This window comes from Anaerobutyricum soehngenii (assembly GCF_009697165.1).
In the GTDB taxonomy this organism is placed as follows: Bacteria; Bacillota; Clostridia; order Lachnospirales; family Lachnospiraceae; genus Anaerobutyricum; species Anaerobutyricum soehngenii.
This window is the reverse complement of record NZ_VULP01000018.1, coordinates 1-57,671: the sequence shown is the minus strand read 5'-3', so window position 1 is coordinate 57,671 and position 57,671 is coordinate 1. Positions and strand designations below refer to the sequence as shown.

General features: G+C 38.1%; 55 protein-coding genes. 7 read left to right on the top strand and 48 right to left on the bottom strand.

Annotated elements, in window-relative coordinates; translation table 11 throughout:
- Positions 1 to 442: 442 nt before the first annotated feature.
- Together FYJ25_RS09420 and FYJ25_RS09415 are read left to right on the top strand one after the other, a co-directional pair.
- Entirely contained in the window at positions 443 to 1,528 is a 1,086-nt protein-coding gene (locus FYJ25_RS09420) for a hypothetical protein (protein WP_243145724.1), read from the top strand.
- Positions 1,529 to 1,663: 135 nt separating this feature from the next.
- A complete protein-coding gene (locus tag FYJ25_RS09415) occupies positions 1,664 to 2,461 on the top strand; it encodes a PD-(D/E)XK nuclease family transposase (protein ID WP_154581168.1) in 798 nt (265 codons plus the stop codon).
- Positions 2,462 to 2,577: 116 nt separating this feature from the next.
- On the opposite strand, the gene FYJ25_RS09410 is transcribed toward FYJ25_RS09415, so the two are convergent.
- Positions 2,578 to 3,621, bottom strand: coding sequence for an AAA family ATPase (locus FYJ25_RS09410; protein ID WP_154581167.1), 1,044 nt, complete (start codon positions 3,619 to 3,621; stop codon positions 2,578 to 2,580).
- Positions 3,622 to 4,116: 495 nt separating this feature from the next.
- Here FYJ25_RS09410 and FYJ25_RS09405 point away from each other — a divergent pair, with 495 nt between their 5' ends.
- Both FYJ25_RS09405 and FYJ25_RS09400 read left to right on the top strand, forming a co-directional pair.
- On the top strand, positions 4,117 to 4,752 hold the full coding sequence (locus FYJ25_RS09405; protein ID WP_096241349.1) for a DUF6088 family protein: 636 nt from the start codon (positions 4,117 to 4,119) through the stop codon (positions 4,750 to 4,752).
- Complete coding sequence (locus FYJ25_RS09400; protein WP_154581166.1) at positions 4,736 to 5,644, top strand: nucleotidyl transferase AbiEii/AbiGii toxin family protein; 909 nt, start codon at positions 4,736 to 4,738, stop codon at positions 5,642 to 5,644. Before FYJ25_RS09405 ends, FYJ25_RS09400 begins: the two co-directional genes overlap by 17 nt.
- A 125-nt stretch (positions 5,645 to 5,769) precedes the next feature.
- On the opposite strand, the gene FYJ25_RS09395 is transcribed toward FYJ25_RS09400, so the two are convergent.
- The 12 genes from FYJ25_RS09395 to FYJ25_RS09340 all read right to left on the bottom strand — a co-directional run bounded on the left by FYJ25_RS09395 (position 5,770) and on the right by FYJ25_RS09340 (position 15,980).
- On the bottom strand, positions 5,770 to 6,600 hold the full coding sequence (locus FYJ25_RS09395) for a hypothetical protein (RefSeq protein WP_096241351.1): 831 nt from the start codon (positions 6,598 to 6,600) through the stop codon (positions 5,770 to 5,772).
- 74 nt (positions 6,601 to 6,674) lie between these two features.
- Entirely contained in the window at positions 6,675 to 6,995 is a 321-nt protein-coding gene (locus tag FYJ25_RS09390; RefSeq protein WP_096241352.1) for a hypothetical protein, read from the bottom strand.
- A gap of 28 nt (positions 6,996 to 7,023) precedes the next feature.
- A complete protein-coding gene (locus FYJ25_RS09385; RefSeq protein ID WP_243145723.1) occupies positions 7,024 to 7,872 on the bottom strand; it encodes a YodL domain-containing protein in 849 nt (282 codons plus the stop codon).
- Positions 7,869 to 8,120, bottom strand: coding sequence for a transposon-transfer assisting family protein (locus tag FYJ25_RS09380; RefSeq protein WP_096241354.1), 252 nt, complete (start codon positions 8,118 to 8,120; stop codon positions 7,869 to 7,871). Before FYJ25_RS09380 ends, FYJ25_RS09385 begins: the two co-directional genes overlap by 4 nt.
- Complete coding sequence (locus FYJ25_RS09375; RefSeq protein WP_330578325.1) at positions 8,117 to 9,946, bottom strand: LPD16 domain-containing protein; 1,830 nt, start codon at positions 9,944 to 9,946, stop codon at positions 8,117 to 8,119. Before FYJ25_RS09375 ends, FYJ25_RS09380 begins: the two co-directional genes overlap by 4 nt.
- A 278-nt stretch (positions 9,947 to 10,224) precedes the next feature.
- Positions 10,225 to 10,947 (bottom strand): hypothetical protein, encoded by a 723-nt coding sequence (locus tag FYJ25_RS09370; RefSeq protein ID WP_154581165.1) that lies wholly within the window; start codon positions 10,945 to 10,947, stop codon positions 10,225 to 10,227.
- 68 nt (positions 10,948 to 11,015) lie between these two features.
- Positions 11,016 to 11,669, bottom strand: a complete 654-nt coding sequence (locus FYJ25_RS09365; protein WP_154581164.1) for a VanZ family protein — start codon at positions 11,667 to 11,669, stop codon at positions 11,016 to 11,018.
- A 16-nt stretch (positions 11,670 to 11,685) separates the two neighbouring features.
- Entirely contained in the window at positions 11,686 to 12,624 is a 939-nt protein-coding gene (locus FYJ25_RS09360) for a nucleotidyltransferase family protein (protein WP_154581163.1), read from the bottom strand.
- The gene (locus tag FYJ25_RS09355; RefSeq protein WP_154581162.1) at positions 12,621 to 13,037 is read right to left on the bottom strand and encodes a DUF4760 domain-containing protein; all 417 of its coding nucleotides are present in this window, start codon (positions 13,035 to 13,037) and stop codon (positions 12,621 to 12,623) included. Before FYJ25_RS09355 ends, FYJ25_RS09360 begins: the two co-directional genes overlap by 4 nt.
- Positions 13,034 to 13,294 (bottom strand): VanZ family protein, encoded by a 261-nt coding sequence (locus FYJ25_RS15050; RefSeq protein WP_279237053.1) that lies wholly within the window; start codon positions 13,292 to 13,294, stop codon positions 13,034 to 13,036. The genes FYJ25_RS09355 and FYJ25_RS15050 overlap by 4 nt, the downstream gene beginning before the upstream one ends.
- 325 nt (positions 13,295 to 13,619) lie before the next feature.
- Positions 13,620 to 14,594 (bottom strand): RloB family protein, encoded by a 975-nt coding sequence (locus FYJ25_RS09345; protein WP_154581160.1) that lies wholly within the window; start codon positions 14,592 to 14,594, stop codon positions 13,620 to 13,622.
- 3 nt (positions 14,595 to 14,597) lie between these two features.
- Positions 14,598 to 15,980: an AAA family ATPase gene (locus tag FYJ25_RS09340; RefSeq protein WP_154581159.1), complete on the bottom strand. Its 1,383-nt coding sequence runs from the start codon at positions 15,978 to 15,980 to the stop codon at positions 14,598 to 14,600.
- 202 nt (positions 15,981 to 16,182) lie between these two features.
- Between FYJ25_RS09340 and FYJ25_RS09335 the strand changes: the two genes are divergently transcribed.
- Positions 16,183 to 16,359: a hypothetical protein gene (locus FYJ25_RS09335; protein WP_154581158.1), complete on the top strand. Its 177-nt coding sequence runs from the start codon at positions 16,183 to 16,185 to the stop codon at positions 16,357 to 16,359.
- A 45-nt stretch (positions 16,360 to 16,404) separates the two neighbouring features.
- Here FYJ25_RS09335 and FYJ25_RS09330 read toward each other — a convergent pair whose 3' ends face one another.
- From FYJ25_RS09330 to FYJ25_RS09180, 31 genes are all read right to left on the bottom strand, one after another.
- Positions 16,405 to 16,698, bottom strand: a complete 294-nt coding sequence (locus FYJ25_RS09330) for a hypothetical protein (RefSeq protein WP_243145722.1) — start codon at positions 16,696 to 16,698, stop codon at positions 16,405 to 16,407.
- Entirely contained in the window at positions 16,685 to 16,939 is a 255-nt protein-coding gene (locus FYJ25_RS09325; RefSeq protein ID WP_154581157.1) for a hypothetical protein, read from the bottom strand. The genes FYJ25_RS09330 and FYJ25_RS09325 overlap by 14 nt, the downstream gene beginning before the upstream one ends.
- Before the next feature lie 406 nt (positions 16,940 to 17,345).
- The gene (locus FYJ25_RS09320; protein ID WP_167513804.1) at positions 17,346 to 18,017 is read right to left on the bottom strand and encodes a DUF4145 domain-containing protein; all 672 of its coding nucleotides are present in this window, start codon (positions 18,015 to 18,017) and stop codon (positions 17,346 to 17,348) included.
- A 189-nt stretch (positions 18,018 to 18,206) separates the two neighbouring features.
- Positions 18,207 to 18,470 carry a YodL domain-containing protein gene (locus FYJ25_RS09315; protein ID WP_408608967.1) on the bottom strand — a complete coding sequence of 88 codons (264 nt, stop codon included), beginning with the start codon at positions 18,468 to 18,470 and terminating at the stop codon, positions 18,207 to 18,209.
- A gap of 159 nt (positions 18,471 to 18,629) precedes the next feature.
- Positions 18,630 to 18,980, bottom strand: a complete 351-nt coding sequence (locus FYJ25_RS09310; protein WP_154581155.1) for a helix-turn-helix domain-containing protein — start codon at positions 18,978 to 18,980, stop codon at positions 18,630 to 18,632.
- 29 nt (positions 18,981 to 19,009) lie between these two features.
- Positions 19,010 to 19,759 (bottom strand): DNA-processing protein DprA, encoded by a 750-nt coding sequence (dprA, locus tag FYJ25_RS09305; RefSeq protein ID WP_154581154.1) that lies wholly within the window; start codon positions 19,757 to 19,759, stop codon positions 19,010 to 19,012.
- On the bottom strand, positions 19,759 to 21,297 hold the full coding sequence (locus FYJ25_RS09300; protein ID WP_154581153.1) for a YifB family Mg chelatase-like AAA ATPase: 1,539 nt from the start codon (positions 21,295 to 21,297) through the stop codon (positions 19,759 to 19,761). Before FYJ25_RS09300 ends, dprA begins: the two co-directional genes overlap by 1 nt.
- Entirely contained in the window at positions 21,282 to 21,839 is a 558-nt protein-coding gene (locus FYJ25_RS09295; RefSeq protein WP_154581152.1) for a transposase, read from the bottom strand. Before FYJ25_RS09295 ends, FYJ25_RS09300 begins: the two co-directional genes overlap by 16 nt.
- 250 nt (positions 21,840 to 22,089) lie before the next feature.
- Entirely contained in the window at positions 22,090 to 22,623 is a 534-nt protein-coding gene (locus FYJ25_RS09290; RefSeq protein WP_154581151.1) for a VanZ family protein, read from the bottom strand.
- Positions 22,624 to 22,760: 137 nt separating this feature from the next.
- Positions 22,761 to 23,663 carry a sugar phosphate nucleotidyltransferase gene (locus FYJ25_RS09285; RefSeq protein WP_154581150.1) on the bottom strand — a complete coding sequence of 301 codons (903 nt, stop codon included), beginning with the start codon at positions 23,661 to 23,663 and terminating at the stop codon, positions 22,761 to 22,763.
- Between the two features lie 40 nt (positions 23,664 to 23,703).
- On the bottom strand, positions 23,704 to 25,236 hold the full coding sequence (locus tag FYJ25_RS09280) for a BCCT family transporter (protein ID WP_154581149.1): 1,533 nt from the start codon (positions 25,234 to 25,236) through the stop codon (positions 23,704 to 23,706).
- Positions 25,237 to 25,956, bottom strand: coding sequence for an NTP transferase domain-containing protein (locus FYJ25_RS09275; RefSeq protein WP_154581148.1), 720 nt, complete (start codon positions 25,954 to 25,956; stop codon positions 25,237 to 25,239).
- Positions 25,957 to 27,726 (bottom strand): NTP transferase domain-containing protein, encoded by a 1,770-nt coding sequence (locus tag FYJ25_RS09270; protein ID WP_154581147.1) that lies wholly within the window; start codon positions 27,724 to 27,726, stop codon positions 25,957 to 25,959.
- 335 nt (positions 27,727 to 28,061) lie between these two features.
- Positions 28,062 to 28,445 carry a serine O-acetyltransferase gene (locus tag FYJ25_RS09265; RefSeq protein ID WP_330578324.1) on the bottom strand — a complete coding sequence of 128 codons (384 nt, stop codon included), beginning with the start codon at positions 28,443 to 28,445 and terminating at the stop codon, positions 28,062 to 28,064.
- 308 nt (positions 28,446 to 28,753) lie between these two features.
- The gene (locus FYJ25_RS09260; RefSeq protein ID WP_154581146.1) at positions 28,754 to 29,557 is read right to left on the bottom strand and encodes a LicD family protein; all 804 of its coding nucleotides are present in this window, start codon (positions 29,555 to 29,557) and stop codon (positions 28,754 to 28,756) included.
- Positions 29,547 to 30,677, bottom strand: coding sequence for a UDP-galactopyranose mutase (glf, locus tag FYJ25_RS09255; RefSeq protein WP_154581145.1), 1,131 nt, complete (start codon positions 30,675 to 30,677; stop codon positions 29,547 to 29,549). The genes FYJ25_RS09260 and glf overlap by 11 nt, the downstream gene beginning before the upstream one ends.
- Positions 30,670 to 32,151, bottom strand: a complete 1,482-nt coding sequence (locus FYJ25_RS09250) for a flippase (protein ID WP_154581144.1) — start codon at positions 32,149 to 32,151, stop codon at positions 30,670 to 30,672. The genes glf and FYJ25_RS09250 overlap by 8 nt, the downstream gene beginning before the upstream one ends.
- Positions 32,152 to 32,165: 14 nt before the next feature.
- Positions 32,166 to 32,729: a serine O-acetyltransferase gene (locus FYJ25_RS09245; RefSeq protein ID WP_154581143.1), complete on the bottom strand. Its 564-nt coding sequence runs from the start codon at positions 32,727 to 32,729 to the stop codon at positions 32,166 to 32,168.
- A gap of 2 nt (positions 32,730 to 32,731) precedes the next feature.
- A complete protein-coding gene (locus FYJ25_RS09240) occupies positions 32,732 to 33,715 on the bottom strand; it encodes a glycosyltransferase family 2 protein (RefSeq protein WP_154581142.1) in 984 nt (327 codons plus the stop codon).
- Complete coding sequence (locus tag FYJ25_RS09235) at positions 33,712 to 34,875, bottom strand: O-antigen ligase family protein (RefSeq protein ID WP_154581141.1); 1,164 nt, start codon at positions 34,873 to 34,875, stop codon at positions 33,712 to 33,714. The genes FYJ25_RS09240 and FYJ25_RS09235 overlap by 4 nt, the downstream gene beginning before the upstream one ends.
- Entirely contained in the window at positions 34,865 to 36,016 is a 1,152-nt protein-coding gene (locus FYJ25_RS09230) for a glycosyltransferase (protein WP_154581140.1), read from the bottom strand. Before FYJ25_RS09230 ends, FYJ25_RS09235 begins: the two co-directional genes overlap by 11 nt.
- Positions 36,017 to 36,252: 236 nt before the next feature.
- The gene (locus FYJ25_RS09225; RefSeq protein ID WP_154581139.1) at positions 36,253 to 37,356 is read right to left on the bottom strand and encodes a glycosyltransferase family 1 protein; all 1,104 of its coding nucleotides are present in this window, start codon (positions 37,354 to 37,356) and stop codon (positions 36,253 to 36,255) included.
- A gap of 13 nt (positions 37,357 to 37,369) precedes the next feature.
- Positions 37,370 to 38,491 (bottom strand): glycosyltransferase, encoded by a 1,122-nt coding sequence (locus FYJ25_RS09220; RefSeq protein WP_154581138.1) that lies wholly within the window; start codon positions 38,489 to 38,491, stop codon positions 37,370 to 37,372.
- The gene (locus tag FYJ25_RS09215) at positions 38,488 to 38,997 is read right to left on the bottom strand and encodes a glycosyltransferase (protein ID WP_154581137.1); all 510 of its coding nucleotides are present in this window, start codon (positions 38,995 to 38,997) and stop codon (positions 38,488 to 38,490) included. The genes FYJ25_RS09220 and FYJ25_RS09215 overlap by 4 nt, the downstream gene beginning before the upstream one ends.
- 15 nt (positions 38,998 to 39,012) lie before the next feature.
- Positions 39,013 to 39,462 carry a PssD/Cps14F family polysaccharide biosynthesis glycosyltransferase gene (pssD, locus tag FYJ25_RS09210; protein WP_154581136.1) on the bottom strand — a complete coding sequence of 150 codons (450 nt, stop codon included), beginning with the start codon at positions 39,460 to 39,462 and terminating at the stop codon, positions 39,013 to 39,015.
- Between the two features lie 1,275 nt (positions 39,463 to 40,737).
- A complete protein-coding gene (locus tag FYJ25_RS09205; protein WP_154581135.1) occupies positions 40,738 to 42,189 on the bottom strand; it encodes a sugar transferase in 1,452 nt (483 codons plus the stop codon).
- Between the two features lie 526 nt (positions 42,190 to 42,715).
- Positions 42,716 to 43,348 carry a hypothetical protein gene (locus FYJ25_RS09200; protein ID WP_154581134.1) on the bottom strand — a complete coding sequence of 211 codons (633 nt, stop codon included), beginning with the start codon at positions 43,346 to 43,348 and terminating at the stop codon, positions 42,716 to 42,718.
- A gap of 322 nt (positions 43,349 to 43,670) precedes the next feature.
- On the bottom strand, positions 43,671 to 43,937 hold the full coding sequence (locus tag FYJ25_RS09195; protein ID WP_021906781.1) for an AbrB/MazE/SpoVT family DNA-binding domain-containing protein: 267 nt from the start codon (positions 43,935 to 43,937) through the stop codon (positions 43,671 to 43,673).
- Between the two features lie 379 nt (positions 43,938 to 44,316).
- A complete protein-coding gene (gene rfbA / locus FYJ25_RS09190; RefSeq protein ID WP_096241360.1) occupies positions 44,317 to 45,174 on the bottom strand; it encodes a glucose-1-phosphate thymidylyltransferase RfbA in 858 nt (285 codons plus the stop codon).
- Between the two features lie 355 nt (positions 45,175 to 45,529).
- A complete protein-coding gene (locus FYJ25_RS09185) occupies positions 45,530 to 47,182 on the bottom strand; it encodes a CDP-glycerol glycerophosphotransferase family protein (RefSeq protein WP_154581133.1) in 1,653 nt (550 codons plus the stop codon).
- A 50-nt stretch (positions 47,183 to 47,232) separates the two neighbouring features.
- Positions 47,233 to 49,020, bottom strand: coding sequence for a C39 family peptidase (locus FYJ25_RS09180; RefSeq protein ID WP_154581132.1), 1,788 nt, complete (start codon positions 49,018 to 49,020; stop codon positions 47,233 to 47,235).
- A 150-nt stretch (positions 49,021 to 49,170) separates the two neighbouring features.
- Between FYJ25_RS09180 and FYJ25_RS09175 the strand changes: the two genes are divergently transcribed.
- Entirely contained in the window at positions 49,171 to 49,881 is a 711-nt protein-coding gene (locus FYJ25_RS09175) for a MazG family protein (RefSeq protein ID WP_096241363.1), read from the top strand.
- Between the two features lie 568 nt (positions 49,882 to 50,449).
- Here FYJ25_RS09175 and FYJ25_RS09170 read toward each other — a convergent pair.
- Both FYJ25_RS09170 and FYJ25_RS09165 read right to left on the bottom strand, forming a co-directional pair.
- Positions 50,450 to 50,941 (bottom strand): MarR family winged helix-turn-helix transcriptional regulator, encoded by a 492-nt coding sequence (locus tag FYJ25_RS09170; protein WP_154581131.1) that lies wholly within the window; start codon positions 50,939 to 50,941, stop codon positions 50,450 to 50,452.
- A gap of 51 nt (positions 50,942 to 50,992) precedes the next feature.
- Positions 50,993 to 52,366, bottom strand: a complete 1,374-nt coding sequence (locus FYJ25_RS09165; protein WP_154581130.1) for a citrate/2-methylcitrate synthase — start codon at positions 52,364 to 52,366, stop codon at positions 50,993 to 50,995.
- A 432-nt stretch (positions 52,367 to 52,798) separates the two neighbouring features.
- Here FYJ25_RS09165 and FYJ25_RS09160 point away from each other — a divergent pair, with 432 nt between their 5' ends.
- Positions 52,799 to 54,274, top strand: a complete 1,476-nt coding sequence (locus FYJ25_RS09160; RefSeq protein WP_154581129.1) for a leucyl aminopeptidase — start codon at positions 52,799 to 52,801, stop codon at positions 54,272 to 54,274.
- A gap of 215 nt (positions 54,275 to 54,489) precedes the next feature.
- Here FYJ25_RS09160 and FYJ25_RS09155 read toward each other — a convergent pair whose 3' ends face one another.
- Complete coding sequence (locus FYJ25_RS09155) at positions 54,490 to 55,500, bottom strand: M14 family zinc carboxypeptidase (RefSeq protein WP_154581128.1); 1,011 nt, start codon at positions 55,498 to 55,500, stop codon at positions 54,490 to 54,492.
- 891 nt (positions 55,501 to 56,391) lie between these two features.
- The gene (locus FYJ25_RS09150; RefSeq protein WP_154581127.1) at positions 56,392 to 57,318 is read right to left on the bottom strand and encodes a fibronectin type III domain-containing protein; all 927 of its coding nucleotides are present in this window, start codon (positions 57,316 to 57,318) and stop codon (positions 56,392 to 56,394) included.
- Positions 57,319 to 57,671: the final 353 nt, after the last annotated feature.

The following is a 57,671-nucleotide window of genomic DNA, read 5'->3' as shown; positions in this document are numbered from 1 at the left end:
CGCTTTCAAATATGAAAAAGATGTAATACCGTTACAGTATAGCAATATTTCTATGGCGGTATTTCTTTATATGGAAGGGCAGAACTTGTCTAATCTTATATGTCCGGCATCGTTCCGCATTTAGACTTAACTCCGCAGCATTATAAATTCCTTTCGTGTAGGGCAGATAGGAATGAATAGATGCTCTAGAAAGCCCTGTGTGTTTCATAATCTCCGGAATCGTTTTCCCTAACTAATGCAGAGCATTGATTTCTGTGCATGTATCTGATGTGAATACATCTGCAGTAATGAGTAGCTTGCGGAGCTTAAGTAAACTGATATTTAATTCTACGGCCAGTGATCTTAAGGAATCTGTTTCTTGTTTTATTTGTTCTCTTTCGTTTTTTATCATTTATTCATCTCAAATTTTTGATTTTACAAAAGCAATAACATCATCATTCTTTTGCATCAAGTTGATCTGCTCTCTCCTGCTGAAAGAAAAATCACGGAAAAAGAATACTGGGCACAGCGTCGTGGACAGGAAAAACTTGATAAGCTCAACCAGAAAATGCTTGAAGATGGTATCACACCAAAAGAGACTCGCTATCAAACAGAGAAACAGTTTCTCCGGGATGCTATTGATGATGCTGCAAGCACCGCCAAGTCACCAGAAGAGTTTGCACAAATCCTCGATAAAAAATATCATATCATCTTCAAGATCAGCAGAAACCGGTATAGCTATCTTCATCCAGGCAGAAAAAAATATATCACTGGACGAAATCTCGAAACACGATATGAAGAGGATTTTCTATTACAGACATTTAAGGAAAATGCAAAATCACTCTCTGATAGGAAAATGAAATTTAAAGAACCACAAGTTCCAAACACTGTGAAAGATTTGCCGACAGCACTTTCTCCTGATGCTTCCGATATTCCTGTACCGTTCATTTTCATAAAATCAGATCTCCGGCTTGTGATAGATTTACAGACCTGTATCAAAGCACAGCAGAGTGAAGCCTATGCTCAAAAAGTCAAACTCTCCAATCTGAAACAGATGGCTCAGACGGTTGCCTATATCCAGGAACATGGATACGACTCTCTTGAAGATTTCCATGCAGCACTTGACCAGGCATCCGATCAGACCAGTGTTTCCAGAAAATCTTTAAAAGATACAGAACAACAACTTAAAGATGTGAATGAACAAATACATTTTACCGGACAGTACCTTGCATACAAAAACGTATATGCCGACTATCGTAAGAGCCGCAATAAGGATAAATTTTACGAAGAACACCGGGCAGAGCTTTCCCTTTATGATACAGCTCTCCGGACACTGAAAGAAAAATCTGCCGGAAATAAACTGCCTTCCATGAAAGCCCTCTATGCTAAAAAAGACCGGCTTATTGAATTGCAAGATACACAACGGGAAGATTTTTCTAACCGTCGGGATTATGAACGGGAGCTTCGTACCGTTTCCGCTAATATTGATATAATCCTTGGGAAGAGTCACGAGGAGGAACAACAGATTGAAAATGAAAAAGATTTATAGGCTGTTATTTTTCATCGACATTTGTCGTTTCAAAATTCGGGTATTGAGGATTACTATTTGCCATGTTAAAATAATAATATAGAAATTCATGTTTACTATATTCCATTCTAAAGGAAAGCAGGTGGTGTTTTTACAATGAATAATACAGAAGAAACACTGAATTTTGAACAAAAGCATAAAGAAGATCTACAACGCCTTAGAGGGTTCCGTCTTTTAGATGATGATTTTATGAGTAAAGTTTTTGAAGATAAGGCATGTGCGGAATTTCTGCTTCAAATTATTTTGCAAAGGCATGACCTTAAAGTACAATCTGCACAGGGACAATACGATATAAAAAATTTACAAGGACGTTCTATTCGCTTGGATATATTAGCTGTCGATACCAATAACCGCTCTTATAATATAGAAATTCAAAGAAGTGATCGTGGTGCCAGTGCAAAACGTGCAAGATATAATAGTAGTCTTATAGATGCCAATATAACTGAAGCTGGCGATAAATATGATGCCCTCACTGAAACCTATATAATTTTTATTACTGAAAATGATGTATTAAAAGCCGGGCTTCCAATTTATCATATTGACCGCATCATCCAAGAAACCGGTGAACCATTTGGCGATGAAGCTCATATTATTTATGTAAATTCCCAAATCAAAGATGAAACAGAACTTGGAAAACTAATGTACGATTTTTCCTGTACCGATCCAAAAGATATGTATTATAAAATACTTGCTGACCGGGTACGTTATTTTAAAGAAGATGAGGAAGGAGTTTTGACTATGTGCAGAGAAATGGAAAATATGCGAAAAGCTGAACGCATTGAAATTGCTAAGCGTATGCTGGCTTCCGGTAAACTCACTTACGAAGATATTGCCGCTTTTACAGACCTGACCTTAGAAGAAATCAAGGCTCTGGCTGTACAGAAAACTGCATAACAAAAAATGACTCCCTACAACACATGACCTATTTGGTATATGGGGATATGTTGTAGGGAGTTTCTTAGTAAGCGGCACACAACAAACCGCATAAAAATCCCATGGAAAGCATTCCTTTAAACAAAAATCCTTCCTCTGTAATTGCCTTCTTCTGCATACTGCATTGTTTTAATATCAAATAATTCGTCGGCATCTAATGACTGAACGATAAATGGAGAATGTGTGGAAACAATAAACTGGCTATTAGGAAATGTTCTTTTTAAATCTGCAACGATTTCTTTCTGCCACTTTGGATGCAGATGCAGATCTAGCTCATCAATCAAAATCACAGCTTCCTCTTCCAATGGATTCAACGAATCCGGATTTGCCATTGATAATCTCTTTGCAATATCTGCAATAACCGATAAAACTGCTTTATATCCTCCGCTTAACTGATCAATCTGGAGATCTACCCCTTCTGAATTTGTCATCACCATTCTTGACGGTGCTAACTCAATCCTTAAATTGGAATATCCCTTTATCATTCCTTCCAAAGCAGTTCTTACACAATTTAATTTGGGATTCTTATAATTTGAATTTTCACGAATCCCTCGAAGTTCAATATCCTCTTCTGTCTTGAACCAATCATAAAAATCTCTAAAATAATTGACATTATCAAAACAGTTTCTTAAAGCATCTGTTACTTGAAAGTTTTTTATATGTCCCCTCTGTGATACTTCTCGTATAATTCTGTCTGTTCCATAGTAAAGAATCAATGGCAGTTTTCTCTCTTCCACACATTGCGAATACTTAGATTTCAATTCTTTTAAAGATTTTGCTTTTTCCGCCTTTACGTCCCCTGCATTTTCAAATGGTTGTTGTGACGAAAGTCTGCGTCTGTTTGTCCAGATATATTTTTCGCCATCCAATGTTATCCCTAAAGTAACTGCTGCTCCATTAGCTCCATTCCTTATATCCTTATTTGCCAGATCACACTCTTTCATTGCTTCTGCATTAACTGTTCTTAATACCGGTACAAATCCTTTTGTGATTGCCTCTAGTATAGTGGTTTTTCCGCTACCATTGTCTCCTATCAACGCAACAAAATTTTTATTTTCAAATGTGATTCTTTGTTTTTGAATCCCCCTGAAATTTGTTAATTCTATAAAATTGACTTTCACTGAGTCTCCTTCTTCATCTAAATATACATTGATTATATCTTACCCTTTACCTGCAAGGGTGACTATTCTTTATCTGAGGTTTTCATTTAAAAAGACCCTGTGTTCAAACAGAGCCTTTTGACATTTTCTTTCAAGAGCTTTCTCTCTAGCCAGCTTGCGGTAAATGTAAAACCCTTATTAAGCTACTAAGATACTGCTTTCTGGCACAACATCTTACTTTAACGCTTAACAGACACTCTTGTTGCCTGTCGTTACCTCAACACTACTATATCTAATGTAAATATGTCAACTTAATTTTTGCAAATTTTTTCTATTATTGCTGCACTTCTTCATCTATATATGCTTTGGGATGCCTGCTACTCACTACCTAACAGCTTATCATACCTTTATAAAAATTATTTTTTCATCTGCCCAGAATCTTGATATTTCCTTTGAAAACGGATATAATAACAGAAAAGAAATATATAAACACTATTTTGTTAATGGAGGTGCAATATGGCTAACTTATATCAGTACCTTACAGAAAACTATAAAGAAAATGAGCCTTTTTTTCTTTCTGATATACAGATTGAAGGAATGACGGGCAATAATATCCGTCAGCAGCTAAAAAAATTGACAGATGCTGAAAAGGTAAAACGTTTTGACAAAGGTATCTATTATCTTCCCAAGAGAAGTATTTTCAAATCTGGTTCAAAACCTACATTGGAAAAAGTTCTGGAATATAAATATCTGCGTGACAACGACAGACGGTGCGGTTACATCAGCGGATTATTATTTTTCAACCAAATGGGACTTACTACACAGGTTCCTATGCAATATGAAATCGTATCAAACAAGGCAACCAATGAATACCGGGAAACTTCTCTGGCAAAGTCCCGTATCATTATCAGAAAACCTAAAGTCCCTGTAACAGAAAAAAATTACATGGCTTTACAGTTTCTCGATATGTTAAAAGACGTGGATGTTTATTCAGAAATGTCTGGAACCGATTTGCAAAAACGTCTTTATCAGTATATGCGTGATGCTGGTTTGGAAATTTCTGATCTGGAATCTTATTTTTCATATTATCCTGATAAACTTTACAAAAATCTAATAGAAACGAGGGTGATCTATAATGGCATACTTGCATAACAATAAAGACCAGTTCCAGGATGCAATCGAACTGGCTTATGAACAGACCGGCATAATGGCACAGGCGATAGAAAAGGATTATTACGTCACCATGCTTCTTCGCCTTCTATCTGAAAAAATGCCTTACATCGTTTTCAAGGGTGGTACCTCTTTAAGCAAATGCCATAAAGTTATAAAGCGTTTCTCGGAAGATATAGATATTACAATAGATACCCAGATTTCACAGGGAAAGAAGAAAAAAATAAAACAGGCAATCGTTTCTTCCGCAGATGAACTAGGTATGAATATTGAAAATCTTGATGAAACAAGAAGCCGTCGGGATTACAACCGCTACATTATCAGTTATGACTCCGTACTTCCTTTAGCCAGTGATGCTTTAAGTCCTGCTGTATTATTAGAAACATCCTATACTGCGATTTCTTTTCCAACAGTAATATTACCTGTTCACAGCTATATTGGTGATATGATGGATAAAGAAGCTCCTGATTCTATCGAAGAATTTATGTTGCTGCCATTCTCCATGAAAGTACAGGGTATCGACAGAACACTGGCTGATAAAGTTTTTGACATTTGCGATTATTATTTACAAGGCAAAGTTCAGAAACATTCCAGACACATATATGATATTTACAAACTTCTTCCGCTTGTTCCTCAAGATGAAACTTTCAAAAATCTTGTACATGAAGTAAGAAATATCAGGGCACAATCTCCAATCTGTCCATCTGCTCTTCCAGATGTAAATGTTCCGCAACTACTTGAACAGATTATTGAAGAAAAAGCCTACAAGAACGATTATGATAATTTGACTACCCAGCTTTTAGAGGAAAAGCTCTCTTATGATATTGTAATCAATTCCTTAAAAGATATTTCCAAGAGCGGAATCTTTAAATAGTGCATTGTCAGAAAACATAAAATAAACCTCTTTATTTGAAGGGGTTATATTTTATGTTTTTGCATTGTCACGAAAAGTTCTATAAAGTTGGTAATCTTTTGGTACTGTTGGTATTTCTTGCTTTTTTAATAACTTAACATTTCAGAAGTAATTTTTTCTTTTCCAACATAGTATTCAGAAGGAACCGTATAGTCATCTGCAAGTCTTAGAGCAGGATTGTCATGATCATACATATAACTGATATTTGAAGTTTGATATTGATACAATCTCTGAAGTACACATCGTAATAAATAACGCTGTTTCAATGTATCTGAATAATTATCGTGATCATCAAACATAACTACTTCTATTGGCAATTTATATTCATAACAATAATACTGGCTATTCTTTATGTACTTCCAACCGACAGATTCACAATCTAAACACTCTACCATCTGACCTAAAAACTCAGGGAGCATAGATAAATCTCTTGCATAGTGATTTCTATATAATAAATCTTTTAGGGCAAAACCATTAAAGCCAAAATCTTCTCTACCCTTTAAATACCCAAGTCTTATTTTCATATAACTTGGATTTCCATGCCAACACTTGTCCCAATCAACTGTTTTTCCTTTATAAATAACATTAATATGTTGTTTATCTCTTGAAAAGTCGATTCCATTTTCATGCATAAAAGAACTAAACGGATTCACAGATAAAAGTAAATCTGCAAGATTACATCCTTTCGTCTCATCTTCCGTACCGTGTAATCTTCTTGTAAGATGAAATAACAGTATTTCTTCCGGATATTTAGTACAATTATTTGCTATAAACTCATCTAACTTATTAATATAATCATTGTCACCAGACATACTGCCCATCAATAATAATTGTTCTCGTAATTCTAGTTGATGCATTTGAAAAATATTACATACCGATTTTTCCATACTTTCTCTTGAATGTGTATCAATGTACATTTAATTTCCCTCCAAAATCATTTTTTACTAATCATGCATGGCAACATATAAAAGGTCATAAAATTTATAAAAAATTATTTTCTTCTTTGCATTTCCATACTGGCAGTAGAGCGTTTTTTCCTCTCCACTTGCATTGAATTATTTTTTCTATCAATAAAAGCATCTGCAATTTCAATAAGTACAAGCACCATCACTGGGGTTCTCCCTCCAAAGGCTAAATCTCCTATAAGAATAAACTCTTTCCTGGTGAACGCCAATATAAGTGATAACACCAAAAAAGTTATTTTCATAAAGAAAGCCATGTTCTGTGCATCTTTACTCTTTGATATTGAAAATTTATAGTAAACAAGACCCATAAACATAGCCGTCAATAATATGAATAGATTTCGTAGCATAATATATTTTCTCCTCCGTAAAATTAAACTAATTGCCGCCTCTATCATATATTATAAGCACTGATCTCCGGGGAGCATTTTTATCTTTTTTCTTTGGAGTATTGTTCATCAGTCCGTCAATCATATTGTAGTTGGCTTCTTCTGCCATCTCTGCACTGCGAAGATATTCTCCGTTGTCCATGACCTTCTGCCAGTTTGCCAGCTCTGGTTTCTTTTTCTGCTGTTCTGGTGGCTGTTGTGTTTGATTCGGTTGCATTTGTGATTGCACCTGCTGTTGTCTTTGTTGTTCCTGTTCTTTTGCTGCCTGTTGCTGCATAAAGTTCTGAATGTTCCGTCTTGCTTCTTCGTCAAAGCCATTGTAACAGTCATTCATAACTACTGCTCCATCTTCACTGAGAATCACATAGGCGGCTCTTGTCCCATACTCTTCATGTTCCATCAGAAACCATTTCTTCTCGTTCATCAAAATATAATCCTGGGCAAGCCATGTACCTTTCTTTCCTTCGATTTCATATCCGGTTGTATCAATGGAAAGTCTGGTATCCGAGGAACTTTTGATTGTGAGAAATTCTGGAACAATGATGAATCTGTCTTTATTAATATAGTAGGCTGTGGTTTTTCCCTCATCCGTAATTACCAGAACATCGCTGCATCCGATGGAATGACCTTTGAAGTTCTTCGGTCGCTGTTTCTGCAGGCGTATTTTTATATCCGCCGGAGTTTCCCCCGGCTGGATTCTTCCAATGTACACCTGCTGATAGTTCTCAATGCTGACGCTCTTTCCTTCGCTTCTCAGCTTTTCATAAGAACGGAAACGAACATCACGATACTCTGGTGTTTCTTTTACCTGATATACTGCACACTGACTTGTACTCATTCCTCGTCCTCCTCTTCCAGTTCCGCTTTATAATCTTCCAGATCCATAAGAAAAATCTCATAGCCTTCGTCACTCATGCAGAACAGCTTTCTTATGGTATTGCAGACCAGTCCGATCATATCCGCATCCCCTTTCAGAAATGGAATGATATGGTCGATAGCTTCCATCGTATCATTTCTGTTTCCTTTATCAAACATTGCGGTCACTAAACATTCGTCTGTATCAAAGTTCATTGCCAGATCTATCATAATTCTACATCCCCCTTCTTATGTGCTTTGGTTTTTTCTGCTTCTTTATTTTTCTGTTCCTGTGCTTTTGCCCTTGCCTGAAACTCTTTCAACGACTGCAGCACAGATTTTTTCAGTTCTCCTTTTTCGCCCTTTACAGGCTCTTTCTTTTGCGTCTGGTTCGGTTCTACTGATACGGATTCTTTCTTGACTGGTGCTTCTGAAACTTCCTGTTTCACTTCCACAGTCTGTTCTGCTTCCTGCACTTTTCCATGTTTCTCATTCAGATATTTTTCCATATCGTTGATTGCTTTCTGTACCAATGGACTTTCCTTATAATGAGGAATCATATCTATCAGTTCCCTGTCTACTCTGTCCCAACACATCAGTTCGTACTCTCCAGAATAATCCTTATCCCCGTCCTGCAGGTCAAAACCAATCCCTTTGCCTCCATGTAGTCGATCTGCCGGAATACTTTCATAAATTTTAATCGCTTCTTCCAGAGTAAGATTATTATGGTACTCCCCCATGACTGGGAACTCCATACACTCTGCTACATAAAAAGTAATCGTAGCTTCTGGCTGTTCCTGTTCTGGTTGTCTGGTAAAGATAGAAAGGGTTTCTGCATTTTCCAGACGAGAAAGTAATGACCTGGCAGTTATCACATCACTGTCTATATCAGATTCTTCCGATACTTCAACCAGCCAGTCCTTTAAACACCCTGTTTTCTGATTCAAAATGTCCTCTGTGATTTTCTCCACCTGTTCTTCTCTGTTCTCAACGGTATCTTTATATTCGTAAGTGTCATATTCATAGCTGAAATTATCTAAATCAGCCGCCAGCTTTTTGATCTCCTGCTGATCAAGATAGGCTTCGGACTCCCTCATATACTCTGCCAGAGTGATTCTTTCTTCTGCGATAGGATTGATGTCCACCTTAATACCTGCCATTGCTATACCATGAGCATTTAATTCATTAAAGAAACTGTCCTCCCGGATATCGCCACGATAAGAAAGCACTACATCAAGATCAGAATCTTCTCTGTAAAGTGTCTCCCTGCTTCTGGAACCATGAACCCTTGCAGCAAGCAGCTCTACTTCATTTTCCAGTCCCATTTCTTTCAGAATACCCTGTGCGTGATACAAGACACCCCGTTCCACTTCTGCCCTGCTAAGACCATTTAATGCTACTTCATCTCTTCCAATCTCAGAAGTCGCACGAAGCTCACCTGCCTGCAATAAGTTTTTGGAATGTTGGATGGTCATTGCCTCAAATTCTTTATAGTCTACTTTAACGCACTCCATATCATCCATTCTTTCACTTTTCAGGATTTCATAAGTAGCTTTCTGAACAGATGCTTTGGGATTATCATAATCATTGGAATGGATTTCGTGCAGGTCAGAATCATAAAAAATATAAAAATAGCCTTCTTCCGTTGCCTGTACGGTCAGATACCCTTTGCTCTTGGTAAACTGCATTGCAATTCCCTCACAGGTATCCACTGCTCTTTCCCGGTCATAGTCCTCAAAAATACTTGGAGGACAATTCTTTAATAACTGTGCCAGCCGCATCTGCCGTTCGCCTGCTTCTTCCACTTCTGCCATCAAATCCTCATAATCAACGGGAACTACATTTTCCAGGGACATATCTTCATCTTCAAGAATATCTTCCATTGCCTGCCGCATAGAAATATCAGGATTGTCATAAGCACCGCCGTCGATCTCATCGTAATCTAAAGCATAAAAGGTATAATCATAGCCTTCCTCTGTTCTCTGGATTGCAAAATATTTATCGTCAATCTTATATGCCAGTTCATCCGGCTCCAGTTCCGGCATAAGTCCTTCCACAGAAATCCCTTTCTCCTGCAGATATTCTGAAATAGCTTACCTATTGCAATAAAGCAAGATCTAAAATATCAAAAAGCTCAGAAAAAATACGGAATCTTAATCTAACTCCTCAACAATGGGACACTGTTGATGCCGCTATCACTGCTGAAAATATTTCATCTATAGAATATATACGGATTGCCTACAAACAAGGAATCATTGATGCATTTTCTATTTTACGAGAAACTCTTTTATATATCCATGTTAATCTAATCACTTGCAAGCAATGAAGCAGAGATTTATCTCTGCTTTCCCATTTTCTTCTCTATTGCTTCCGGAACTCTGATCAAGCCAAATCGCCATAGTATCGGATAAATGTATGAAACTCCTCTAATATCTCCAAGTGCTTTCGGTTTCTTCACTTCTTCTGAAACCCTCTTACTATTTTCAAATGCCAGCACCACACTACTCCAGGCAAGGCTCTTACTTTTCTCTCTCCGGTCTATCAGCAACTCTCTGTTATACTCTCCGTTTTTACCGACCTTCAATTTATATCGGAATGGTAATCCAGTTGCCGTTTTAAATGGATAATCCTGAAAAGCAATAACAGCCTGCCACAGATTTTCCACTGATGGTATTTCCTTTAGAATCCGAACCTGTTCCTGTCGAATCTTATATGTCCGGCATCGCTCCGCATTTAGACTTATCTCTGCTGCATTATAAAGTCCCTTCGTATAGGGCAAATAGGAATGAACCGAAGCTCTGGAAAGACCTGTGAATTTCATAATCTCCGGAATCTTTTTTCCTGACTGATGCAGATCATTGATTTCTGTACATATATCTGATGTGAATACATCTGCAGTAATAAGTAGCTTGCGGAGTTTAAGTAAGCTGATATTTAATTCTGCTGCCAATGTCCTCAATGAACCTGTTTCCTCATAAGCATTTCTTAACTCTTGAAGATAATTATTAAATTGAAGTTCTGGATCATATTCTGGTTTCTTTCTTGGTCTTCCTGCCATTTTATAACTCCTATTTCCATGTGAATCTAATCGTCTTGCACCTAAAACAGAGGATTCTCTGCTCCGGACTAATGCTCCGATAGCTGTCCTCTGTTTCTCATTTTATTTTTTCGCTTTCGACAATATCCCAAATAATAGATAACACCGCCTACTGCTCCACCAAGTGTATTATAGACTAGATCTGATATTTGAAATGTTCCAAGATGGAATAATAACTGAGTAAATTCTATCAGAAACGAAAATACTGCTACAACTTTTGTGGCTTCCCAAACGGTTTTTCCAAATCTAATATTCTCAGATTCATCAAGTAATTCTTTTTGAAATGTCCACAATAGTAAAATAGAAAATGGAACAAATAACATGAAATTCTCTATAGATTCTGTTGTAAACTGTCCCTCTTCATATAATCCCCATCCTCCAAAAAGCTTTCCAAGCGGATCAAACCATATCTCACGATTTAAAACTGTTCGGAGTAATATCAGTGCTGTATAAAAAGCTAATAAGAATGTCCGGCGAAAATTTGAAGAACTTCTAAATGCTCTCCACCATGTTGCAAACATATTTCGGATAAAATTATTCTTTTTCCACCCATGCTCCTTACCATATAAATATAAGAACATTGTTAAAAAGGCAAGAAGAACGGCAGCCCAAAAGGGCTGATAAAGTGCTGATAATACATTATATGCTATTTTATTAAATATTTCGATTATCTTACTTCCCATTGTTCTCCTTCACTATTTATTTTAAATCCTCAAATAAATTCTTCTGATATACACCATCTTCTATCAGCTTGGCAAATGATTTCACTACATAGTCTTTATCCTCTTTATAGGTTACTCCGAACCATTTGTCATTCGTATCTAACACTTTTACAGAAACTCTGCCTGCCTGAAGAAGTTCATCTATGTAGATTGGCAGTAAATATTCTGCTTTCAGAATATCTTTGTTTCCCATATTTGCAAAGAACCCTTTAAATCCATCCTCTAAAGTCTGCATAAATTCCGGTGTGAGTCCCCACATATTCATGGATGCGTAGGATTCTGCATTAATTGAAGTAAGCTGTCCATCGTTATCTACTGCTGCACCCTGTGGAGTCTTAACAATATTAGAGGTTTCATGAACTGCTGTAAGGTACCCTTCCTCATTAGTCTCACAGATACCTCTGGTAACGGCACCATTCTCACTTAACGTATTCTTTAAAATAAAACCTGCCATGCAGAACTGATTGGATTTTTCTGGTGTGTAGCCTACAAGGAAATCATGAAGCTTAACAAATGCTTCCTTTCCATAGTAGTCATCTGCATTGATTACTGCAAATGGCTCATGCAGAACTTCTTTACACGCAAGAACTGCCTGTCCTGTGCCCCAAGGCTTGGTACGCCCTGCTGGAAGTTCCACACCTTCTGGAAGTTCATCTAATTCCTGATATGCATAGGCGATCTCAACATCAAGATCTTTACAGATCTTTTCAATACGATCACCGATTGCTTCTTTAAATGCATCCTTAATATCCTTACGGATAATAAAAACTATTTTGTTGAATCCTGCCTCGATTGCATCATGGATAGAATAATCCATGATAATCTCTCCATTTAAACCAACTGGAGCAAGTTGTTTGATTCCACCACCGAATCGGGAACCGATGCCGGCAGCCATGATGACTAAGGTTGTTTTCATATCATCTTTTTCCTTATATTTTTTATTTTTTTTAATTTATTTATTATTTCCTCATATTCAATATATGCTTTACTATCTTCTTTTCCTTTTCTTATTCTCTTTATAATTTTCTTTAAATATTTTTCATATTGATATATTAATCTGCTTCCGCTCATTTTGCTCACAATTTTAATATCATAAATTTTTTGATTTACACCTGTTGCAAAGAATTCTAATTCTTTTATATATTTCTTTTTGGCTTTATAAGACAAACCACAAATTTTAGGATATTTCATCCTAATTTCTGAAAGCATTTTTATTGTATCCAACTTACGTTCTCTATTGAGAGTTCTTCTGTAAACTATCACCGAGCCAGCAAAACTAAGTACCGCTACCCCTGCACTCACTATTTGAGCTATATCAACAATACTCATTTGTAATTACTTCTTCCTTTTCTTATATTCCTTAGTGTTTCTATTACTACTCTATGGAATCCCCTCCAAATTATCCATCCTATTAGCATCCCCACTGTATTTGTAACCACGTCATCTAACTGACAGTATCCCCGCTGTGTAATAAGCTGGCTTATCTCAATTCCACATGAACACAAAAATCCTATGAAAACGCAAAAGCTCATCTTCTTCATTCTTTTAAATACCATCGGTGCCAAAATTCCAAATGGGATGAACAAGTGTAAGAGGGTCAGACCCCTTCTATTTGTAAATGCAGTGGGATTGGCATGGAAATACCCTAATTCTCTGTTTTCTTTAATTCTCCATATAATTTAAAAATAAACTGTATGGAGAAATTTTTCTTTTCTCTCATAGAGGATTTCTTTCATATTATTTTACAAGGCTCACACTCTCGTCAATCCAATTCTGAACATCTTTTATGTTGACTTTAGCTAATCTGGTAATCTGCTCAACCGACATTCCTTCCTCCAGAAGTAAATATGCCATTTCTTTCTTAGCCTCAATTCACCTATTTCTACACCATCATTATAAATCTGTTCCATTTTACTTTCTGGCAAAATCTTGCTGTGCATTTCTTCTCATTTCCTCAATTAGCATTCCAACCCGGCTTCCCACAAAATGCTCCAGTTCCTCGGCATCCTCACAATACAGTTTTTCATTTTGAATCGCAACATCGATCCGATTTATAAACCAATCCGCATCATAAGAGGACTTCGTATAACCGTTTACCCTTTTTCTTAATTCTTGTTCTGTATAGCGACGTTTCGCAGTTATTTTAGGATTATCTAAAAGCTGCTGTTTATTCAGTTCCTTTACATCATCAAAATGAAGTAACAACCAGAATTCAAAACATGGATTAGTAAGATAAAAACCAAATTTCTTTTCTCTGCATTTATTCAGAACATATTCATACTGATTATTTTCAGGGTGTGCAACAAAACTCTCTCTGTCTCGATCCACAACAAAACATATTCTGTCAAATCCTTCTGCATAAGTAATAGATCTATTCTGGATAATACGTGGTACATCATCTATGATCTGTTCGTATCCTTCTTTATCTTGGAAATATTCTGCAATCACTCGACATGTCTGTTCCAGATTCTCTACTTGCTCTGTAAGCATGACATGTAGTTTTTCCTTACATATCCACTCTAATGTCTGCCATAAGCTTTTTGCTTTTACTTTACTGTTTGTTAATATCTCTTCTTCATACAGATAATCCATAAACCAGTTCAAAAGTGTTTCATATGACACTACTCCCAGTCTGCTTTCTTCCAAGTTCAAAAGCATACGATCTACTATTTTCTTTGGATTGCTCCACCCTTCTTCGCTGTAGCTACGTACAACCGGAACCAGCTCTAGCAACGGATCAATTCCAATCTTTGAACGATTTTGACTTACACTTTCAAAATAAATTTCTTCCGTTTCCTTTCCTTCATATACCAGAAAATATTTTCTCTTTGCTTCATCTGTATTCCTGGTCCTGGTTCTTTGAGCAAACATCTTTTTTTCTCTCATATGCTATGCCCTCTCCACCGGAAAAATAGTGCTGAAGATAGGCACTCCGCCATACCGTCCCTCCAAATATGCTTTATCAATTTTCTGGTCAAATCTGGCATTATATTCTTCCAGCGAATATATATCAGATTCTCCATTTTCTTTTTTTTCAATAAACCAGATCTCGTCCCTGCGAAGAAGATCAAAATCCATCAGTCTTGACTCATGTGTTGTAACTATAAGCTGAATATTTTTCCCTGCTGCAATATTTAAAAATGTCTCCACAAATTTATAGCTGAGACTCGGATGCAGGCAACGATCCAATTCATCAATCACATAGGTCTTTCCTTCACCAGACAGCAAGATTTCTAACAAATCCAGAATACGTATAGTTCCGTCTGATTCTTCGCCCAAATCAAATAAAACATTTTTTCTGCCATGGCAAAACTCTATCGTCTGACATTTTACAGCATCACTGGCATCTATTGTAATGATAAATAATTCTACACGTGTTCTTAAAATCATATCAATGCCCTTGATCTGATGACTATTTCTTATCTCAACCTGTTTCTGTTCTATATTCGACATAATCCTATCTTGCAGACTCTTTGGCAACCCATTCAACACTTTTTCAATCGGAACATCCACTAATTCAAAATCTGTAATTCCTGTGCCAAATGCAGAAATAATCCTGCATACTTCATTTACCTTATCTGCTCTGGCGAGATAGGAGTAATCTGAAACTGGTTGGTCTGGATAATTAATATCTAAAGAATCTTTTATCCACAAAAAAACATCTTTCAAAACCGCTGCTGTTTTATGATTCTCATACAGATTCTTTTTATTTTGATTCATCACAGACAAAAAAAGTACACTGCTATCTCCACGAATATCATCCGCATAGACATTCAGTTTTTCTTTTAAACCTTTACCGGCAAGAATACCAGCCAGCTCATATTTCCCGTCTACAATATTCCTTGTAAAAAGTATTTTCTCTGAATTATCTGAACGAAGTTCCACCAGCCACTCTGACATAAAGCGACTCTGACTTAAAATTATTTCAAAACCATATGAATAATATTTACCACCTAATAAAATCTCTAATTCAAAATAACTCGGTTTCATCACATTATCTGGATCTACCTTACAGTATTTTTCAGTATGTCCATCTGGCAACCCGCTTACGATCACATGCTTCATAAAATCCAAAGCCTTCACCAGATTAGATTTACCGGCTGCATTTGCACCATATACTGCTGCAAATTTTAATAATTTAATCTTTCCATCATCATATAAATGTTCTTTCTTTGCACGAGTTCTTCCTGCAATCATAGAAAATTCTTCCGTACCACCATCTTCTCTTGATGCAAAAGATAAAAAATTTTTCACATTAAATCTTATTAGCATTTCTGGTACCTCCTGTAAGTTTAGATTATACGTTTTTTTCGTATTCGTCAATATTTATTCTCATTTTTTTAAATTTTATTTATATTTAATGTGATTTTTTCGTATATTATTTCATTTTTTTACAACAAAAGCAGACGTAAATACTTATCCCTTGTTATTTTCTACAAAAATAATATAATACCAGACAAGGAGGAATTCTAAATTGTGTAAGGAAATCGAAAAAATGAAAAAAGAAGAACGTATCAAGATTGCAAAACGTATACTCGCTTCTGAGAAATTCAATTACGAGGAAATAGCATACTTCACTATAGAATATATCCGTATTGCCTATAAGCAAGGAATCATTGATGCATTTTCTATTTTACGAGAAACCCTTTAATATATCCATGTTAATCTAATCACTCGTAGGCAATAAAGCAGGGATTTATCTCTGCTTTTCCATTTTCTTCTCTATTGCTTCCGGCACTCTGATCAAACCAAACCGCCATAGTATCGAATAAATATATGAACCCCCTCTAATATCTCCAAGTGCTTTCGGTTTCTTCACTTCTTCTGAAATCCTCTTACTATTTTCAAATGCCAGCACCACACTACTCCAGGCTAGACTCTTACTTTTCTCTCGCCGGTCTATCAGCAGCTCTCTGTTATACTCTCCGTTTTTACCAACTTTTAATTTATATCGGAACGGTAATCCTGTTGCCGTTTTAAATATTTTCAAGATATTTAATATCTTTTTCTATAATGCCTACTATTTCAGGAACAATATCAACATCTGAAAATAAACTATTTTTTTCGTCAGTGCATTCCAGATCAATGTATGTCAAAATACTTATAATGTTCATATACATATCTCTAAGGCAATGACTAGCTTCTGTAAAACTCTTTATCTCAAGAAACTGAATATATTCTTCCCATATACTATCCAGACAGGAAAATTCCTTTATTACATCAATCAACATTTTATTACCTTCTACGTTTTAATAACATCATACGACATTACAACCACTTTCTTTGCTTGCTAAGTATGCTTGTTAAAATTCCCATTATTCCTCTGTAAGTTCTAAATGTCTTTTTTCCAAATATTCCACAATATTTTCAGTGACTACTGAAATGTCATTGATGATTACAATCCCTAGTGTCAGATTTCCCTTATAGAAACTTCGGATACACATATGTATTTTTCAAGAAATGATAAGCCAACATATTCCTCAAATCCAACTACTTATACTGCATATAGTGAGCTATCCTTCATCCATATGTTATATGGAAAACTTCCTGCGCAACCTCCATCTTTCAGTAATACATTAACAATTTTATTTACCAGATTCCTGCTAGAACAAGACATATATCCCTCGGATAAGTTATTCACTCACATTCCAAAGTTTTCTCTGCTTTATTTTCAAGTTTCAAATTATACTTATCATTCACGTTTGCAATTTTTATCGGAAGTTCATATATGTAATATAAAATTGTTTCTATAAAATCAATCAATTCCAGAACATCACTCTGTGACATACCTATATCATCACCATGCGCTCCGGAATTGCCAAGTTTTCTAATCAAAAAACTGCATTGATCCAATGTTTCCGGAAGAATGTTCTTGTTCACCATTTCCTTCAACATTGCTTCCAGATTCTTTTTTTTGCTGCCACGTTCCTTGCAGATTTTTTCAAGCACTGCTCGTATTGCTATCAAGCAAACATTCAAATCCACTTTTGATGTTTTAACTGCTGCCTGATAAGATTTAAGAATACTTTCAGGAACATGTTTATAATCATATTTGTTTCCGGGATATTCCATTGATACGTCAGATTCATATCCGTATGGAGTAACCATTGTATCATCAGTATATGATTTGTAAAGTGATATTCCTTTACAAACCGGGCACTCTAATAATACCCAACAAGTATCTGCTGTAAAGATTACATCAGTGCCATCCATTTCTTTAAAATGCTGTTTATAATCAGCTACTATTTTTAATAATCCTTTGTTACCGCAATGCTTGCAAGTTTGTAAAAGATATTTTTTATCTTCCATAATAATCTCTCGTTTTCCTCTATGTATTCTAGTTACTGCCATCTACTCGATGCTCAACAGCGAAATCCTCGTTGTTAAAATTCATAAACTGCTTTGATTCAATTATTATTTTAACATCTACTTCATAATCCAACAATATTTATCCAGTTTTCCGCATCAATGCTTTTTCTGTCTTTTCAGAAACACGAATCAAACCAAATCTCCATAAAATCGGATAAATATACGAAACACCCCTAATATCTCCCAATGCTTTTGGGGGTTCATGAGAAATTCCGGAATGATGATAAAACCATCTTTGTTGACATAGTAAGCTGTGGTTTTTCCATCATCGGTGATAACGATCACATCACTGCAACCGATATAATGACCTTTGAAGTTCTTCGGTCGCTGCTTCTGCAAGCGTATTTTAATATCAGCCGGAGTTTTCCCCGGCTGGATTCTTCCAATGTACACCTGCTGATAGTTTTCTACTTATAAGAGGGTCAGACCCCTTCTATGCGAGTCTTTTGATATTCATAAAGAATGATGACCCAGTCTATATAATACTTTCCTGAAGGGGATGTCATGATACGCATGGTTTACCGTGTACATTAAATCTATTTATTCAATCATTTAAAGATCCCCTATTTTTATCTCTATATGTTTTCCCAATGCATTGGCATATTTCTCCAGCATGAGTAATGTGGGAATTCTATCCCCCTTTTCGAAACGAGCCAGGTTTGAGGATCTTATTCCCGTGATATCTGCCAGTTCCTGCTGAGTCATCTTCTGATTATTTCTTTCTTCTACAAGCGACTGTATAATCTCTGAAGATTGATGCAGTACTTTTTCCTGAATCTTTTCCGCGTATACTTCTAACCTTTTCTGACGAGCTTCTTTTTCTGTAAGATATTGCATTTTACTTTCTTTTAAATAATCTTCATTATCAATTATCTTATATATATCTTCTGTATTGTACTTCATAATATTCTTTTTCTCCTTCATTAAAAATATCACCAGTATACTTTTCGTGCATACTTCTTACTATAATCCACAGTTATTAATGCTCCGCTTCCTTTTCCTGCACCTATCACAAATAATTTATCCGACCAGCTACTTATCAATCTGTTTCTACGTGGAAATGTGTACTTTGTTGGTAATGTCCCCGGTGGATATTCTGAAAGCAAAAGACCTTTATCCTCGATTTCTTTCATTAATTGATAATGTTCACTTGGATAGCAAATATCTAATCCATTTCCCATTATTGCTATTGTATATCCACCTGCATTCAGACACGCAGTATGGGCATAACTGTCTATCCCTTTTGCCATCCCACTTATAACGGTAATGCCTTTTTCTACACATTCTGAAGCAATATTTACTGCTCTGTGTTTATCCTGCTGGCTACACCTTCTCGCACCTACAATTCCAATCGTACGCTCTATCTCTTTAAAGTGTCCTTTATAGTATAAAATAACCGGTGCATCTTTTGGTTCTTTTGCCCGCGTGGGGTATCTTTCATCCTGCCAACATAATATATCTATACTCTGTTTTTCGCAATTTTCAAGAATTCTTTCTGCTTCTTTTAAAGAACGAAATTCGATGACATTTTTCTTTTGCTTTATTGATAAGCCAGGAATTTTCTCCAGATATTTTTCTTTCGCCTTGTAAACATTTTCAGCATTTTCAAAATATTCGATTAACTTTCTGGCTGCGATTGGACCGATAAATGGTATCTGCGTAAGCCATATCCAGTATAACATTATTTAATCACCACCATCTCACTGTTGCTTTTATCTAAATCCCGACATAATAAAACTTTCTCTATATCTTTTTGACGAATTTTTTCAACTCCTTCCAAGTCAGCACTTGTTCTTGCAAGTCTCAATAACTTATGGATTACTCTGGCACTATACGCATATTTCTCGCTGGTTTCCCTTAATATATCTAGAGATTCTTTATCTAACCCACAATATTTTTGTATTAATTCTGTTGTCATCTGCGCATTACAATTGATTCCTTTTTCATTCGAGTAACGTTCCTGCTGTATGAGCCTTGCACTTTTTACTTTATTACGTAATTCCTCCGAACTACAATATGACTTCTGATTTGCTATCTCAAAAAAATTAACCGGATGTACCTCTTTCTGAATATCTATCCTATCCATAATTGGACCGGAAATCTTCCCTCTGTATTTTATAATTTCATAATCTGTACACTTACACTTTTTGCTTGGATAATACCCACATGGACATGGATTCATCGCTGTGATAAACATAAAATTTGCCGGGAATGTATGCGTACTATTTACTCTTGAAATAGAAACCTTTTTATCCTCTATGGGCTGACGAAGTGCATCTAATGTTCTTCTGGAGAATTCAGCAAGCTCATCCAGAAATAAAACTCCATTATGTGCCAATGATACTTCCCCTGGCATTGCATTCACTCCGCCTCCTATCAATGCATTTAATGATGCATTGTGATGCGGTGCACGAAAAGGTCTGTACTTCATCAGAGAATGTCCACTCGGCAATAATCCTGAAATACTATGGATTTTTGTCACTTCAAGGCACTCTTCTTCTGTCATTTCCGGTAAAATTGTCGGGATTCTTTGTGCAATCATTGTTTTCCCACATCCTGGTTCTCCTATCATAAGCATGTTATGCCCACCAGCCGCTGCAAGAACTGCTGCCTCTATTAATTCATCCTGCCCTTTTACATCTTTGAAATCTAAACTTTTACCCGAAACATCTAAATTTTTTTCTTCTTGATATTTCCCTGTAACAATGCTTTTTCCTTCTAAATAACGTATCACTGTCCCTATATCATGAAATCCTAAAATTTCTACCCCATGTACCAGACATGCCTCTTTTATATTCGCTTCCGGTACAATTATCTTTTTTACTCCTTTTTTCTGACCGGCAATAATCATAGGCAGAATTCCTCTACACTCCCTTAACCGACCGTCTAATGACAACTCCCCAATAAATCCATAATCTGACAAATTCTTTGCACCAATATCTCCATTTTGCTGAAGCACCCCGACTGCCATTGCAAGATCAAAGTGTGAACCCCTTTTCTTTTTATCACTGGGTGCCAGACTGATAATTACTCTTTTTTTAGGAAACACATATCCACTTTCATCAATTGCCGCCTGGATCCTCTCCGCTGCTTCCTTTACCGCCTGATCACCAAGTCCTATAATCAGCGTTGCCGGCTGTCCCTCCAGCATCTTTATCTCTATATCAACGCAATATCCATCTATCCCCTGAATCGCAAAACTCTTTACCATGGTAGCCATAATTCATCTTCTCCTATCATCTTCCTGATACTTTGTTCCTGAACTACATATTTATGTCCTATATCTTCTACAAATTCTCTATAATGAAAGACTTCATTTTTAGGAAAATAAGAAAGCGTTTTTCTTCTATGTGTTATACCATCATCCTTTATTCCTATCATCATACAATAACTGCTAGCAAAATATTCTTCTGGTCGCGTTATGATTCCTGCCTTGACCGGATTCAGATGAATATACCGGCTTGTTTGAAGAAAATATGCATCATCCCGCACCAGACAGGACTTATATCTTCCTTCAAAAACATGCCCTCTATACGAATATTTATGATTAAAATACATCGCATAACGCTCTGACATTCGCTTCATGAACTTATCTACTTCTATTCTATCCGTCTCCAATAACAAATGAATATGGTTTGTCATCAAACAATACGCATGCAAAATACACTGATATTTCTCTAAACAGTCCTTTATCATCTGCAGCATTACCTGATAATCTGTCTCATCCTCAAATATTGCACTTCTCCTTACTCCTCTGTGCATAAGGTGATAAATCGCTCCAGGAAACCATTCTCTCAACTTTCTCGCTATAATTATCCTCTCCTAATTCCTTTTATTTTTTAAGATACTATCATTAATGATATATAAGAAGATACGCACCTGCTTTTAACACAGATGCATTTCTACTATTTCTCAGAATCTCAATTCCAGTTTCTTCCAGTATATCACAGGAGCTATACTCGCGCAAGAGAATTTACATATTTTTCTTTATTGAAAGAATTTTGTAAGAGGGTCAGACCCCTTCTGCTCTCAGGAAAAGCTGCAGGAACTCTATCGTTAATGAAAAAAGAAATGCCGCCTTTGTGCTATACCAAAGAATACTTGTAAAACAAATTTGTCTGCCCTTCGCTTTTAAAAGTTTCTCTTTGGCAGTCCACATGAGCAGAAAAGTAAATGGCAGCATAAGGGCAATGTTTTCAAAACATTCTGTCGTAAGTGTTACTGTCCCATCTACCTGTGTACTCCAAATCCACCAGCCGCCCATCACATTAGAAAGGGGATTCATCCACATATTACGGTTTAGTAAAGTTCGAAACAAAATCATTACCGTAAAAAATACAAGACAAAATAGTTTACGAAAATACAATGAATTTTTGAATGTGCGAACCCAGGCAAGGCAGGCGTTTTTGATTCCTTTGCCGGTGTCAATTGGCTGATATGCATACATATAAAAAAACAAAATGAATATTGTGAGGAGTACCGCAAACCAAAATGGCTGGTAAAAGGCTGTGAGAACATTGGTTACTATACTTTTAAATATTTCCATTTCTTTTCTCCTCGTTATTCATCTTGCTTTTCATTCTTATTTCAAATCTTCAAATAATTCTTTTGATATGCATCATGAAGATATGTGGGAGTGTCCGAGCAGCGTTGGAAGCTACATTCTGTTGTAGCTCCAGTATATTATAAATCACTGAACAGGTCAGCCTTATAAAAGCCATTCTCCAGCATCTTCTTGAAGCTGTCCTTTACAGCCGCGACATCCTCATGATAGGTCATGCCATACCATGTATCATTGGTTTTCAGAACCTTTACGGACATCTTGCCCTGCTCCAATAATTCTCCAATAAAGATGGGGATCAGGTACTCTGCTTTCAGAGGATTGCCCGTGACTTCTTTCTCAAAGAACTCTTTGAAGCCTTCTTCCAATGTAGTAAGGAAATCTGGAGTCAGGCCCCACATGTTCATAGACACCAGAGAATTTACATCAACAACCACGCCGTCTGCCTCTGCTCCAGCTTCAGTCTTGACGATGTTCTTGGTTTCCACAACCTCAGTCAGATTATTCTGATCATCCATCTTGCAGATGCCACGGGTTACACCGCCATTATCGGACAGAGTATTCTTCAGCATGAAGCCAGCCATACAGGACTTGCCACCATTCACCAGATACTCATGTACGGCTTTGAAACCTTCCTTGCCGTAGTAATCGTCTGCATTGATGACGATAAACGGAGTCTTAATGACCTTCTTCGCTGCAAGCACAGCCTGACCGGTTCCCCACGGCTTTGTCCGACCTTCTGGCAGAGTTCCCGGGATATCATTAATATCTTGGAAAGCATAGTCAACAGTTACATTATGAGAAGAGCAAATAGAGGCAATGCGATCTCCGATGACCTCTTTGAACTCCTTCTCGATATCCTTACGGATAATGAATACCACATGGTTGAATCCAGCTTCAATCGCATCATGGATTGAATAGTCCATGATAATATGTCCAGCATCGTCCACTGGCTCCAACTGCTTAATTCCTGTTCCGAAGCGACTGCCAATGCCGGCGGCCATGATAAGTAATGTTGTGTTCATCTTAATTTCTCTCTTTCATCTAAAATTATAAAACCATAAATTATTTTTTGTTACCGAGTTCTTCCATGTATTTTTTAGCATCCTTCATAAAGCTGACTGCAATCATCACGATTACCGCACCAATCGGGAAAGCTGCAACAATACTCACCGACTGAAGATTGTTCATGGAGCTTTCTGCAAACAGCAAAGCAATCGGAAGCAAAATAAGCAGAATACACCACATCAACTGAATGCCTTTATTCGGTTGCTCACCATCCTCCAGTGTGTGATAGCTATAGCAGGATGCTGTCAAAGCAATCGAATCAAAAGAAGTCGCATAGAAAGCGATCATCGTCAACAGAACAACTACCATGATAACAGGCGCGCCCGGCATCGTTTTGATGATAGACACAATCATGCCATACAAATCTCCATTTTCCAGATACTGTGCAATAAAGTCAGCCTTTCCAGTGACCTGCATTCCCATAGAATAGTTACCAAGTACGATAAAACTCGTCAACGTAGAGCCAACACCAAATACATAGCCACCAAGAATTGTCTGACGTACTGTTCTGCCACGCGAAATGTTGCCAATAAAGAACGGAGCAGCCACGCACCAGACCATCCAATATGCCCAATAATAAATCGTCCAGTTCTGTGGGAAATTCGATGTACGGAGCGGATCAGTAAATGTAGACAGATCAACAAAGTTCTGAATCATCCGTCCAAGGGAAGAAAAACCAGTTTCAATAATGTACCGTGTTTCTCCACCAAACAGCAGCACAAAGGCAATCAGGCCAAAGAACATATAAATACAAATGTTTGCCAACTTGCTGATTCCCTTAAATCCATGCAGTAAGGAGTATGTATATACAGCGCAGGTAATCAGAAGAATAATAATGTTGATTACAGTACGACTAACGGCAACATGGAGCATTTCACTGATAATGGTTGCCATAAGCGGTGTTGCCACACTAAAAGTAGTAGCAGTACCAGCAAGGAGTGCAAACACAGCTAACAGGTCAATAATTCGTCCTGCCCAGCTATCGGTATGTTTTCCAAGGATTGGACGGCAAGCCTCTGAATACTTCTGACGATTTCTTTTTCTTACATGAAGCATAAAGCCAAAGGCAACGGCCAGTACCAGATAAAATCCCCACGGAATAAAGCTCCAATGGAACAGCGGATATACGCCTGCCCAATCCTGAATACTTCCCATCTCTGCCAGATGCGGATCAGTCGCATACAGCACCCATTCCGAGAACGAATAGAACAGAATATCTGCAGCAAGCCCACAGGTGAACATCATTGAGCCCCACGCAAAGAAGGAATACTTTGGCTTCTCATTCTGCTCGCCAAGGACGATATTACCGTACTTAGAACCAGCAATATACAGAGAAAGAATAAAAATTCCTAATCCAATTACTAAGTAATATGTACCAAAGGTATCACCAAAGAAAAAACGAATCTGACTCAGTACAGCATTCGATTGTTCCGGTACAAAAAAGAATAGAACACATAATGCAATCACGATTGCCAAAGGCACCAGTGTTATCATCCAGTCTATTTTTCCATATTCTTTTTTCGTATTCATTTACTTTTCCTCCACATATTTTTTGTAGCCGCCATCCAGAGCAATTAGCTCACTCAGATTATCCACTTCTATAATATCGTCCTTATTCATAGGACGGATACCCAATTGATACTCCTCCGGGTAACAGAACATCGCCACATCATCCCAGTAGATTTGTCGGTTCTTCTTTTGTTCAAACTCAATTTCGAGGTGGCGTTTCAGTTTTTTTCCATCCTCTGCAGTCCAACGGGAAATACTGTACAGCTGCCATCCACCTTTTCCACCTGTCCGACTGCATGCCGTAACAATGCCATTCTCAACAGTCTGAAGCCACTCATCAGTTTCACCGTCTGTCCAAACACTGTTATAACCAGAGCGTTCAAATTCCGGTGCTAATATTTCCGCATTATAAATAATCTGATCGCCGTCCAAAATAATCGCATTTCCAATATACTCTCGTGCCACAAAAAGTGAAGAGATATTGTTGCAAGTATCGTAGTAGGGGTTTTCAATTAACTTGACTCCAGGATACTCCTTTTCAAGTGTGACAAACTGTTCTTTCAGATATCCGACAACAACATAAATTTCACAGATTCCATTTTTATGCAGACCATCAATGACTGTGTCAACCATCCGCACACCATTCACTTTAACCAGCGGTTTCGGTGTTGTCAGCGTCACCGGGTGCATTCGATTTCCTAAGCCAGCCGCCATAATTATGGCTCTTTCTACTTTTGGCATTTATTCTTCCTCCCCTTGTTTTTTCAGTTCTTCTCGAACAATTCGATAATAGTCTTTGGCATATCGGTACTGCCGAAGCGAATACTCACCAAACTCTACGCCGAGGTTTCTCTTATACTCACACCAGTTACTCCACAGCAGACCACAAGCAGCAATGTAGCAATAAATCTTGATTCTAGTCTCATCACTACAAGCTTCCGTAAAATAGGCTGCAATCAGGCGATCGACCTGACGTTTATTGTAAAGAGAATAAATACAGAACATTGCCACATCCACATGAGGATCTTGCATTCCTGCATACTCCCAGTCAATCAGTCGGATTTCTTCCCTGCCATCTTTCTCCGCAAAAAGGAAATTATCCGGCACTGCATCAATATGGGTCAGGACTTTTTCTCCAACATGTGCATTAATATAAGGCTTTAGCGACAGAACATTTGCTTTTGTTTTTTCATAGTCCTTATAAACAGAAGGAGTCCCCTCCCATAGCGTTTCATAAAACTCCATCTGTCCGAAAATATCAAACTCGTGGTTTACTTTCAATTTTAAGTCATGGAACGCATGTAGCCGCTTCATACACTTTTTAACATCTTCATAATTCAAAGGATCACATACTCTCGCGCCTTCCAAGAATTCCGTGATTTTATAGCCATTTTGAGGGTTGATATATGCAATATCATCGCAAATATGCTTTCCATCAATAGTTTGATAAACCGCCGCCTCTTGACGACGATTGATGAGCTGATCAGTTCCTTCGCCCGGAATTCGCATGATATATTTCTTTCCCTTGCAGGTAAACAGGAAAGAACGATTCGTCATGCCCTTTTTAAGAACTGTAATATCTGTAACTGCTTCTGGCTTTGCATCCAGAGCCTCACAAATCACCTGAATTGCATCTGTTTTCAACTGGTTAGAATCGCTGTCAATTTCCCGGAGTTGCTCATAAGTATTGATTTCCACTATATCTGCTGAATGAACCACACGAGCTGCTACTATCATCCGATCCTTATTATAAAGTGCCTCCTCCCAGAATGCTCCATCGTACCTCTGATTTTTGCATAGTTCTTCAATACGTTTTGCAACTGTGTCAGCATCCTCTTTTACCAGGTAGCAGATACCTATCATTGCATTACCGCCAGAACTTTCTGGTACAGTTACCAGCTCCATTTTACGGTTAACTCGGACATTACTGTCGTTGTCTACAAGATCGCTGACCATATACCAGGAATACAGTTCATGTCGATGGAATGGATTTCTGTCACACCAAATATCACAAGGAATAATGTAAGCATTTTCCAGATGTTCTTTTATAAGTTTGACCGAATGCAAATTATTCTTTGAAGCATAATCGGCATTAACTACGAGTTCTACACCATACTCATCAATCAAATACTCGTATTTTTCTTTCATGAAACCTACAACCACATAGATTTCTTTTATTCCCACTTCATGAAGCTGCTTGATGATACGTTCGATCAATGCCTCCCCATTGACTTCCAAGAGACCTTTCGGCATTTCCGTATTAATGGGAACCATCCGCATACCAAATCCAGCTGCCAGAATAACAGCGCGTTGTGGAGTTCTCTGCTTAAATTCTGTTATTGCTTTCGCTGTTGGACGTATAGATTCATCCAAGTAATCAGCTTTGATAAGTTCCTTAAGTGAGCGGTTTACCACTCCCAATGAATGACCTGACACTTCCGCCAGAATCCTCTGATTAATAAACGGTTCCAGCAAAAGCGAGTTCATGATATCGCTTTCGTGTTTGTTCATATACACTTATCCTCCATTTTTCGTGAACGCATATCTATAGTCGAAACTACCGACTCACACCAATAGCCGACTATCTTATAAAAGTTTACTGAGATGGATATCTTAGAGCCTCCGAGCAAAGAAGTTGCAGTCCTAAAAGTTAAATTACAAAAGCAATGTCTCTAACTTATTCTGACAACAACTTTGCCATAAACAAAAATGCATCTCGTCTTTCATTGCTCAATGCAAGGTCCATTAGATTCTTCTTTACTTCTTTTCTAATCATAATTGCTCGATTAAAAAACATTCAAACCAATACTTATATCTAGTTAAGAAAATATATCTGCTGATTTTTATCATAGCTTTTTAATTACTGCCGGAACACCAACCGCAAAAGAATTTTCAGGCACATTATGTATAACAACAGCATTTGCACCTATAATAGAATTATCACCAACTGAGATATCTCCCAAAATCACCGCTCCCGCTCCTATCATTACATTATTTCCGATGTATGGGGCACCACCTGAATAAATCCCATTTGACCATTTACTTCCAATTGTTACTCCCTGAAATATTTTGCAATCTTTGCCTATAACCGCTCTTGCATGTATCGCGCAACCGATACCCCTATGGTAGAAATTCGTTCCTTCTCCAATTTCAGCCTCAACTGATACTGAGCATGCACAAATCAAATGATTTACTAATTCCAGAACCCTAGAGGCTTTACGCGCTACCACCCCTCGTTTTGATAACTGATTATCTAATCTCTACAGCCTATTCATACATACTTCTCCTTTTGACACATATTTTTCGTCCAAATAAATACTATTATATTAAGATTTTCAATTTCTTTGCTATCTATCCCACACAACTACAACACGGTTACTATTTGTTAAAGCTTTAACGTTACTAGCCGCAGTGATACATTTGCAGCACACTAATCGTCACTTTTAAGTATACCGTATAAAATCCTGAGGTTAAGTTCATCAACGCAGTAACTTGTTACATCAAAAGATGCTATAGTTCTTTGCCACCGCAAGCCATCTTAATATGGTCCAAAATCAATTTTATATTTGCTATGAACAATCCGTTGCTCCGGTGGTGGAAGTTGCATATAATTTCCATAGAGCATTCGAAGGAACGAATCATAATCTATCAATCCATAAAAAGAAAGGTTTTCAAAAGAATACAGCTTTCTATTATCAAGCCATTTTGTCTGCAAATGATTTTTTGGATAATCGCTTGTAAAACAATATTCTGTTATTTTGTTATTATATTTACATACTAATTTGCTTCTTCTACTCTTAAGCCATTTCAATGAAAAAAACTTTCCCACAAGAGAGAAAACAAAGTATGATAACTTCCGTTTTTGCTCCGCACTTCCATACCCCGCTTTTACCCAAATCAAATTTTTTAGTATATGATTCTCTGCAAGGAAAAGGGTACGTTTTAAATCTGAATCAGGAATATTATCATATGGAAATATATCTACAAATATCCCGTGATCCACATTTGCATTTTGTGAAAAGTTTTCAATAATTTCTGTTCCTTTCAAATGAATTTTGGCAAATGCAAACCCATATCCAATATCTTTTTCTGTTTCCAAATGAAATTTTTTCTTATTCAAACTTTGTTGACACACATTTATAAATCGATCATATTCTATCCGCTTCATTCCAATATCGAAATCATCATCCCACGGAATAAATCCCCTATGACGAATCGCTCCAAGCTGTGTTCCTCCATCCATGAAATAATCAATATTGTTCTCTTTGCATATTTTATCGATTTCTTTAGCAATAATCAAAATTGTATCTTGTAACTTTCTTTTTTCTTGTTCAGCGTTCATCCGTCAAGTGCATCCTTTCGCATAAGTTCAAAGCTGCTTCAATCGTTTTATCCATATCATAATATTTATATTCCCCCAGCCTTCCGCCAAAAATAGCTTTACTTTCATTATTGGCTAGTTTTTTATACTCAGCATAAAGTTTATTGTTCTTGGCATCGTTTACAGGGTAGTAAGGCTCATCGCCTGCCTTCCACTCAGAAGAGTACTCACGGCTGATAATAGTCTTTGGCAGATCATTTCCATCCTCATCCTTACCGAACTCGAACCACTTGTGCTCAATAATACGTGTCCATGGGGTCTCACGGTCAGTATAGTTGACAGCGGCATTGCCCTGAAAGTTAGGAATATCGAGGGTCTCATTCTCAAAGCGCACTGAGCGGTATTCCAAAGTACCTAGCTTAAAGCCAAAGTATGCGTCAATCGGACCTGTGTATACAACCTTGCCAGCAAGAGCATCAAGCTCAGCCTTGTGCTCAAGGTAGTCGGTATTTAGTCTGACCTCAATGCCGTCGAGCAGATTCTCAACCATCTTGGTGTATCCACCAATTGGAATACCCTGATAAAGAGCGTTGAAATAATTGTTGTCAAAGGTAAGTCTAACTGGAAGACGCTTTATGATGAAAGCCGGAAGCTCCTTACAATCACGCCCCCACTGCTTCTCAGTGTAACCCTTGATAAGTTTCTCGTAGATATCGCGACCAACAAGAGAAATGGCCTGCTCTTCAAGATTCTGCGGCTCACCAGAAATCTCCTTACGCTGCTCCTCGATCTTGGCGGCAGCCTCCTCCGGTGTCACAACACCCCACATCTTGTTAAAAGTATACATGTTGAACGGTAGCGAATACAGTTCACCCTTGTAATTAGCCACGGGACTGTTAGTAAAGCGATTGAATTCTGCAAACTGCGTGATATAATTCCAGACTTTTTTATTATTGGTATGGAAAATATGTGCTCCGTATTTATGGACGTTGATGCCCTCTATACTCTCAGTGTAGATGTTTCCTGCGATGTTTTGGCGCTTGTCTACAACCAATACAGTCTTACCATGGGCGCTTGCTTCGTGAGCAAAAATTGCACCATATAAACCTGACCCAACCACTAAATAATCATATTTATTCATTTTTTTCACAACCTTTCAATTTATACAGAACGGGAAGAACCGTTTCATTTACTATTTCCATAAAGAATTTTTCCTTCAAAATAAAAAGAGTCAAAGCATATATTCCAAAAAATACAATTGCAGACACAACTAAAGTCAAAAAGTATCCGGTCACTAAATTCTTTGTTAAAAAAGATACAATTGCTCCAAAAATAACTGCAATTACAATTTTCCAATATTGAATATTTCGATATGCTTTGATCACGCGCTTTCTTAATACGTAATACTGCACAAACCAAACCATACATTCTGCAATCAATGTGCCAATAGCTGCACCTGCAGATGCCATTCGCGGAATCAAGAGCATATTTATCACAAAGTCAACAACTGCCCCTATCACTTCAGAATAAAGGACCTTTTTCTCTTTTCCAAGCGGTATCAGCACCTGAATCCCCATAATATTAGTAAGACCGATTGTTAAAAGTGTTGGCATAATTATAATCATCGGAATCGTTGCCGGTTCATACGCATCACCTGAAAGAAAAGAAATACCTTCTCTTGCAAAAAGCATAAAATATACCATCATTGGTACAGCTGCTAGAAAGACAAAATTTATCGCCTTACATGTTATTCTATCAAACTCATCCATCATCTTATGTTCTACATAATATGATGCTCTCGGCAAAAGAACCGTTCCCAAAGATGTAACAACGCAAACTAAAATACTTTTTATTTTAACCGCTGCATTATAAAAGCCAACCTCTGCATCACCATTTATAAATCCGAGCATAACTGTATCAAGATTTGTATAAATAGTTGTCGCACATGACATTGCAAAAAAAACAAAGATTGGTTTTAAATGCTTTCTATATTCATATCTTTGCTTCTGATGAAAATCAACAAACTTATGGGCGTATATAAAATTGCAAACATTTGACGCTGATGAAGCAAAGATTGATATTCCACCATATATTACGTAGTCGCTCTGTTGATGAATTAGTACAAACATTGCAATCAACGCTATAAATTTAAAGAGAATTGATTGAATTGTTATATACTTGTATTTTTCTAATGCGCCAAACAGCCAACTCATCCCAATCGTGTTAAAGAATATAGTTAAACTAACAATGATCATCAATACTTTATCAGTACTCAATTTGGGAATGACACATAGTGCGATTACAAATAGAACGTATGTTATCGTACTCATCACAATATTAATTGTAAAGATTTCATGAACTGTTTTGGATAACTCCTTTTTGTTATCTCTAACTTTTGCACATGCGCGAATACCGTATGTCGGGATGCCTAATTGCGCAATCATTGCAAAGTACGATACGATTGATGTAGCAAATGAAACTTTTCCTGTTCCTTCCGGGTGCAAGATGCGAGATATATAGGGGAATGTAATTAGAGGAAATATGAATATCGACATCGTTAAAATCGCATTCATAACAAAATTAAATTTAATCGAAACTTGTTTTTTATTATCCATTCTTCTATTCCATATTAGCAATCAAATACTTTCGGATTCAAATTATCATGTGAATCTTTATTACTTATTTTTTTAGCAGGGATTCCCCCCCACGTCGTTCCAGCTTCTTGAATATTAGTTACAACAACCGCATTTGCAGCAATTGCAACATCTGGTGCAATACTAATATTTCCAATTACCTTTGCTCCGCTTCCAATAAAAACGTTATCCCCTATCTGAGCCGATCTTGTATCGCCATTTGTCGCTCCAATTGTAACGCCCTCATGAATTCTGCAATTTTTTCCGATTCTTGCTGCCGGGTTCACTACAATTGTGCCATAATGAGCAATTGATAAACCCGGACCAAATACATTAATCGGAATTGAAAATCCTAGTTTCAGTGACACTCTTTTGTACATAAAGAGAAACAGCCACTTCACAACAGATTTGCTTTTTGTGTTGGAATAGTATTCACAATAGCGCATCAATATTTCAAATTTCCAAATGTAGTCTCCGATGATTTTAGGATGCTTTTTCTTTCCTAACGCAATCCTATCTCTTTCCATATATTCTCTTAAATCACTTTTTGAATCAATCATTTTTATCCTCTAATATTACTCTTCTTAAACCATGCAATCGGATAAATAATTGGTGTTTTTAGCATCATATTTATCGCCTTTGCTCCAACATATTCTGTTATTGTGGGAATTTGTGTTTTCACATACTTTCTATAATCACGGATTTTCTTCCAATTTTCAAACGAAAGCGGAAGCAATAGCAATGCCTCAAAATGCCATGCGACATTATCACCAATAACTTTATTGAAATATGCTTGCATATTAGGTGTAAGATTATCATGAACATTACAGTAGAACTCAACCATTTTCTTATTTACAAATTCGTGTTGATTCATCCTTTTAGCCAACACATTAACGTTAACAGATTGATCGGCCAAACCTAAGCGATAGCAATATACTACCGTATCTACATAATATACAGATTTTAAATATGGGAAAGGATACCACAAAATTTCGTTGTCCACATAAAAACATTTTTCATCAATATGAATTTTGTTTTCCTGCAAAATGCTTGTCCTAACAAAAACCGAATGAAATAGCAATCTAGACATACAAGCGCAGGCATCTTCCATATTGTACCTTCTATTTGGCACTAAACCTGTCGGCTTATCCACTATGGTTTTTCCGGTATTTTCATAAACTCGCAGCCTATTAGTAACAAACAAATCACAATCATTTTCTTTAAGTGTCTGAATTAATATCTTCAAACCTTTCGAATCAAACCAGTCATCTCCATCCAACACTTTGAAGTATTTTGCTGTTGCTAACTCCATTCCCTTGTTAATTGTAGAACCATGCCCACCATTTTCTTTTTCTATATAAAAAATGTCATTTGGATGTTTCTTGGCATAGTCAATGGCAATATCTCGTGTTGAATCTTTTGATCCGTCATCAATGATTAATAACTCTATGTCAGAAATACATCCACTCTCCTCAATTGAATTAATAAGTTTTTGCAAATACTTTTCAACATTATATGCAGCCACCGAAATAGTTAAAATTTTCATCGAACAATTTCCTTTCTATTGTATTCACCACTGTATTCACCACAATATTCTCCTAACAGTGCAATTAAAGCATAAAATACCAAATAGTTAGAATATGCTTCAGAAATCATCATCAGCAAGTAGGAAAACATCACAATGGCACTTATTTTTCCTATTCTATAATTTCTAGATGCATCAATATTTCTTCCCGCAATTACAATTAAAAGTCCAAATAGTATGGTGGCAATAAGTCCTCCGTCTAATAAAAATTGCAGTATTTGATTATGTGCATAGTTATATGACGTTCCCCACCAGTCCGGCAGCGGTATATATACGCCGTAAACACCATACCCAAATATTAATTTTTCTTTTATTAGTTTAATCGCGCTATCCCATATAATACTCCTACCGTTCAGCATCAAACTTTCGCCCAATACATTCGAGATTATAAATGAGAAATAATATTGAACGTTAAAAAAAACAACTCCTACATTCAATGCTACACCTATTGGAATCAATTTTTTACAATCACAAATATCAACAATTCTCTCCAGTTTTTCGTGTTTCACAAAGAATAGCATCCCCATAATTATTACAATTGCGACAACGCCAGTAGAACTCCATGTGATAAAGTTAGATAATATTGCCATTGCAATTGTTAGCATACCAATTCTTTTGGTTCCACTTATACCAAATTCCATACACAGCAATGCAACATAAATTCCAAAAACACCAAAGAGCGGGAAGTATGTCCGGATTCCCAGCAAATATTGATCGCCAGAAAAAACTTTTACATTCCAAAGTAGTAAATTAAGCAATTCCTCAATGAACGAAATGTGGAGCATCATTTTCAATAACTCATTTTTATTAACTCGCATCCAATAATCAATTAATAGAAATAGACATGGCGCGCCAAACATTTTTCTGAGACCATCTCCAATTCCACCAGTTTCGATAATCGTAATTATTATAATGTAAAGAAAATATGCAATTCCAACGCCAGTAAACAAATTAAATCTTGGCTTTTGAATCCATAACAGAATTGTAATCACCATGGATATCATCATCCAAGACAGAATTATAATTTTAAAGCCCTTAATACTATTTAGCCCTAGTGGGCTCAAATACGGGAACAATAAGAAAAATAGTTCTACTCGTATTTTGGGTATTTTAGTGTTCATTCTCTCTTCCTTCTAAATATATATTACTAATCTTTTTCGTTGTATCCCTAATATCGAAGCCTGCGTCTTCTACATTTTTACGACACTTTTCATTTGCTCTCAATAAATTTGTTTTTAAAATTATTTTAGCCCAGTCTTCTTTTGACTTTTCGAGCGATATCGTATGCCAAGCCTCGGTAATTTTAACATCATTTGAGATTTTATCCGAAGCGAAAACAGGTACCCCCATCGCCTGCGCTTCTATTCCAACAACTGGTAATCCCTCAAATCTAGACGGAAATACAAATACATCTATGGCAGCCAAAACTCCTGGTATTTCACTTGTCGTACCAAGAAACACAACTTTATCAAGCAGGTTCAATCGTGAAACCTTGCTCTTAATTTGATTTTCAAGTTCTCCTTCTCCAACTAATAGCAACTTTGAATTCGACTTTTTCTTTACAATTTCATTAAAAATATCGATCAAAAATTCATGATTTTTTTGTTCTGACATTCGACCAATGTGACCAACCACAAATTCATCTTTAAAGTCAAATTTATGTCGATACTTAGTTCTAAGTTCATCTGAATATTTGAAACGATTTAAATCAATTCCATTTTTTATGTATACAACTTTTCCGGCCTTTATGACTCGTGATGGGAAAGCCCACTGTGAAGCCAAATCCGAGCATGAAAAGAAGTCTGTTGCTATAAAAGGATAAAACTGCTTAATAACTTTTTGCAGCATACAGCGGATTCTATAAAGTTTTGTATCTCTTGTAAGCTGTCCATTATGAGAATGGATAATTATTTTATTAACTCCGCATAACTTCGCGCTAATAGCATCTGGAAACTTATCCCAGTGTCCACAGTGAATATGAACAACATCATACTTTTCCTTTTTTATAAGATTATAAATATCCTTTCTGGTTGATAGATATTTATGAGCCGTACCATGTCTTAAATCTCCAACAGCAAAGATTTTCATTCCATAAGACTTTACTTTTACATCATAAAATTGTTCTGTGTTTTTTTCTTTCACTACAGCAAAATCTATTTGAAATCTTGTTAAATCAATATTATCCAGTATATTCATGCATAGAGACTCTATCCCACCCGCATTTAATGAATATATGAGATATAAAATTTTCGTTTTTTCCATGTAAATTCACCGTCCACTTTTATGTATCACTACTTGAAATCTAAACTGCAATTTTCCGGGCAAATCTCTATACTTGTCAATTCACAAATTTCAGATACATTTTTTCTATAATTTGCCAAACCAAGTCGCCAGAATTTTAATACTTTCAGCCTTAATCATTCATATGTTGGCATATTAATCCCCTTTCATAAACTATATGTAGCTTAATTGTTAATATTTTTTTCTTAATTTTTCTTTTATTTCTTTTTTAGTAATTTACACTCATAAATATTCTCAACCAATTTTGCGGATTCTTTAATATCATAACGTGCAATTTGCTTTACATGTTGCAAGCGATATTGCTTTCTCTGTACTTCTGTCCTTTGCCCCATTGATAAAATTGTATCTGCCCATATTTGTGGATCATCCTCTATTGATTTCCAAATAATATCCCCAAAATCCACCTCTCGTGTTACTTTATCCGACACGATACAAGGCAATCCTGAAATTTGAGCTTCAAGAAGTACAACAGGTAACCCTTCAAACCTAGAGGGTAAAGCAAAGATATCCATAGCAGAATATAAACTTTCCGGATTCGCAGTTGCTCCCCAAAAGATAATACGATCTGCACATGCTGTGTGCTGTGCCTGATTTTTTATCTCCTCCAAATCGGGCCCATTCCCCACTAAAAGCAGTATTGCTTTATCATCTTTATATGACAGTTTCTCAAAAGCTCGAATCAAATATTCTTGATTTTTCTGGTAGTTAAATTTTCCTATATGCCCAATCACTAAATTATCACTTACTCCTAGTTTTTTTCTAATCGATAATCTAGTCTCTGAATTCAAAACAAATGTGTCCGTCTCAAAAGCATTCGGAATAATTTTAAACGCATCATCACCATACATCCACTTTCCTGCAAGCTCTCCACATGCTAAACGGCAATTTGACACTACTTTCAAAAACGGTTTTAATATCTGATGTAACACCGGGTGAGAACAAATAGTATTATGACTATGAGAAACTCGAACCGGTACTCCTGCTAACATAGCAATTAGAAGTTCTATTGTAATTAATGCACTGCTACCATGTACATGAACAATATCTGCTTTCACTTTTTTTAAATAAGAATAAATCATCCTATAATATGTATAAACATTCTTCTGCTTTTTAGGCAACTTGCATAATTCTATATTATTTTCTTGGCATAATTTTTCATAACCGATGTCATAAGGTTCTCCGGCAGCAATCGATACCTGAAATTTATTCTTATCCAGGTTCGTAGCATAATTTATTACCTGGGATGTCACACCATTTCTATCAAAGTATGAAGTTATCATTACTACTTTAGCTTTTCTCATAAACAATCTCTTTTCAAATATTTTCTAACTTCAGCAACTCGGTAGAGAAATCAATCGGATGTTCTTTCAGATAGTCAACAGTCTTTTCCATTTGAGAAGGATTGTTATATAAGTACTCAATTTTATCTGCTAGAGCTTCCGCACTTAGTTCCGCAACATATCTATTGATACCATCCTGAATCTGTTCGGTCAGAGGACGAATATTTGAAACCACAATTGGCAAGCCTACAACCCGTGCTTCAAGAATAGTAAGTCCATACCCTTCATGCCGAGATGGTTGAACATATAAATTGCAGTGTTTCATATATGGATATGGATTGTCTTTGCGACCAAGGAACACAAATTGATCTTCTAAACAATATTTTTTTACTAACTCTTTCAGTTTTTCTTCGTCTCTACCACTACCAATAGCATACCATGCAAAATTAATTTTCTTATTTTTCAAGATGCTTGCTGCTTCTATGGCAATATCATAACCTTTTTGCTCCGTCAAACGACCAACGGTCACAATATTAAACTTCTCCTTAAATGGTATCAACTCGTCTTGTTCAGACTTTCGCTTGATTTCTTCAATATCAATAACATTATAAAATACCTCTGTCTTGTCTTTATAATGCGGATACTCTCTACAAAATACATCAACAACTGCCTGGGACACACCGTAGACCTTATCATACTTACATAAATATTTCTGGACACTTTTCATCCAATATATTTTTTCATCATGAAGCCATGTTGCCTTTTTCTTTGCTCGTATTTTTGTCGCCAAGAAAGCCGTCACAAATGAACCATATCCGTAGAAATCAATAGCAATGTCATAAGTCTTTTCAAAGACATTTGTCACACAATTCGAAACAAAATCGTAATATGGAATAAATGAATTAATCGATAATTTTTTCAACACCTTTGCTGGAAAAGCATACATTGATACTAGTGATTTTGCAAAAGAATTATTAAAAGTCAGCTGAACAATATTAACCTTCTTTTTTAGACGATAAGCATATTCATTGTCCGAATCAAGCAATACAAGTGTTATATTGTAAAGTTCTTCGGGAAGCGCATTAATTAATTCTATCAAAGCCACTTCAGATCCGCCGCCGCCCAGCGACTTGGCCATTATTAATAATTCTTTCATCGATTTTCCCCGCAATACAATTCGTTTACCAGATTCTCCAGTTCTTCATTGAACTTAGCATTATTGCTGCTCATACCATGTCGCATACCAGCAACAATCTGGTCATAATTCATGATAACATCTCCTAGCGTGTTGATGTCTTCTACCGGAATAATCGTTCCCATTCTCTGAGCCACATTCCTTGCAAACTCAACCTGATGGTCATTTACATGTTCATTGAACTGATGTTGACGTGGCACAACAATGGGAGTCTTGCCAATCTGTAGCGGCATGATAAAACTTGCTGGACCACCGTGAGTAATCACAATACGGGCATCGGCCACATTTTTCACCATCTGCTGATATGGAATCAACTTACTCCACTGACAGTATTTCGGCTCGTATGTACTAAAGCCAGTCTGGATAATTACATCTTCGTTTATAATGCCGTCTTTCTTTAATTCATCTATTTTCTGAATCAGCCGATTAAATGGCTGCTCATGTGTTCCTACCGTCACAAAAATCATTTTCTCATCCCCTACTTAGAATATGCTTCCAAGGTTAACCGCCTTTGGATAAACCTTTTTCTGCTCTTCCCACTGCACAACAAACTTGTCCACAATTGGGTAAACCATCTTTCCTGTCATTGTCGGTTTATCAATTCGATCAAAAACCTCGATGTAGATCAACTTTGCACCTATAATTTTACCAATATAAAAAAATGGAACTGCAACTGCTGCACCGCAGGAGATAATCAAGTCTGGCTTTTCCTTATGTAACACATTCCATGCAATCTTGGTATTCTTAATAAGAGCCTTTAGACTCCGGTTTGTCGGATAATAACAAGGATACATTTTTTCACCTTCGAGCAGGCTTCTTGCATCCTCCTTATCAAAAGTGACCCAGAAATGATCCTTGTTTTTCCAAAATGGCTTTAACATATATAAATGTGTCAGGTGTCCTCCTGACGAACCAACTAAACATACTTTCATGTCCTCTGATCTCCTTCATCCCAAGATTTTTTATGTACACATCCCAAAAGATTGTATTTCCTTTTTATAAGTAACTGTGTTCACCACACAATCGGCTAAATGTTTTCTTATGCTGTCGTATCCAATTACCCCAGCAATCGTGTTTTCTACTTCATAAAACATCCGTTGAGTACATTCGTCTTTATTTCTCTATAGCCGAAGTGTTGCTTTATATAATCGAACCCCGTATACCCTGCAATGATGTTTTTTCTAAGTGTTGGATTGTTGAATCGAATCCTGTCGGCGCATGAGTTTTGTTAAAACTGTATATATCACCCAGTCCATTTCTCGTCTTTCATTGTTCGTTATGAACAAATCATTCGCTCTCACCGCACAAAACATGTAATTATCATCACCATCCATGCTCTACTCAACAGCTGTTTTATGAAGTAGAAATCATCTGTTTTTCTGTAATTTTCATGACTCAACAAACCATTATGATGTAGGTGTCATTAGCAGGTCAGATAGTGTACTCAACAGCAGTTTCAGATGTTAATGATAAACTCATGGATTTTTGTTGCTTTCTCTTGTTTTCCGCCATTTCCTCATAACTTCCGAAAAAGTTGTGCCAATTTTGTGCCACAGGGGTCAAAAGTTCAGCGTTTTGTATAGATTTTTGGTGTTTTTAGTTCATGTGGCTGTGAAATATGGCTAATTTCAGCAACCCGTATAGTATGCAAAACGGGTTCTTTTCGACAATGCTACGTCAATACGGTTTGTTGAGTAGACATTTGTTGGTGCTGCAATAACGATTTTGTAGTCATTCTGTATGCCTCATCGTTTCGATTTTTAGGTTCGATTGTTCAGTTTAACGAATTTTCAAAATAAGTGAGCTTTTTACGCCACTTTTGAGCATCATTTTTGCGATTTTTAACATTTTGTTGAGTAGACTCGCCTGTTGTCAACACAGCACCAAGCTGTTAGTCAATGGTGGTCTATTAAAATCACTTACGCTTTTGAGCATCGGTTTTTATGTTTTTGACTGGTCTTTTACAACAATCCTACTTCAGTAAACTGCGTTGGCCGCACATTCACTAGTGCTACAATCCCAACAAAATCCGCTTTACCACAGACCTCTTTACCCTAACACTACTGTAAAATTCAAATTTTCTTCCCACATTTTAGCATACTCTATAATGGGTTAATTGTCAAGGCACAAACCCAATTTTCCTATAATGAACAAATATGTATTAAAAAAAATACTATTATATAATCTTTTTCATCCTACTTTTAAATCTACATCGACCCTTCTTTTTTAAATACTACCTGTACCGTCTTAAATAGAATCTTGATGTCAAGTCCCATTGTCCATTCGCTTATGTACTGTTTATCGAGTTTTACGACTTCTTCGAAGTCTGTGATGTTGCTTCGTCCGCTTACCTGCCACATTCCGGTAAGTCCCGGCTTGGTTGCGAGGCGGGCGCGGTGATGAAGTTCGTATTTATCCCATTCGTCTACTGTTGGCGGGCGGGTACCGACTAAGGACATATCGCCTTTCAGTACATTAAGGAACTGCGGGAATTCATCCAGACTCCAATCTCTTATGAAGTTACCGACACCTTTTTTAATTGTGCCGTCGGGGAGCTTCTTGCTGCCGATGATTCGAGGGTCAAAGTTGAGCTTGAACATCATACCATCCTGTACACGGTTTTCTTTCATAAGTTCGGCTTTGCGTTCTTCGGCATCCATGTACATACTTCGGAACTTATACATCTGGAACAACTTTCCGTTCTTTCCGACACGGGTCTGCTTAAAGAAAATCGGTCCCGGTGACTGGATATAGATGGCAGGTCCTAAAAAGATGCAGAGGATTCCGGTGATAATGCAGCCTGCAAGTCCTCCTAAGATGTCGAGCATACGCTTTAAGACGATCTGGCGGCGGCTTACGCTGTTAATACTTGTTGTGAGAACGGTGTAAGTTCCAAGTCGTTCGACGAACTGCTTCTTGCCGAGCAGGTTCTGCGACTTGGCAAGCTTCATATGTACGACAACACCCATCTCAATGAATTTATCCAGAAGGTCTGATGGATAAGGTTCGCTTTCCGGAATATTAAGAAAGACTTCATCTACCCACTCGCGACAGACATATTCAACGAGATTTTCCTTGTCTGCAACAACCGGAACACCGTCAATCGTTCGTCCCTTTGCCTTATCATCAAGGATACATACGCCGGTCACAATATAATCTGAATAATTTTTATTCTTAATATTGTCAATGACCGTATCGACAATCTCGGATACGGTTACGATAAGAAGGGATCGCCTTTCGCTTCCTCCCAGATACTTACGCATTGCATACTTCCATATATTGCGGGTAATATAGCTTAGCAGTAAATATAATGCTGCTGTGTATGTAAGCACCAGTCTCGAATAATTATCGGCCTCTTTAAATGTAAATAAATAAAATACGGAACATAAGGTGATGAGACAGGTCTGCTTGACCGTCATAGTAAATTCGCGATAAAAACCACGTTTTAATACATTCTTCAACGAATCGAAGAAAAAGATTACCACGATATCCATGAGAGCAAGGCTCCACATCATATCACGGTATAAAGAATTCGCAAATACATTCAGCGACCCATGCCGCATACCGAATGCAAGCGTAAAAGAAATCCAAAGACAGACTACGTCCAGGATCATGAAATCCAGGTGCTTCAACCAGCCCTGTACACTCTTCTTATACATATACTTTCCCCAATCTTATTTTTCTTGTGCTGATTATCCTATAAATGAACTTCTATCCCCGCAAAATCCATACTTCTTCTTATGTGATAATCCTGTTTTCATACTTTTTTGGTGTGTCTTAACAGACAGTACACAAATGATTCAGAGTTGAACTATAGATGTAAATTAAAATATTCTGATGTACTGATTTTTTTAATAAAACCACATACCTTTTTATAGTGAGTAAAGTATAACATATATTTCTTATTTGTAGTATTCTTAAATATGACTAATTTCGACCTTTTAATCTGGCTATTTTTGGTCATGTCGGACTATATTTTCAATTTTCCACTAAAACTTTACTTTATCTGTGTTATTTCCTTGTCATTTTTTACTGTTTGTATATATATAATGTATACTTTGTAAAATTATAAGACGAAAAAGATTCTATAAAAAAAGACATATCTGGCAACTGCTAAACTGCTTTGATATGTCTCCTTTATTTTATAAGGTTTTATTTCTTATTTTACTTACTTAATAGGGTTTATTACTTCCCGTTATACTGATAGCGAACTCCTTTTACAACATATCCTGCTGCTGTCTTCTTCAGCTTCAGTGTTGTTGTGCCGATGTTTGTTCTGCCCTTCTCTCCGTAGCATCCTAAACGGTTCTGTGTTGTTACGGTGTAGATATTCTTACCGGTACGGGTTACCTTTGTAATCTTATAATCTGGAATCGTATCTCCGAAGTCTCCGCCACAGTACATATACGGATCCTTGTAGAACTTGCTGTTGGAGCTACATACTAACATCGCATGATTCTTATTCTTCTTGTTCCTGATGGTATTAACGGAAGCACTCTTACCAAAAAGCTTCTTTGTCTCGGAACGAAGTTCCTTTGCTGTGTAGCTGTAGTCTCCTTTGTAATTATATCTTACAAATACGGCGATGGATAACTTGGCGTTATCGTTAAGCTTCATCTTTACCGGTCTGGTGGTGGACTGTTCGCTTAAGTTCATCGCTGTCGTATATGCGGTCATCATCTTGCTAATGTTCTTAATCTCACGATTCCCTGCCATCTTACCGGTTACATCTGTAGATGCTGCCTGTACCGGTGTAAATGGAATGAGTATTACTGCCATAAACATTACTGCTAAAATTGTACTTAATCTCTTCTTCATAGGGAATCCCTCCTCGTCTTCCTGATATAGTAAGGAATGTCTTTACATTTCCTATGCTTTTATTTTAATATTTTTACAGGAAAACTGCCATAACAGAAGTATTATCTTTGGTTACAGGCGGGATAAGAATGTATAACAAAAGTGTTAACATGGATTTTAATTGGTCAAAATTACAAAAGAAGCCCCCTTCTCTGCTTTCACAAAGAAGGGGGCTTCTTTTGATTCCATGCCCTACTATACTGGTTCTGTAGATTAGCTTACGGCACTTTATCTTTCGTATACACAAAAAACTTACAGTAGATGTAAGCTGTCCTTGTGAAGATTACTCTTCTGTCAGCTTATATCCGGCGATTCTGGCAAGCTCGCGGATAGAATCTCTTGATACCTTCTTACCTCTATATTCAATGAGGTCTTCACACTGTCCTGTAAAGATATCACTAGGGTTATACTTCTTAATGATGATCTTATCTTCTTCTGTGAAGATTTCTAAAGGTTCTCTCTCACCGATATCGAAACTTTTACGAAGTTCCATTGGTAATGTAATTCTTCCTAATGAATCAAGCTTTCTTACTATTCCAGTACTCTGCATAACGTACTCTCCTCTCTGGCGCAGCGTCTACTTCTTATTATTTTACTTTTTAATGACCTGCTGCCTGTGCAATGTTTTTGTGATGACTGTAGTATATCATAGGGCGATTCATTTGTCAACTAAAAAATGGAAAGTTTTTTTTAAAATGTTAGACGGCGTGCAAACTGTTATTTTGAAGTTCTTATTACATTTCGCCGTTATATTCTCATTCTAGTATAATAATGGAAATTCTTGTACTTTCCCTTGTAAAAAGTTGTTATCCGTCTCTAAGAGTGAGACTATCTCGCAAATGCGATGGCAACTTTTTACTTTACAGTTAACAAAATACCCCCACTTACAGCAATTGAAAATCGTTCTTTAACGAGTTCTTACTTTAACTTTACTTTAACTTAAGTAAATACTGTCCATAATTGGTCATCTTTAAACTTTCTCCAATCTCGTGGATCTTGTCTAAAGATATAAATCCTTCTTTCCATGCAAGCTCTTCTAAGCAGCCTACATAGCATCCGGACTTCTGGAGTGCCTTAACGATCTCAGCCGCTTCTAACATGCTGTCTGCGGTTCCGGCATCCATCCATGTGAGTCCTCTGTCGAATGGGATAACCTTTAACTGTCCTCTTCTTAAGTATTCTAAGTTAACATCTGTGATCTCATATTCACCTCTGGCAGATGGCTCAAGATTTTTAGCGATGTCGATTACCTGATTATCATAGAAATATAATCCTGGTACGATGTAGTTCGACTTCGGATTCTTCGGCTTCTCTTCGATGGATACGGCATGTCCGTTCTCATCAAACTCTACTACACCGAATGGTCTTGGGTCATCTACATAATAACCGAATACCTTCGCACCATGGTCATCCTTGATGGCTTCCTTCATAATCTCATCAAGATTATGGCAGTGGAAAATGTTATCTCCTAATACGAGACATACGGAGTCATCTCCAATAAAATCTTCCCCGATGATCAGAGCATCTGCGATTCCGCGTGCAACCTTCTGTACGGCAAACTCGATATGAATTCCAAACTCACTTCCGTCCCCAAGAAGATTCGCAAATTCCTTCTCTTCTCCCGGTGGAATGATTACGAGAATGTCCTTGATCCCTGCCTGAAGTAAAGTAGCGATCGGATAATAAATTAATGGCTTGTCATATACTGGTAATAATGGTTTACAAACCGGCTTCGTCATAGGGTACAGTCTGGTACCTTTGCCGGCAGCTAATACTATTCCTTTCATATTAAAATCCCCTTGTCATTCGTTAAATGTCTTATTATATCAGATGTGAGATGACTCCCACCTCTGTAGATGGCGAGCAGCAAATCAGTATCAGTGGGGGAGTCAATCCCCATCTGATATAGCCTCCGGCAGGATTGCAGAGATGCGCAGAAGAAATATGTCATGCATTGCATGACGCGCATCTCGCAGCAAGAATGCCGGGGCATTCTTGAATATCACGTTACAGACTTTATAATGTCGTTTCCAGTGTTGTCAATCTTATGCAAATGATAGCAAATTCCCATTACGAAATCATCTCGCTTCCAATATTTTATATTATTTCCTTCCATTTGTCAAACTTTCTTTGCAAATTTAACTAAATATTTATATAGTTGGTTTTTATTTTTCTGCAAATGCGTTCTGTACTGTGTCCATCAACCATATTTAGGAAAACTTTGCGGAAGTTATCGAGGTCTGATTGTTCTACTTCTGACACAATATTCTCAAGCATGGAGGCTGCCTTTTCACATAAAGCTTCAAATTCTGCGACAACCGGTCCCGGAGTGAACTGGTCATAATCAAAGTAAAAGTCTCTGCTGTCCATATATTCCTTCTCATCAAATGCATAAAACAGCATCGGAAGTTCTAAGATTGCTGCTTCAAATACACTTGAGCTGTAGTCTGTGATAAGAAGGTTGCTTATGAGCATAAGGTCGTTAATATGCTCCTTTGTACTAAGGTCAAATACTCTGTCCTTCCACCGTTCTTCTACAAAAAAGCTCTGCTTGACAAACGGATGATTCTTGAGGATAAGCACCATATCTTCCGGCTGTCGTTCCATGAAGCGATTAACGTCAAATGCCTCCGGTGGATAGTGTGCATCTTTATTCCCATCTCCTCGGAATGTCGGCGCAAACAAAATGACACGATTGTCCTTAAATGCCGGGTACTTCTCATAAAGTTCCCTGCGCTTTTCTTCTTCGTATTCCCAGTCAAAAAGCCGGTCTGTACGAGGTACGCCAAGCGCCTGTACCTTACTTGATGAGATGCCAAATGCTTCCGCATAAATGTCTCTTATGGTATCGCTGCTTACTGGTACGAGATCATAATTCCTGTGATTCATGGAAGTCTGCGGCGCACCGCCCTTTTTCCCCATACGGGTAAGTCCGAACGTCTTAAAGGCACCGCAGGCATGCCATAACTGGATGATCTTCGTCTCATTCCTCTTCTGAATACTGTGAAGCTGTGGATAAAAGTCTTCTAGAATAATAACTGCCGATGTCGCGCACTTTAAGGCACACTCCCGCAGTTCTCTCTTCTTTAACTGGTCTACCGTCTTTGTATTAATAAATGTAGTAATCTCTACTCCCGGTTCATTCTCCTCAAACCACTTCTTTACAAGCATAAGATTCCCGCCCTCTTCCGGCTCTCTTTCCGACAGAAAAAGAATCTGGTTCGGCTTCACCTTATTCTTTGCCACGTATTTACGGTATCTGGCAGCAAAATAGTCGGTATTCTGCTGACGTGCACTGTAATTATATCCACTGATACGATACACTGTCTCATTCGCCCGCTTCGCCGCCTTGATAAAGTTCTTTCCTTCTTTAAAATAATCTCTTACGAGCAAAAATGGCAGGCCGAGAGAACATCCTGCAAACTTAAGCAGATTCCTCTTACGCACGATCTCTGCCCTTGCAAAAAGCTCCTTCTGTACCGGAAATGGCTGGTCATCAAGGCTGATCTCTTCTGCTCCGCACCAGAGCGCAAACACAACATTCACCTTATGGCGTGGCGGACTGTAAAATACATATGGCAGAAGAATCTCTGCATCGGCGCGGATCTGTTCGCCCACTTCGCCCTCTTCAATCACTACTTCCATCGGAAAACGGCGTTCTACCTGTCTTTGCGTAAATACTGCCTGTACACGTATGCGCTTTCCCTCCATCTCCTCCGGCATCTTGGCGCGGAATCCGAGCTTCATCGTCTTCTGCGTAATATTCACTGTAATTCTGTAATTAATCTTTCTCATAACTCTTATCGGTTTCTTTCTCTTATGATTTTCAAGCTCCTGTACTAACTTTATTTAGTAAATGCATTCTTTTCTATTGTTCCTTTTAAATAACATTCCAGCTTCGATAAAGGAATCTTCTTCTCCCACTGTCTTCGGGCAATATCCTGCTTTAACGTAAGTGCCTGATCCTGTGACTTCTTTAAGTCTTCCGCATTACCTGCTTCTTTTGCACCCTTTGCACCTTTTGTATCTTTTGCCTTCGCTGTGATCGAAACGAGCTGGCTGCTCCGGCTTACCGGTGAAAAAGAAGAACCGGTATCATTCATCCTAAGTGTATTAAGAAGACTTCCTCCTGTGGACATCTTAAGAATGGACACAACCTTCTTAACAGATACTTCCTTCTTCTCTTTCTTTAATAATTCAGGAAGTTCTCCTGTCACCTTCATATACGAAGCATCTGCAAAGTCTTCTTCCATGTCTTCCTGCGTATAATTCTTAATCGCCTTCTTTCTCCGGGCTGCACTGCTTCCCTTATCGTAAGACATTACCCAGAAAGGACCACCGGCACTTGCTCCCTTTGACTGTGCAATAACATCTGCCAGCCGATACTTGTAAGCGGAACGTGTTCTGCTTCCTACATCGGCAACCGTAACACAGTCATTGTTATCAATCGCAACGAGGACCATAAAGTGACCGCCTCTTGTAAAATACCCCGGTCCCATAAGGCATACGACCGGCTTACCTGCCTTAAGCGCCTTCTTAATCGACTGATAGTCTGTTCCTACTCCCTGACAGCGAAGCCCATATGCCGCCGCCATCGCCGGTATCATCTCGTGAGCAGAGCCTTCTCTTGAATAAAATCCATGCTGGTATCCCCAGATGGCTGTATCAAGCGGAGTAACCCACTTACCGGTAAGCGATGTAATGACAACTGCCATGGAAGTCGGTCCACAGCCTGCCTTTGCAATACAGTACCCATTCTGATTCCATGCGCTATCTCCCTGATTAAAATAAATATAACCGGCTATATACTCTTTATGATTCTTCATCGAAAGACGGGTATCGTTATATACTTTCGGAATAAATGTATTGACCGTATCGCTTCCATCCGGTGCATCTTCCTCTGCGATCTCCTCCTTGATGTTCTTAACCGCACTCTTTGTCCTGATCTCCATATCTTTTCTTGTAGAAATCTTGTTATTCTGTGCGGTGTTATCTGTATTCCCCTTCGTACGGTCATCCTCTAAATGATCAGAATTCTTATCCTGTGTCGTATTCTTATCACTATCTGCCTGTCCATCTGATCCAGATGCCAAACTGCCGGTCTGCTCTGTCTGATGTGAAACACCGTTTGAAGAACTGCTGCCCGATGTACCATTCTCAGATGCCGAACTGCCTGACGTACTGCTTCCTGATCCTGAACTTTCTGATGTAGAACTACCTGATGTAGAATTTCCTCCGGATGTCTGACTGCCTGATCCTGAACTTCCTTCCGTACCACTTGATGTACCGCTTCCCGACGTAGTATGCGTACTTTCTGTCGTATGATTCGTCTGCGATTCATCCTTTCCGGTGCTGCTGCCTTCGGTATTCTTCTCGGAAGAAGCCTTTGTACCTTCTTCCTTCTTTGTCGTCACTTCTATCGTACTCTCACTTTTTCCTAAACAATCGGCAGATACTCTTACAGATATACTAGATCTACTCTGCACCGTCAGCTTCCTGCCCTGTACGGCGGCTTTCTCTGCCGCATAAACCATCGTCGGCTCTGACTCTGCTTGAAAAAAGCACTCCGGATTCGTAAATGTCATGACTGTACCCAGCCCCAATGCCAGTACCGTCCGTCCAAAGTTGTTCATCAATCCTTCCTTCTTTCTTTTTACATAGTTAATGTAGATTTTTTCGTGACTTATTGATATAATATAGCAAATAACATATTTTTACAATAGGCTTTTCTATTCTTTTGCATATTTAAGAATTGCCTATTTTGCCCGGAGGAGGGGCATACTATGGATAAAAAGTTTAATTTTCAGGAATTACAGGCAATCGTGGCAACACTTCGTGGAGAGAATGGCTGCCCATGGGATAAGTCACAGACACACGAATCGCTTAAATTATACACGTTAGAAGAAGCCTACGAAGTGAATCAGGCTGTATCTAACCTGACTAAGACCGGAGACTGCACCAACTTAAAAGAAGAACTTGGCGACCTTCTTTTCCAGGTGCTTTTACAGTCACAGGTTGCCGAAGATAACGGTGAATTTGCCATCGAAGATGTGATTGACGGCATCGCACGCAAGATGATTCACCGTCATCCACATGTATTTGCCGGCCGTCATTACGATAGCGTAGAACAACAGCAGGCTGACTGGGAGAAGTTAAAGGCACAGGAAGAAGGTCATAGACAGACCTCTTTAAAAGAGGACATCGCCCTTATCCCAGAAAGCTTCCCTGCCCTCATCCGCGGTGAAAAGGTAGCGAAAAAGGCTGCCTCTGCCGGTGTACTTTCCACCAACGATGAAGATGTATTCAAAGATCTTCTCACTTCCGTCATCAATCTGCAGCTCGGCACCGCCGGCGAAGACCCTGAAAAGAAGTTCAGCAGCGATGAAGAACTTTCCGAAAAGTTAGGAGACACCCTGTTCGCACTGTGCCGCTTCTGCGCAAAATATAAAGTCTCAGGCGAGATGGCACTTTTAAAGAAACTCGAAGAATTTTAGAAAGCATCATCGCAAAGACAAAACAAGAATTCTTCTGTTCGGATTGCCTCGAAGATAATAGAAAAAGAAGGAATGGTTTCTCATTTGATTTTGTTCCGTTGCGCTAAACATTTCATTTTGCCTCAAAAAGCAAAAACTTCGGAAAAACGAGTCCGAAGTTTTTAGAGTCAAAATTCCATAGCGCAAAGTCACAAAATTCAAATGAGAAACCATTCCTTCTTTATTTTTCTTTCAAGCAATCCGAAATCCAATCTTTTATTTGCATTGTCTAGTTTCTGTCTTTGGCTTATTTGGGAGAAATTTCACCATTACTTTTGGTCCTGAAATCCAACATCACAACAAAAAATATCACGACGTTTTTTCGCTTTCAGGAGGACTAACAAGTAATTGCTGCTCCATTAGGCAAACGAATATCACCAATGACAGAAACTAACCAGAAAACAGGAAATCCATTGCTAGTCTCTGCGGCTTTAGAGCAAAGTCAAGATGCGATTGAGCATATTGACTGCAGTGATACAGAGCAGAGACTAACAATGGATTTCCTGTTTTCGTCTGTTTCGTTTGTTTCTTAAAATATCTCATCTATCAGAACGCTGCAGAATTCGCTATAGTAGTAAAGAAACCGATTCATATCCTTTTCCCCCATACGCTCTTTGACCCTCTCTAAGAGCGTTCCACACTTCTCCAGCTCTTCGGTAATAAGCTTCTTCCCTGCCTGGGTAAACTGTACTTTTACGTAGCGGTGATCTTCTTCACTGCTTTTCATTTCCAGATACCCTTTCCGTTCCAGGTTATGAAGCATTCGGGATACGGCTGGTCTTGACAGCTTCAGCGCATCTCCGATATCGGATGGAATGACAAATGTTTTGACTAGCAGAAGCCGCCGCAGAGTAAGTAACATCGTCAGCTCGCCTGACGGGATGTTACACAGCTGTTGAAAATGAACATTCGCCCTTCTCATCTGAATGATTAACTGTTGATAATCTTCTAAAGTCACCTTCTGTTCTGTCTGAGGTTCGTCTTCTGGCCAGTCAGAACTGCCTGTGTCTTTCGTTTCCATATTTCCTCCAAAAAATACTTATATTTTTTTCATATACTGAAATACAACCATTTACTTTGCTATAACGATCCTGTCCTTCATCGGAACGTATTCTTTATCCATGGCTATGCTCTGGTATGCCGGACGGATGATCTTGTCGCAGTTCATCAGCTCTTCTAAGCGGTGTGCGCTCCAGCCGACCATACGGGCAACGGCGAACATCGGGGTAAACAGCTGATCCGGCAGTCCTAAGATACGATACATTAAGCCGCTGTAAAAGTCAATGTTGGCGCTTACGCCTTTGTAAATGCGGCGCTTTTCCTGAATGGTCTCTACGGCAAGTCTTTCTACTCTGTTGTAGAATTCAAATTCTTCATTGTATCCTTTCTCTCTTGCAAGTTTATCAAGGAATCCCTTAAAGATTCTTGCTCTTGGATCAGAGATAGAATATACGGCATGTCCCATTCCATAGATTAAACCACTATGGTCAAATGCTTCTTTATTAAGGAGCTTCAGAAGATAGTTCTTGATCTCGTCTTCGTCTTCCCAGTCTTTTACTGTCTGCTTCATCTCGTCAAACATATGTACAACCTTGATGTTAGCTCCACCATGTTTCGGTCCCTTAAGAGAGCCTAGGGATGCTGCCATCGCTGAGTACGTGTCGGTTCCTGATGATGTTACTACGTGGTTTGTAAATGTGGAGTTATTACCACCGCCATGGTCCATATGAAGTACGAGTGCGACATCTAAAACTCTCGCCTCTAATGGTGTATACTTCTTATTCGGACGCAGCATACGCAGGATATTCTCTGCGGTAGATAGTTCCGGTTTCGGTGAATGAATATAAAAGCTCTTACCTTCTACATAGTGGTTATATGCCTGATAGCCATAAACTGCGAGCAGCGGTACGGTACTTGTAAGCTGGAGGCACTGACGGAGTACGTTCGGTATGGAAATATCATCTGCCATGTCATCGTATCCGTATAAAGTGAGTACGCCTCTTTGTAAAGTGTTCATCATGTCCTTACCCGGTGCCTTCATAATAACGTCACGTACAAAGTTCGTTGGTAATGTACGATAACTTCCAAGAAGCTTCTGAAATTCTTTCAGTTCTTCCTCTTCTGGCAAACGTCCAAAAATAAGGAGATACGCGACTTCTTCATAACCAAATCTCTGCTCTGCTACAAAACCGTCTACAAGATCGTGGATATCGTAACCGCGGTATCGCAGCTCTCCATCGCAGGGAACCATCTTTCCATCAACTTCTTTGGAAGAGGTGATGGTGGAGATATCCGTAAGTCCTGCCAGCACACCCTTACCATTCACATCACGAAGGCCACGTAACACATGGTACTGGTCATACAGACCTGAAGGAATCTGCCCATGTTCCATAGAAAGCGCGGCCAGATCCTGCAGTTCCTGTGTCATCATTGAATATTCATTCATTCTATCACCATCTCTTTCTTAATTAACAATGTTAGTTATCTATGTTAATTATTATACTGAAAAAGAGATACTTTGTCAAATTAACGTGATGTATTGCACTGTCCGAAATCTATTCTGACAATATTTTACCCTGCTTATAAGTAGTTTACGCAAAAACACTGTACCTTAGCACCAAAATTTTATGTAATATGTACAAGTTTTTTCTGTTTTAAAATATTTGACTGTGCTATACTATAAATAACTTTATTTATATAAGGGGTTAGTATGCACTTTTCCCCTGTTTTAGTGCGACTGGTACTTATTTAGAATGTAGTTTTCATTGCGGCATTTGGAATACCTCATTTCGATTTTGCCGGATTTTTCTACAGGATAAATATTTACTGCTATTATAATTTATCATTTAAAAATTTTTTAGAAAGGAGCGTATCATTTATGCAAATACAACGTCTCGTAGATCTGGAGGACTACGAATTTGATACATTGCTCGTTACGTATAATCATAAAAACCGCCTGAGTATCGAACTTGGAAAGGTCAGCGAAATTTTTGAAAGTCTTCAGGCTGACGGTCTTGTTGGCGGAAGCAAGGTATACGGACTTCGAGGAAAGGACTTCTCCTATCAGGGCCAGCCTTACTATAATCTAATCTTTATCGGTATCCCTGAGAAGGCAACTCCAAGAAGATTTCAGTTACAGTTTGGTCAGGCTATGAAGGAAGCGAAGCGTTTCCATGGTAAGAACCTTCTTATGACTGCGATCGGTGAGGATGTTTCCTACTGGTTAAGTTCCGCTATGAAGGGACTTCTCCTTGCAGACTATTCCTTCGATAAGTACATTTCTGACAAGCCAGAAGCCTCTGAACTTCATCTTGGAATCCTGACAGGAATTGATTCTGCATCCTTTAAGAAAGAAGAGCAGTACACAAGAATGATGGCGAAGGCTGTTACAACCGCTCGTGATCTGGTGAATGAACCAGCGAACGTTATGACACCGGCTGCTCTTGCCGCTAAAGCAAAAGAAGTCTGCGAAAAGAACAATATCAAGTGCACCATCCTTGAGAAGCAGGACTGCGAAGCACTCGGTATGAATTCTTACCTCGCCGTTGCCCGCGGTTCAAAACAGTCTGCGAAGTTCATCGTTATGGAATATAACGGACGTGTTACTGATGATGAAAAGATTGCCTTAATCGGTAAAGGACTCTGCTTTGACTCCGGCGGATATAACTTAAAGCCTGGCACTGCCATGAAAGGTATGCATGGTGACATGGGCGGCGCAGCCGCAGTAATCGCTGCAATGGGCGCGATCGCAGAAGCGAAGCTCGGCATTAACGTAACTGCTGTCATCCCCGCCTGCGAGAATATGATTTCCGGCAAGTCTATGAAGCCGGGTGATATCGTTAAGTCTATGAACGGTAAGTACATCGAAGTTGTTAATACAGATGCAGAAGGCCGTATGGCTCTTATCGATGCCATCACTTACGCGATCCGCGAATGTGGCGCTACAACATTAATTGATGTAGCAACCTTAACCGGCGCATGCGTTGTTGCCCTCGGTGACCGCTACACCGGCGCATTCAGTAACAGCGATGAACTCATGGCTAAGATCGTTCAGGCATCCATCCTTGCAGGAGAGAATATCTGGAGACTCCCTATGGGTGATGAAGAATATGATAACTTAAACGCATCCACCGTAGCTGATATCGCAAACTGCGGTAAGAAGTGTGGTGCAACCGCTGCCGCAAGATTCTTAGGCGAATTCGTAGAAAAGAAACCTTGGGTACATCTTGATATCGCCGGAACATCTGAATCAGACGAAGACAAAGAGATTTACTCTAAGGGCGGAACCGGAGCCGCAACAATGCTGCTTTATGAAACAGTGAAGTTGATGGAGAAACCGTATAAGAGTTATTAAGGGACAAAGCGACAGAAAAAGACGGAAAGAGAGCAAATCTTAATATAGAAAAAGCTTAGTTTCACAAAAAAAGATGGCTTGGATGCCATCTTTTTTTGCTCTAATGCGCTTTTTCTATATTAAGATTTGCTCTCTTTCCTGTTTTTTGGCTGTTGGCTTTTGCCTTTTAATAAGAACTCTCTTATACGCTTTCTCCTGTTTTTTAGCTGTTATCTTTACTGAAACAGCTGTGCTTCTCTGATTACGACGTTTTTATTTTTTGCCCAGATAGAGCCGAATTCGCCTCCGCCTAATGGTGCTGCTCCTCTTCCAACTTCTACTGTAATGAATGGAATCTTTTTCTTATAAAGGTAATATGTTCTGGAGTATCCATGTGGAAGTGCGTAGCTTTCATGCTGTACAAGCTGGTAACCTGTAAGGCTTTTTGCAGTCTGGTACATTCTTGTCGTTGCATTTCTTACTGCTTTTGGTGCGCGGCTGGTTGACTTACCGTAAATAATGGAGCCTGTGGAGTGGTAGCTTACAATACCGACAATCTTGCCCTGTTTCTGAATTCTATTTGACCAGTTTACTAACGCTCTTGTCTCGCTCTCACTTTCTGCCTTTGGTCCACAGTATCCTGAGCTTCCTTTTCTTCCGGATGTCTTAAATGCTACGTTCCAGTTACGGTTTAAATCTACACCTCTTGCATTCGCTTTCCATCTACTGGAGCTGCCTCCCATCTTTCTAAGAGCTGAACGAAGCTTTTTATTACGGATTGCATTAAATCCACGCTGGCTAATCGCTGTTCCGTCCGGATTACAGGATGGTACATAGTGAATTGCCACTTTATCCAATGTAGCAGAAACCTGCTTACCGCTTATCTTTTTATTGTAATTACTTAAATAATATTCAATCTGCTTCATACAAAGCTGCACTGTCATATGCTCTCTTGCATGAAGGTTACCCATAACAAGAAGATGCTTCTTTGCATCAGGATTACCGATTACGACTTCATAAAGATTTCTCTTATCTTCACTCTTTCCGATCACATTCACCTGACAGCGATTCTTATACTTTTTCTTAAGCTGCTGTAAATCTTTCTGCAATTCGCTATAGCTGTAATTCTTCTTACCACCGGAAACAATCGCTGCGTCTGCAGTCACGCCCTTTGTTGTAAATCCGATACAGCAGATTAATACCGCTGTAAAAATCCAGCCCATCATTCTTTTCATGTTCTTTTTCATGATATTTTTCTCTCTTTCCCTCTTATTTGCTTTGTTTACTCCTACTTTTTCTTAGTATATGCCTTAACAAAATTGTATACAAGACACGCTGCAACAATGACTGCTGCCATTATAAGAAAATCTGCAAGTGTCATCCTCTATTCACCCCTTTATTCATAGTCCAGTTATAGGATACCAGAGTCAAAAAGTCAGAAAGCCGATGCAAGCTTGCTTGCAAGAGCGCAAAGCATGTAACAATCTGGTATCATAAGCGTTATGTGTCACATTTTTAAATTATATCATATTTTCCAAGAAAAAAATATGCCATACATAGCAAAAAATGCAAAAAACAGCCCCCGGCATTGGGTGTGGCATAACAAAACGCAAGATATCTGCGCTTTCATACATAGATCCACATTTATTCATAAATTTATATGCGATTTTCTAATGGTATACTCAACCTACAAATGCAAAAACAGCCCCCGGCATTGGGTGTGGCATCATTGGCAGGAATTCTCATAAGATACAGATAATCGCATGCAAAAATTTATGAAGATGCGCGGTACCTATGATATAAAAAAAGCAGATGCTTTGCAGGTTTTGCGTTATGACACTTGAGAACGAACCCGCCACCGAGCGCCTTGTTTGAGCTTTAGCGAGTTTTGGCGCGAATGGCATTTTTATAAAACGTTCGAAAGTGGCATAGCAAAACGCAAGACATCTGCGATTTTATACATAGGGCCACGCATCTTCATAAATTTTCACATGCGATTTTCTATCTCTAAATATAGATTCCTGACATAGGGTTAGGGGCTGTTTTTGCAACAGCCCCCTCGACCCTTTTATAGGGAAAGTTACTTTATCCGCCTTTTCCTTTTGGTAGGGGAATGGAAAAGGCAGTTCCAAAAAAAGTTACTTTGCTCTTATTACTTTTTTCACTTCCGGACCATTACCATATCCTTTACCTAATGCTGTACTGATTCTGATCGTCAGCTTTTTCCCTTTCTGTGCTCCGTTAGGAACCCATACGGTATAACTCTTTTTACTTCCTTTTACCCAATTAGTAGCAACCCACATACCGCCGATTTTCGGTACTTTTTTCTTTAAGGTTACTTTTACTTTATACTTCGTATAGGTATACGGTGGTACCCATTCATAACGTGAAATGCGTCCGCCAATCCAGTGCTTGCGCCACCAGCCCTTAACCGTTACCTTTTTCCTCTGTACAATTTTTATGGACTTGATAGCCGGTTTCTTCTTAGAACCGGTCTTCATTGTTACGACATCGGATGGCGTTCCTGTCATACCATTTGCATAAGCCTGTACGCGGAACTTGTAATTCGTCAGAGGCTTTAATCCTTTGATTGTCACCGGATTACTGTTACCACAAGAGAAGTATCCTAACGTCTTTGCTGTTGTCCATTTACCCTTCTTTAAAACCTGAATTCTTACAGAAGTCTGCAGCTTATTCGGATAATCTACCCAGAACTTTGCAGAATTATAACCAGTAGCCACACGTGGCTTTTTCAATTTCTCTGCTGGACTGATCACATAAGTTGTAAATGTCTTTCCATTTGTTGTCTTAAAAGTGATCCATTTATGTTTACCCGGTGCAGTAGCGGTAGATGGAATTCCATCATAATCAACTTTATTTGAATTATACCAGTTCCATGTCTTTCCAGTAAGATGGTCATATACCGAAACAATCTTATCATCGGAATTCGCCGGTACGGTCTGTGCGATCACCTTTTTCTTCCCTATATCGGAAAGCTGAATCGCACTTGATGAACAGGTAATTCCATTCGCAGGGATCCAATCATGACCGTTTAAGTTAAACATAAATGTTGCTGGATGATAAGCCTGTCTGTTATTAACTATCTTTACATAATAAGTGCCACTTGTTAAAGTTTTTGAACCTATATTCCATATGTTCTCGCCTTTATATTGTGTAGCGGCTTCTTTGTATACCAGTTCATCACGAGAATTATATATTTTGATAAATGTTTGACTTTGATGAAAAAGGCTGCATCTTTCTTTCTCAGCTAGCTCAAATATCGGATTAATTGTATACGGTAAAACATGAGTACCCTAAATAAAAAAGACACTGATTTCTCAGCGCTCTTTTTTATTCTCCATCTTGCATATATCTGGTATTGATTCTGACCATGGCAACAAATCATCTATAAAGCTAT

Coding starts and splice junctions, on each gene's coding strand:
- FYJ25_RS09175 (WP_096241363.1), top strand. CDS start 49,171: ATGGATAAAAAGTTTAATTTTCAGGAATTACAGGCAATCGTGGCAACA.
- FYJ25_RS09260 (WP_154581146.1), bottom strand. CDS start 29,557: ATGAACGCTGAACAAGAAAAAAGAAAGTTACAAGATACAATTTTGATT.
- FYJ25_RS09200 (WP_154581134.1), bottom strand. CDS start 43,348: ATGAAGAAGAGATTAAGTACAATTTTAGCAGTAATGTTTATGGCAGTA.
- FYJ25_RS09245 (WP_154581143.1), bottom strand. CDS start 32,729: ATGATTGATTCAAAAAGTGATTTAAGAGAATATATGGAAAGAGATAGG.
- FYJ25_RS09230 (WP_154581140.1), bottom strand. CDS start 36,016: ATGGAAAAAACGAAAATTTTATATCTCATATATTCATTAAATGCGGGT.
- FYJ25_RS09225 (WP_154581139.1), bottom strand. CDS start 37,356: ATGAGAAAAGCTAAAGTAGTAATGATAACTTCATACTTTGATAGAAAT.
- FYJ25_RS09235 (WP_154581141.1), bottom strand. CDS start 34,875: ATGAACACTAAAATACCCAAAATACGAGTAGAACTATTTTTCTTATTG.
- FYJ25_RS09280 (WP_154581149.1), bottom strand. CDS start 25,236: ATGAATACGAAAAAAGAATATGGAAAAATAGACTGGATGATAACACTG.
- FYJ25_RS09320 (WP_167513804.1), bottom strand. CDS start 18,017: ATGGAAGATAAAAAATATCTTTTACAAACTTGCAAGCATTGCGGTAAC.
- FYJ25_RS09285 (WP_154581150.1), bottom strand. CDS start 23,663: ATGAACACAACATTACTTATCATGGCCGCCGGCATTGGCAGTCGCTTC.
- FYJ25_RS09300 (WP_154581153.1), bottom strand. CDS start 21,297: ATGGCTACCATGGTAAAGAGTTTTGCGATTCAGGGGATAGATGGATAT.
- FYJ25_RS09290 (WP_154581151.1), bottom strand. CDS start 22,623: ATGGAAATATTTAAAAGTATAGTAACCAATGTTCTCACAGCCTTTTAC.
- FYJ25_RS09250 (WP_154581144.1), bottom strand. CDS start 32,151: ATGGATAATAAAAAACAAGTTTCGATTAAATTTAATTTTGTTATGAAT.
- FYJ25_RS09395 (WP_096241351.1), bottom strand. CDS start 6,600: ATGTACATTGATACACATTCAAGAGAAAGTATGGAAAAATCGGTATGT.
- FYJ25_RS09295 (WP_154581152.1), bottom strand. CDS start 21,839: ATGCACAGAGGAGTAAGGAGAAGTGCAATATTTGAGGATGAGACAGAT.
- FYJ25_RS09160 (WP_154581129.1), top strand. CDS start 52,799: ATGCAAATACAACGTCTCGTAGATCTGGAGGACTACGAATTTGATACA.
- FYJ25_RS09275 (WP_154581148.1), bottom strand. CDS start 25,956: ATGCCAAAAGTAGAAAGAGCCATAATTATGGCGGCTGGCTTAGGAAAT.
- FYJ25_RS09195 (WP_021906781.1), bottom strand. CDS start 43,937: ATGCAGAGTACTGGAATAGTAAGAAAGCTTGATTCATTAGGAAGAATT.
- FYJ25_RS09150 (WP_154581127.1), bottom strand. CDS start 57,318: ATGTTTAACTTAAACGGTCATGATTGGATCCCTGCGAATGGAATTACC.
- FYJ25_RS09405 (WP_096241349.1), top strand. CDS start 4,117: ATGGCTAACTTATATCAGTACCTTACAGAAAACTATAAAGAAAATGAG.
- FYJ25_RS09215 (WP_154581137.1), bottom strand. CDS start 38,997: ATGATTTTTGTGACGGTAGGAACACATGAGCAGCCATTTAATCGGCTG.
- dprA (WP_154581154.1), bottom strand. CDS start 19,759: ATGTTATACTGGATATGGCTTACGCAGATACCATTTATCGGTCCAATC.
- FYJ25_RS09400 (WP_154581166.1), top strand. CDS start 4,736: ATGGCATACTTGCATAACAATAAAGACCAGTTCCAGGATGCAATCGAA.
- FYJ25_RS09185 (WP_154581133.1), bottom strand. CDS start 47,182: ATGAGAAAGATTAATTACAGAATTACAGTGAATATTACGCAGAAGACG.
- FYJ25_RS09360 (WP_154581163.1), bottom strand. CDS start 12,624: ATGAAAACAACCTTAGTCATCATGGCTGCCGGCATCGGTTCCCGATTC.
- FYJ25_RS09270 (WP_154581147.1), bottom strand. CDS start 27,726: ATGAACAAACACGAAAGCGATATCATGAACTCGCTTTTGCTGGAACCG.
- FYJ25_RS09340 (WP_154581159.1), bottom strand. CDS start 15,980: ATGCTAATAAGATTTAATGTGAAAAATTTTTTATCTTTTGCATCAAGA.
- FYJ25_RS09205 (WP_154581135.1), bottom strand. CDS start 42,189: ATGTATAAGAAGAGTGTACAGGGCTGGTTGAAGCACCTGGATTTCATG.
- glf (WP_154581145.1), bottom strand. CDS start 30,677: ATGAATAAATATGATTATTTAGTGGTTGGGTCAGGTTTATATGGTGCA.
- FYJ25_RS09385 (WP_243145723.1), bottom strand. CDS start 7,872: ATGAGTACAAGTCAGTGTGCAGTATATCAGGTAAAAGAAACACCAGAG.
- FYJ25_RS09380 (WP_096241354.1), bottom strand. CDS start 8,120: ATGATAGATCTGGCAATGAACTTTGATACAGACGAATGTTTAGTGACC.
- FYJ25_RS09155 (WP_154581128.1), bottom strand. CDS start 55,500: ATGAAAAAGAACATGAAAAGAATGATGGGCTGGATTTTTACAGCGGTA.
- FYJ25_RS09310 (WP_154581155.1), bottom strand. CDS start 18,980: ATGAAGTACAATACAGAAGATATATATAAGATAATTGATAATGAAGAT.
- FYJ25_RS09220 (WP_154581138.1), bottom strand. CDS start 38,491: ATGAAAGAATTATTAATAATGGCCAAGTCGCTGGGCGGCGGCGGATCT.
- rfbA (WP_096241360.1), bottom strand. CDS start 45,174: ATGAAAGGAATAGTATTAGCTGCCGGCAAAGGTACCAGACTGTACCCT.
- FYJ25_RS09390 (WP_096241352.1), bottom strand. CDS start 6,995: ATGCTACGAAATCTATTCATATTATTGACGGCTATGTTTATGGGTCTT.
- FYJ25_RS09325 (WP_154581157.1), bottom strand. CDS start 16,939: ATGTTGATTGATGTAATAAAGGAATTTTCCTGTCTGGATAGTATATGG.
- FYJ25_RS09355 (WP_154581162.1), bottom strand. CDS start 13,037: ATGAGTATTGTTGATATAGCTCAAATAGTGAGTGCAGGGGTAGCGGTA.
- FYJ25_RS09180 (WP_154581132.1), bottom strand. CDS start 49,020: ATGAACAACTTTGGACGGACGGTACTGGCATTGGGGCTGGGTACAGTC.
- FYJ25_RS09415 (WP_154581168.1), top strand. CDS start 1,664: ATGAATAATACAGAAGAAACACTGAATTTTGAACAAAAGCATAAAGAA.
- FYJ25_RS09365 (WP_154581164.1), bottom strand. CDS start 11,669: ATGGGAAGTAAGATAATCGAAATATTTAATAAAATAGCATATAATGTA.
- FYJ25_RS09345 (WP_154581160.1), bottom strand. CDS start 14,594: ATGAGAGAAAAAAAGATGTTTGCTCAAAGAACCAGGACCAGGAATACA.
- FYJ25_RS09240 (WP_154581142.1), bottom strand. CDS start 33,715: ATGAAAATTTTAACTATTTCGGTGGCTGCATATAATGTTGAAAAGTAT.
- FYJ25_RS09165 (WP_154581130.1), bottom strand. CDS start 52,366: ATGAATGAATATTCAATGATGACACAGGAACTGCAGGATCTGGCCGCG.
- pssD (WP_154581136.1), bottom strand. CDS start 39,462: ATGAAAGTATGTTTAGTTGGTTCGTCAGGAGGACACCTGACACATTTA.
- FYJ25_RS09170 (WP_154581131.1), bottom strand. CDS start 50,941: ATGGAAACGAAAGACACAGGCAGTTCTGACTGGCCAGAAGACGAACCT.
- FYJ25_RS09370 (WP_154581165.1), bottom strand. CDS start 10,947: ATGGCAGGAAGACCAAGAAAGAAACCAGAATATGATCCAGAACTTCAA.